Genomic DNA, 55210 nt, shown 5'->3' with positions numbered 1-55210 from the left:
CACCGGCATTCTCTATCATGGCGTCTTCTTCTCGCCGATAAACAAGGCCGCGTTCGCGTTCGGCGCTTTGTTCGTGGCAGAGGGCGCGGCACTGCTCTACGCTGGCATCGTCCGCGATGGTCTTCGCTTCGCGATCAGTTTCGGCTTCCGAGCGGCGACCGGCGCGGGCTTCATTCTCTATGCAGCTCTCGCTTATCCGCTGATCGGGATCGCGACGGGGCATTCCTGGCCGACGTTACCGATGTTCGGCGTTTCTCCCTGCCCTGTCACGATCTTCACCTTCGGTCTGTTGCTTATGACGACCGCCCGCTTCTCGTACTGGCTTCTGGTAATCCCCTTCATATGGTCAGTGATCGGCGGGAGCGCTGCCATCCTCTTGGACGTTCGGCAGGATTGGGTGCTCTTGGTGAGTGGCTTCATTGCCGTTCCGATCATCATCGTCGGCAACCGACGTGTACGCGCCGCAGCTGACGAAGCCGGGTTGACGCCCTCAATCGAATTGCGACCATGATCGCGACGAGCAGCAGCGACCGCTGAGAACGGGCAACCCGGCATGCCTTCAGACAACAGAATTTGGAAGGCAGTCGTTGCCGGCGCGTGCGGAAGCATCGCCCATTCGCTGCTGATGTCCTTCAAGTCCTGGACCGGACTACTTCCGTCATTCGAGCCCTACGAAAGTCTCCAGACGACGCTGAGCCATGCGGCTGGCACTGCAGTCCATCCCGTGGTGCCTTGGCTGCTGTCGTTCCTGAATGGCTCAACCTTCGTCAGTCTCGCCTTTGGACATCTTTATCGGTGGCTGCCGGGCGATACCGGAGCGATCAAAGGAATGGCGTACGGCGTGCTCGGATGGACGATGATGGGGCTGGTGTTCTTTCCCATGATCGGACTTGGATTTTTTGCCTTCCAGGTGGGACTTGGCGTTTCGCCGGCCTTCTTTTCGCTGGCGATGCTCCTGGCTTACAGCGTCGTCCTGGGCATCGTTTACGACGCACTCAATTCCTGACTTGCTGGAAGAGGAGATCAGGCCACTCAAGCATGGCCCTTACTTTGCCGACGGTTTCGTCCGCCCGTTGATTCAGCTCAACAAGCTCCCGGTCGACGTCGTTACCAAGCTTCAATCGAGATCCCGTCGCAAAGCGTTGAACCATCTTTCAACACAATGCTCCGCGGCGCCCGGACCGCTCGACACGTCGCCGTATGACCACTACGGCCGCAGGATACCCTATGATGCACCAATTTCTCGCGCTGACCGCCCCGACGCCCTATCTGTTCTTCACCGGAAAGGGCGGAGTCGGTAAGACCTCTCTTGCCTGCGCCACGGCCGTTGCCCTCGCCGACCGTGGACTGCGCGTTCTGATCGTCAGCACCGACCCGGCGTCCAACCTCGACGAGATGCTCGAAACCACGTTGAGCGATCGCCCTACGCCGGTGCCAAACGTAACCGGGCTTTCGGCGATGAACATCGATCCCGAGGCAGCTGCCGAGGCCTATCGCAGCCGCGTCCTCGAACAGCTCGGGCCCGAGATTACCACGGACGAACGGTCGACCGTGCGCGAGCAGCTCTCCGGCGCTTGCACCACCGAAATAGCTGCCTTTGACGAGTTCGTGGGCCTGCTGGACGGCGATATGACGGGGTTCGATCACATCATATTCGATACCGCTCCGACCGGTCACACGTTGCGACTCCTTAGCCTGCCAAAGGCATGGAGCGGCTTTCTCGAGGACAACGATCGGGGCGCGTCCTGCCTCGGGCCGCATTCCGGCCTGAAGATGCAGGAGGACCGCTTTCGCAAGGCGCTGCAGGCCCTGGGCGATTCCAAGCAGACCACCATCATTTTGGTCACCCGCGCCGATCGCGGCGCCGTCCGCGAGGCGGCGAGGACATCGGGCGAACTTGATGGGCTTAATCTCTCGAACCAGCTTCTCGTGGTGAACGGGCGCTTTCACGCCGCGGACCCGACCGATGTCGTTGCAGTTGCCCTTGAGCGGGATCAGGACGAGGCGCTGGCCGCGATGCCGGCGTCGCTCACGAAACTGCCGCGAGATGAAATTCCTTTGCTTGGCTTCGACATCGTCGGCGTAACGGCTCTGAGGGCGCTGCTGTTGCCCTCCAATCAACCATCGATCGTCTCCACCGAGTCAAGCACCGAGCCGGTCGACCTGCCGGGCCTCGACCGGTTGGTTGACGACATCGCGCAGGGCAAGCGCGGCCTGATCATGGTCATGGGCAAGGGCGGCGTCGGAAAGACGACGCTTGCTGCCGCCATCGCGGTGGGCTTAGCGAAGCGAGGTCATGCCGTCCATCTCAGCACGACCGATCCCGCAGCTCACGTCAGTTTCGTTGTCGATGGCGTCATGCCAGGTCTCACGGTCGACCGGATCGATCCCCGGGTGGAGACGGAGCGCTATGTCGCGAAAATAATGTCGAGCCGTGGCCGCGACCTCGACGCGCAGGGCAAGGCCCTTCTGCTGGAAGATCTGGCTTCGCCGTGTACCGAGGAGGTCGCCGTTTTCCATGCCTTCTCGCACGTCGTCGCGGAAGCCCGGAGCGCCTTCGTGGTGCTCGATACGGCACCGACGGGCCACACGCTGCTCCTGCTGGACGCCACCGGCGCCTATCATCGTCAGATGACGAGCCAACTCGTACCAAGCGGTCCGGGACGGATCGTTACCCCTCTGATGCGGCTGCAGGATCCGACCCACACGAAGGTGATCCTGGTGACGCTGCCGGAGACGACGCCGGTGTCCGAGGCCGCCTCTCTCCAGGATGACCTGCGGCGTGCCGGCGTCGAACCATATGGCTGGGTCATCAATAAAAGCCTCACCGTCGCAGGGACCCGCGATCCCCTGTTGCGGCTTCGGCTCGCTGCGGAGCGGACGCAGATAGCCCGGGTTCAGAACGGGCTCGCAAGACGCGCCTTCATCGTCGGCTGGCGAAGCAAACCGCCGGTCGGCGTGGAAGAGCTTCGGGCGCTGTCATGAGCTTGCTCGCGGGGTGAGGATGCTCCCGGCCAGAATCGCCCCATCAAGGTCGAGCCCTGGGAGTTGGAGTTGTCGTAACCGCGATGGTTGGTGCTCGGCCGCCTGGCCCCGTTGCGTCAGGCGCCCGCCGCGACCGGTGCAATTTGAATCGCGGCAGGGCATGTGTGACCCACCTCGCAGAGTACCATGACCGGATTCAATATCCCCAGCGGGATCGTTGCATGAAACTGGTCCATTGCCGTGAAGAGCCATTTGCCGTTGCTGGATCCGCTGCGCTTCGCCGCCGCGCTCGGCGTTGCCATTTTTCACCAGATGTTCTGGTCATGGGCCTGGACCTCGATCGGCGTCCCGGGCTTCGAGCGCACCGTCGCCGCTGATGTTCTCTACCCCTCCGCCGCGCCGTTCACGTGGTTCGGCTGGGTCGGCGTCGAGATTTTCTTCGTCATTTCCGGCTTCGTCATCGCGAATTCGGCGAGCACATCTTCGCCGGGCGCGTTCCTGCTCGGCCGCGCCCTCAGGCTCTATCCGGCGGTCTGGGTGTGCGCCACCGCGACCTTGCTCGTGCTGCTGCTCTTCGGCAGCGGTCCGGCCTCCGAATTGATCGTGCCCTACATCCACGCCATGCTGATGGTCCCCAAGGGCGTCACGGGTCAATGGCTCGACGAGGTCTACTGGACGCTGGCCGCCGAGACGGCGTTTTATGGGCTGGTGTTTTGTGCGATGCTGACGCGGAAGATCACGCTGCGGCACCTGGCCTTTGGTCTCACCATCTACAGCGCGATGTTCAATGCCGCCGCGCTGCTGGTCGCGTCATGCACGACGCCATCCGACCTGCCCTATCTCGTCATCCTGATGTTCCGGGTGCCGTGCGCGGCTTTCCTGTTGAGCCATGGCTGTTTCTTCGCACTTGGCATCTGGCTGTTCATCTCCGCCAACAGGCAATTGACGGCGCTCGAACAGCTCGCAATTGCCGTCACCTGTCTTTCGGGCGCCGCAGAAATCTATTTCTTCGCCTCCTTCTTCCTGGAATCCATTCCTGCCATCGCGGATCAATCGGCCCTCGTGCCGATCATGGTCTGGGCGGCCGCGGTGTTTCTCATTGCCCGTGCCGCGAACCGAAGCAGGCGCTCTGCGGACATCGCTCCTGCCGAAGCCCCAGCTTATTTGCGAACGCTCGGGCTGATCACCTATCCGCTCTATCTCACCCACAACGTCATCGGCTCCGCGATCATTCGTGCGCTGGTCGACGCCGGGCTCGACGCCACCTCGGCGTTGTGGATCGCGCTGGGCTTGCTTGTCCTGGTCTGCTGGTTCATCTGCGCGAAGATCGAGCCGGCCGTCAGGTGTGCGCTGATGCAAACGCTCTCACATTTCGGACAGCTGCCGAAGAGGCAGCCGGCACGCCGCCCGGCATTGGCCCGGGGACTGCGTCTTCCGCTCCCCGTCGCAGCAAGGGTCACAGCGCCCTCACCCTCATGAGGGCCTGCTATCCAGTTACGCCGTTGCGCCTAAGAAGCCGCAAGGCCAAAGCGATCGCTGCACGGCGTGCGTAACGGGCTCCAAGCGAAATTTAGCAGGCGCCCGTCTACGCCGTCCTCAACACCGGCGTCGGCGGCTGCGACGGCCTGACGAGCGCAAACGCCACCTGCACGATGCCTCCTGCCAAGCCCAGCGCCACACCGATGCGCCACGCCATAGTGTAGGAGCCGAGCGCATCGTAGAGCACCCCTCCTCCGTACGCGCCGAGGAAGCTGCCGATCTGGTGGCTCATGAAGGCGAGGCCCTGGATCATCGCCTGCCAGCGCAGGCCGAACATCTCGGCGACCGCGCCCGCGACCAGCGGACCGACGCCCATCCACAGGAAGCCCATGATGGCGCCGAACAGCAGCGTCGAGAACGGCGTGGCCGGCAGCATGAAATACCAGGCGAGCGCGAGCGAGCGCAGGATGTAGATGGCGCCTAACAGCGCCAGCTTGTTCCAGCGCTGGCCGGCCCAACCGAAGAACAGCGATCCCAGCACGTTGAAGCCGCCGATCATGCCGAGCGTCTGCGCGCTGAGCATCGGATCGAGGCCGCAGATCGCCAGGTATGACGGCAGATGCGTGGTGAGGAACACCAGTTGCATGCCGCAGACGAGATAGGCGCAGGTCATCACCACGAAGGAGGCATTGCCGAACGCGGTCTTCGCCGCAATTATGGCCGTGGCATCGACGATCTCGTCAGTCGCGGGCTTCGGCAGCGGGACCGCGTCGACACGCCCGGCATACCACGCCGCCGGGATCATCAGCACCGACATCACCACGAAGCCGGCAAGTCCGACGCGCCAGCCGAAGCCTTCGTTGAGCATCTGTCCGATCGGCGCCGACAGCAGCGCGCCCAGCGAGCCCGCGCCGGAGACAATGCCGAGCACGGTCGAGCGCACCGTCGCAGGCACCGCGCGCGCCGCCACCGACATCGCGATCGCCGCCGCGGTGCAGGCGAGCGAGGTGCCGATCAGCACGCCGGCGCCGATCATGATGGCGACGAGTCCGTTCGCGGTCGCCATAAGCACCAAACCCGCGATGTACATGAACGAGCCCGCGATCATGATCGGACGGAAGCCGTAGCGCGTGGTCATCGCGCCGGCGAGCGGCTGGAGGAAGCCCCAGGCGAGGTTCTGCACCGCCAGCGCCAGCGTGAAATCCGAGATCGACAAATGGATGTCGTGAGTCAGCGGCTGCATGAAGATGCCGAGGCTCTGCCGCAGCCCCATGCTCAGCGTCAGCATGATCGAGGCGCCGATCAGGATGGGCAATGTCGGACGCAGGACCTGCAGCAGGGGCATTTTCGTCTCCCTCGTGGGCACGGCGCAAATGCCGTCATCTGCAATATCGGTTGATTTTGGTTACACAGACCTGTGTACTTAGGCTATGTTGGGCCCCAGCTGTCAAGCCAAGAGGATGCGCGTCGCCGCATGGCTCCCCCGCCCGCCCCACAGACGATGAAAGAGCGGATCCTTCAAACCGCCGACAAGCTGTTCTATCTGCAGGGCATTCGCGCCATCGGCGTCGACACCATCGCGGCCGAGATCGGCATCTCCAAGCGCACGCTCTACAACCACTTCCCGTCCAAGGACGCGCTGATCGCGGCCTATCTCGAGCGCCGCTTCGTCCACGCCTCCCCCTCCGACGAGCCGCCAGCCGAGCAAATCCTCGCCACCTTCGATTCGCTGGAGCGGCGGTTTGCGGCCAAGGACTTTCGGGGCTGCCCGTTCGTGAACGCCGTCGCCGAGCTCGGCCCGGCCGACCGTGCCGTGAAGAAAATCGCGGTGGCGTTCAAGGAAAGCCGCCGCCTGTGGTTTCGCGACCGGCTGACCGAGCTCGGCGTCGCCGATGCGGAGGCACTCGCGACGCAGCTGGTGCTGTTGGTCGACGGCTCCATCGCGCAGGACCTCGTGCGCGACGATCCCGCGATGGCGCGCGCGGCAAAGGAAGCGGCGAAGGTGCTGTTGCGCAATGCGGGGGTGGACGTGGCGTGATCGAGCAGCCGCGATGAAGCGAGGCAAGCGCGCCCCCCCGCTAGCCGCCCTGCAACGCGCCGTAGATTGCGTGTTGATAGACCGGCAAGGCCCTGCGGCCGGCGGCGCCGCGGCCGGTCGCGATCGTGGCGCCCGAGTTTGCCGAAACGGGCACTTGATGCTGAATCAGGTAGATCATGATGAGATCGTGGACCGGATCGGCCTGCCACCAGGTCCCGAAGATGCCCGGCCAGGTGATCGAGCCAGGGGCGCCGCAGGCATAGGGATTGTCGACGGGATCTTCGGCAATCGAAAGCCCCAGTCCAAAACCGGATTTCTGCCAGAGCGGCATACCCGCAAACGGAACCTGACGTTGGGCATTGGTGAGCCGGTTCGTTCGCATCAGTCGGACAGTTTCGGGCTTCAACAAGCGAACGCCGTCGTTCTCGCCCTCCCCGAGCAGCATGCGCGCGAACCGGTGATAATCCGGCGCGGACGAGATCAAGCCGCCCCCGCCCGGCGTATAGGCTGGCGGTTCGTCGTACATATCAGGCACGACTTTCGCGAGCCGGCCGGCCGCCTCGTCATAACTGTAGAGGATGGCGAGACGGCTCCGCTTGTCCCGCGGAAGCCAGAAGTCCGTGCTTTCCATGCCCAGCGGCGTGAAGATCATCTCGCGGAGAACGCGATCCAGCGGCCTGCCGAGGAGCCGCCCGATCAGGAAGCCGAGAACGTCCGTCGAATGGCCGTAGTGGAACAATTCGCCCGGCTGATAGGCCAGCGGCAGCGTGCCGAGCGCGGCCAGCCATTCGTCCGGCGTCAACCTGTTCATCGCGGGATCGCCAAGCGCCTCCTCATAGGCCTGCTTGAGGGGGCCCTCCGAGAAGAACGCGTAGGCAATTCCCGAACGATGCGTCAGCAGATCCTCGAGGGTGATCTCGCGCTGCGCGGGCACCGTGCCTTCCAGCGGTCCCGCAGCGTTTCGCAGGACTCTTCGCTCGGCAAGTTCTGGAATCCAGCGCGATATCGGATCTGACAGCGCGATCCTGCCCTGCTCCACCAGCATCAACGCGGCCGCCGACGTGATCGGTTTGGTCATCGAGGCGATACGGAACAGGGTGTCCGGCCGCATCGCCCTCCTCGTTTCGATATCGGACCAGCCAAGCGCCTCGGATTGAACGACCCTGCCCCGGTGCGAGGTCAGCGTCACGATCCCTGCAAGTTCGCCCCGATCGATGAATGGCTGGAGCGCCGGGCCGACCGCGGCAAGCTTTGCGGGATCGAAGCCGCGAACGCGGCCGAGGGCATCATTGCTCATGCAGGGACGCTTCAGTCCGCCTTGAATTCGTCGGTCAGGATCGGCCCGAACAGCACCCAGCGCTGCCCGTCGAACTTCATCATCTGGAATTGCTTGTTGATGCGATAGTCGTCGGGACTGGTGTTGATCGACATTCCTGGCAGCCCAAGGTCGGGGACGAAGCCTTTGATGCTGGTCGCCTGCTTCATGATGTTGGCGCGGGTGAGTTCGTCGCCGCATTGCTTCAGGATGTGGACCAACAGTGCCGCGGTCGAATACCCATAGGTGGCGAAGCCGCTGTTGGCATCCTCGCCCGGCGCATATTTCGCCATGAAGGCCTTGTAGCGCTTCATGCCTTCGTCATTGGCCCATTGCGGATCGAGCGGATCCTTGCCGTAGTTGACCGAGATGATGTCCTTGGCATTCTCGGCACCCGCCGGGACCAGAACCTGGCCGACTGCCGTTGCGTTGACCTCCAGGATGTGGACGGGCTTCCAGCCGAGCTCCGCCGCCTTCCTGATCGATTGGGCGGCAAATTTCGGCGTCGACATGTTGTAGAAGAGATCGGCACCCGACGCCTTGAGCGTCACCATCTGGGAATCGACGGTCGGGTCGGCCGTTTCGTAGGACAACTCCTTGACGATCATGCTCGTCTTGGCGCCAAGCCCTTCCTTCAGCCCCTTGACGTAGTCTTTCCCGAGATCGTCGTTCTGATAGAGGATGCCGATCCTGGCGTTCGGATAGTTCTCCAGGATGTACTTGGCGTAAATGTGCGCTTCCGACTGATAGTTGGGATTGGCGGAGATCGTCCACGGGAAGTTCTTGGGGTCGGTGAACCGTGACGCGCCGCTGCCAGCCAGGAGCTGCGGGACACCCTTGGCGTTCAAATATTTCTGCACGGCCGCGTTCGGCGGCGTGCCGATGATCTGGAACGTCGTGAGCACTTCATCGCTTTCGACCAGCTTGCGTACCTGCTCGACCGTCTTCGGCGGGCTATAACCGTCATCGTACTGGATGAGATTGATCTGGCGGCCGTTGACCCCACCCTTCTCGTTGATCATGCGGATGTAGGCGGCCTCAGCCTTGCCGATGGCCCCGAACGCCGACGCCGGGCCGCTCAACGGGTTGGTCTGCCCGACCTTGATCTCGGTGTCGGTTGCGCCGGTATCGTATTTCTTTTGCGCAAAGGCAGGCGCCGCAAGTGCGGTGCCGAGCATCAGCATGGCTGAGGCCATCGACTTCAAGCCGGTCATGGAGTCCTCCCGTTAGGCAGCTGGTCGTTGCCAGCCGATGTTCTGCATTGCGTCCAGCGGCCGCCGGACGATCGCGGATGATTGGCAGCTGCCGGAGGCCGTGTTTTCGGCGCCCTCGCCAGTACCTCCGGGCTGCCGATAGGTCAAGTTCATTCATTTAGCACTAAATGAATATTTGCAGCACGTTGGCCCGCCTCCGCTTGACCCGGCCGAGCCCGCATCTCATCGTGAAGTCGAATTGGTCGGATCAAATGCCGTCTTCCCGGACGCCTCCGACCAGGAAGACGGAGACCATGCCAGCAGCGCTAAAACTCGAAGGCCGCCGTACACGCGCCGAGCAGCGGGCCGCGAGCGTGAAACTGATCCTCGACACGAGCGAAGAGTTGTTCGCGCAGTTCGGCTATTTCGGAGTGACGATCAAAGACGTCGCCGACAGGATGGGCATCCATCCCGCGCTCATTCACTACTATTTCGATGGCAAGAAGGCGCTGTTCGACGCCGTGTTCGAACGCCGCGTGGGGTATGCGGTGACCTTGCGGACCGCCGAACTCGACGCTTACGAAGCGAGGATCAAGGGCCGGCCAACCGTCGAAGGCGCGCTTCGCGCCTATTACGATGGCGCCTTCGACGTCTATATCAATGACGAGGAAGCCTGGCGCAATTTCGGCCGCATCTTCGCCCAGGTCAACAACGCGCCCGGCTACGGCGCGGAGAAGATGGAAGCCTACCTCGATCCGCTCGTGCTGAGGCTGATCGGCCTGCTCCAGAAGGCGCTGCCCGACGCCAAGCCCGAGGACTTGTTCTGGGGCTTTCAGTTCACGTCAGGGGCTTATTCGCTGCTGATGTCGCGCACGGGCCGCATCGACCGTCTCTCGAACAATCGATGCAGGTCCGATGACTTCGAAGCCGTTCGCGACCGCTTCGTGACGTTCATGGCCGGCGGCTTCAACGCGCTCTACAAGCGGGGCAAAGGCAAGTCGAGATAGTCGGCGCATACATTGCGACCAAGGCGCGGACGCAACAGTGCTCGTGCACGCGCGGCGCGATGTTGAAACAGTGCCCCTGCTTTGCCCGACGTGTCAAAGAACTTCCGCTGGTCATGCAAAATTCCATCATTCGACGGAATGGCTCGGTCCCTGACGCCGGACTTTGCTCGACCCGATCATACATGCCGCAAGGGTCCAGCCTCAACTCGTTGCGATGAATCAAGACGCGGAGCTTCGGAGACGCTAGTGTCTCCAGACTCTCGCTTTGTGGGATGCCGCGCAGTACGCGGGGAGTTGGTCTCCGGGGCGACGACAGGAAAGACGATCACATTTCTCCGAAGCTCATTCGCTCCCTCACCCTCCTTCATGCCGTGCTCTATGGGCTCGGCGTGACGATTGGCGCCGGCATCTACGTATTGGTGGGCGCGGCAGCGGGACGGAGCGGAATGCACGCGCCTTTGGCGTTTGTTTTCGCTGCGATCGTGATGGGAATGACGGCGGCGTCTTTCGCCGAACTGGGCACCCGAATGCCGGTTGCGGCGAGCGAGGCAGCCTATGTCGAGGCGGCGTTTCACCGCAAATGGCTCGCCGGCGCCGCAGGATTGCTTGTTGTCGCCGCAGCGACCATTTCCGGGGCCACGATCAGCGCGGGCAGCGCCGGGTACATCGGCGTGTTCGTGCCGCTTCACCCCTCCTGGATCATCGCCGGGGTCGTGCTCGCGATGGGCGCTATCGCCTGCCTCTCTGCGGTCCAGTCCATCGGTTTTGCGGGGGCGATGACGATCATCGAAATCGGCGGGCTGCTGCTCATTGTCGGGGCCAGCCTCTGGGGAGGCAGCCCCCTGATCTCGCGGCTACCAGACCTGTGGCCCGCCGCCGGTCATCTGACAGCCTGGACCGGTATCGCGCAAACCACTCTGCTCGCCGTCTTCGCCTTCATCGGCTTCGAGCACCTCGTGAACATTTCCGAGGAGATGAAGAACCCTCGACGCACCTTGCCTTGGGCTCTGTTCATCACCCTCGGCGCAACGGCCCTTCTCTATGCCCTGGTAGTCTGGATCGCCGTTATCACGGTGCCCCCGGCAGAGCTCGCGACGTCGGCGGCACCGCTGGCACTGGTCTTTCAGCGACTGACCGGGCTTCCTCTCCACGTCTTGAGCGCGATCGCGGTGGTTGCGACTGTGAATGGCATCATCGTCCACATGATCATGATTGGACGCGTGCTCTATGGTCTCGCTGACCAGGGCAACCTTCCCTCCGTCCTCGCGGTGGTGGATCCGAAAAGCGGCACTCCCGTCGTCGCGACCCTGATTGGCATCGCTGCCATCCTTGTCCTGGCGCTTGGCGTTCCCCTGACGGGGCTGGCCGAATGGACATCCCGCTTCACGCTCGGCATCTTCGCGCTCGTGAATCTCGCCCTGATACGGATCAAGACCGCGGAAGCGAAGCCTCCCCCGAATGTGTTCGTCGTACCGATGTGGATTCCGGTGATGGGCCTCGCGACCAGCACGCTGTTCGTCTTGGTCGACCTGTACTTGTGGCTCGTGCGGAGTGCGGGGGGTTAATTCTGCAATCAGCGCCAGGCGGCGCCGCTTTTCCCGTTGTCGGTAATGATGCCCCAGGTCCCTGCTTTGCCGGACGTGTCAAAGTTTGAGCAGCCCTCGCGGGCCGTCTTTGGCACCGGCTTAACCCATTGATCCGGTTAGCGTCTTCTACTGTGCATGGGGTTGTTTTCGCGAATTTTGCGCGAGCAGCCCTCACGCCGCCTGCGACACCACGCGATTGCGGCCATCGTGCTTGGCGCGGTACAGCGCTGTATCCGCCCGCTTGAGGACGTCGGCGACCGCCTCACCCTTCCGCTCCAGCGTGGTGAGGCCGATCGAGATCGTGACCTCGATGCGCTTGGTCCCTTTGTGGACCGAGAACGGCTCGCCCGCGATCGAGCGGCGCAGGCGCTCGGCGACCATGCCGGCGACGTGGAGATCGGTCTCGGGCATCACGATGACGAACTCCTCGCCGCCGTAGCGGCAGGCGAGGTCAATGCCGCGGATCGACTTGCGCACCCGCACCGCGAATTCGCGCAGCACGTCGTCGCCGGCGTCGTGGCCGTAATTGTCGTTGATCGACTTGAAGAAGTCGATGTCCAGGATCATCAGCGCCAGCGGCTTGCCGCGCGTGGACGCCTGCTCGGCAAGCGTCGCCAGATGGCTCTCCATGTAGCGGCGATTGTGCAGGCCGGTGAGCGCGTCGGTGATCGCCATCTCGATCGAGTTCTGCACGTTGTCGCGCAGATGATCGGTGTAGCGGCGGCGGCGGATCTGGGTGCGCGCGCGCGCCAGCAGCTCGGTCTTGTCGATCGGGCGCAGCAGATAGTCGTTGACGCCGATCTCGAGGCCACGCAGCAGCCGCGTCGAGTTCTCGGGGTCGGCGATCGCCAGGATCGGCACGTGGCGCGTGCGCTCCAGCGAGCGCGCCTGGCTGCAGAGCCTCAGGCCGTCGAAATTGTTGAGGTCGAGCGAGACGATCAGCAGATCGTAATTGCCCTCGGCGGCGTGGAACAGCGCTTCCGTCGGGTTCGGCTCGACGTCGATGGTGTGCTCGGCGGCGAGGATCGTCGCCAGCCGCTCGTAGGAAGACTCGCGATCGTCGACCAGCAGGATGCGGCCGCCCTTGCCGGTGTCGGCGACAGCGCTGCGTTCGGGCGCCTGCATGCCGATCTCGAGCGAGGTGATGGCGCGCATGCGCAGCTCATCGGTCATCATCTTCAGCCGCGTCAGCGAGCGCACGCGCGCGATCAGCACGACGTCGGAGACGGGCTTGGTCAGGAAGTCGTCGGCGCCGGCTTCCAGCCCGCGGTTGCGGTCGGAGGGGCTGTCGAGCGCGGTGACCATCACGACGGGAATGTGGTGCGTCGCCGGATCGGTCTTGAGCCGGCGGCAGACTTCGAAACCGTCCATGTCGGGCATCATCACGTCGAGCAGGATGATGTCGCATTCGGCGCGGCTGGCCATCGCCAGCGCTTCGGTGCCGTTCGAGGCGGTCATCACGTCGAAATATTCGGCGGAGAGGCGGGCCTCTAACAGCTTGACGTTGGCAGGGACGTCGTCGACGACCAGGATACGCGCGGACACTCTGAACTCACTTCCTATCCGATAAAACGCCGGACCGTCTCAATGAATTTGCCGACCGAGATCGGCTTGGACAAATAGGCCTCGCAGCCGCCCTCGCGGATGCGTTCTTCGTCGCCCTTCATCGCGAACGCGGTGACCGCGACGACGGGAATGGAACGCAGCTCCGGATCGTCCTTGATCCAGCGCGTCACCTCGAGGCCCGAGACCTGCGGCAATTGAATATCCATCAGCACGAGGTCTGGGCGCAGTTTTCGAACGAGATCCAGCGCCTCGTAGCCATTGCTGGTGCCCGTGGTCTGGTAGCCGTGCGCCTCCAACAGGTCGCGGAAGAGCTTCATGTTGAGCTCGTTGTCTTCCACGATCAGGACGGTCTTAGCCATCCCGTCCTCCTGATTGGTCCGCAGACCGGTACATGTGACGCCTCAGACGCCGCTTTCCGGCGTTTTGAAAACTGGATTCAAACTAACCTCAGATTCGCTTGAGTTTCGTTAAACCCGAGGGTCGACTTTGCGCGATGTGGTTTCCAGTTGCTTGCCTGGGGCTGGAAGACTTGAGGCCGAGACTCGGGCATGATGACTCCAAAGTAGACACCGAAAGTTAACGGAAAGGCAAACCGTCCCCTTGAAAAAGCCTGTTCACAACCCTCGCGAAGTCGCTGAAATCGTTGCGATTCAGGCGCTGTCCTTCGTCGCGAGCGACCCTGAAAGGCTGGGCCTGTTCCTGGCTGAGACGGGGGTGGGTCCGGAGTCGCTCCGGAACGCTGCCTCGGATCCCGGTTTCCTGCTCAGCGTGCTCGATTTCGTGATGCGTGACGACGCCACGGTGAAGGCCTTTGCCAGCTCGGCGGAACTGCATCCAACCAACGTCGCTGCGGCCCGTCAGGTCCTCGGCGACGCGCTGGGGGACCGGACCTGGGAGCGCGACGTGCCGTGACCGCCTCCGATCCGGCCGGGCCCCGCTGCTTCTGCCGGGATTGTTCGGCCGATTTGGATATGGGCGTGCGGCGCTGCTCCGCCTGCGGTTCCCCTCGCCTGGTCCGCCACCGCGCGCTCGCGGGCCTGACCATCGCCCACATCGACTGTGACGCCTTCTATGCGACGGTCGAGAAGCGCGACAATCCTGACATCGCCGACAAGCCCGTCATCATCGGCGGGGGAAAACGCGGCGTGGTCTCGGCCGCCTGCTACATCGCGCGCACCTACGGCGTGCGCTCGGCCATGCCGATGTTCAAAGCCCTGGAGGCCTGCCCGCACGCGACCGTGATCCCGCCGGACATCGCAAAGTACGTCCGCGTCGGTCGCGAGGTGCGGCAGGCCATGCAGGCACTGACGCCGCTGGTCGAGCCGCTGTCGATCGACGAGGCCTTTCTCGATCTCTCCGGCACGGAGCGAGTGCACGGCATGATCCCGGCCAAGGTGCTGGCGCGCTTTTCCCGCGAGGTCGAACGCGACATCGGCATCTCCGTCTCGGTCGGCCTGTCCTGCAACAAGTTCCTGGCCAAGATCGCCTCCGACCTCGACAAGCCCCGCGGCTTTGCCGCGCTCGATCAGGAGGAAGCGCGATCAATGCTTGCCGAGAAGCCCGTCGGCTTCATCTTCGGCGTCGGCCCCGCCACCCAGGAGCGCCTGGCGCAGCGCGGCTTCCGCGTCATCGCCGACCTGCAGAAGGCCGACGAGATCGAGATGATGCGGCAATTTCCGAGCGACGGCCGCCGGCTGTGGCGGCTCGCCCGCGGCATCGACGACCGCCGCGTCGAGCCGGACCGGGGCGCCAAGACCATTTCCAGCGAGACAACCTTCGAGACCGACATCCGCGATTTCGCGACGCTGGAGAAGATCCTGTGGCGGCTGTGCGAGAAGACGTCCTCGCGGCTGAAGAGCAGCGAACTCGGCGGCTCCACCGTCACGCTGAAGCTGAAGACCGCCGATTTCCGCCAGCGCACCCGCTCGCAATCGATTGCGGCGCCGACCCAGCTCGCCGCAAAGATCTTCGCGATCTGCCGCGAGATGCTGGCGAAAGAGATCGACGGCACCGCCTTCCGCCTGATGGGCGCCGGCGTCAGCGCGCTGCGCGAAGGATCGGTCGCCGACGACACCGACATGCTCGACCGCCGCGCCGCCCACGCCGAGCGCGCGGTCGACAGCCTGCGCAAGAAGTTCGGCAGCGCCGCAGTGATCCGCGGCATTGCGTATGAAGGACCGGAGAAGGCGCCGGAGTGATGAACGGTGAACGCGATCTCGACGCGCTGCTGAGGCACATGAGGCCGGAGCTGCGGCCGGGCACTTTCGTGTTCTGCACGATCGCGGTAAACGAAGGCGTTCCCGCAGCACTCAATCCGTTGCTAACGTTCCGCGAGCAGGAAGGAACGACGCTCGTGATGCCTCGCGAAGAGGCTGAAGCCGCTGGACTACGCTACGCATTCCCCTCGCGCCTGATCACCCTGACGGTTCACTCCGCGCTCGATGCGGTCGGCTTCCTGGCGGCCATCACGGCGCGTCTGGCCGAAGCCGGCATCAGCGTGAATGCGGTTTCGGCCTTTCACCATGACCATCTGTTCGTGCCTGCTGACAGAGCCGACGAAGCAATGATGCTGCTGCAAGAGATGTCAGATGCGAAGCCCTTGTAGCCCGGATGGAGCGCAGCGCAATCCGGGCTACGACCTCAATCCGCGACGGCGATCGCCTCGATCTCGATCAGCCATTCCGGCGCGGCGAGCGCGGAGACGCCGACCAGGGTCGAGGCCGGCGGCTCCATGCCCTCGAAGAAGGCCGAGCGGGCCTTGCCGATGATCGGGCGCAGCTCCGGCTTGTAATTCACGACGAAGGTCGTGATCTTCACGATGTTGGAATAGCTCGCGCCGGCCGCTTTCAGTGCGTGCCCGAGGTTCTGCATCACCTGCGTGGTCTGCGCGGCGAGATCGCCCTCGCCGACGATCCGCCCTTCCTCGTCGACCGACACCTGGCCGGAGATGTAGATCGTGCGCGCGCCGGTAGCCGTCACGACGTGAGAATAGGCGGGATTGTGATGCAAGCCGCTGGGGCGGAGATGATCGAGCTTGGGCATGGGGAGTGGTCTCCCGGAGTTTGTGATTGGGAGCGAGCGTAGCCGGAGAGTGTGACGAGAGCTAGCCTGTCATGGCGAGGAGCGACGCGGCAGAGAGAGATCTCGTAGGGTGGACAAAGACGCACTGGCGCCGTGCCCGCGTTCTTGCAGTTCGCCTGAGAAGTGGTGGGCACGCTACGCTTTGCCCACCTTACGGCACCACTCGCGCGGAGAGCTCTGTCGCTCAATTACAGGGCTTGCTGTCCTTGACGTCGAACTTGCCCATCGCGCCGGAGATGACAAAGTCGTTGTAATCGAGCATGAGCTGGCGCGAGACGCCGTTCTCGTAGAGTTCGAACGACATCGCATAGACCGGTGTCTGCTCGCCCTCTTTCTGCTGGGCCTCGCGGTCGAAATAGCTGACCGTGACGGGCCAGCGCTTCAGCGATTTCATGTGCTCGTCGGCGGTCGACGGATCCGGCGAGGCGGCGCGGTCTGCGGGGATCGGCTGGCCGATCACGGTCAGCGTGTTGTAGACCTTCTGGCCGTCATCAGAGCCGTCATAGACGGAGAGCTCGAGCAGCGGCTTGCCATCCTTGGCGGCGGCGATGATGCGCTGGATCTGCTCGGTCGGGAATACGATCTTGCCGTCGAGGGTGAAGCTCTTGGGTGCCGGCAGCTTCAGCTTGACGTTGATGTGGTCGCCGTCGCGCTCGGCCGAACCATCGACGCGGCCGGCGTCCGCCTCGTTCATGCGGGTCTCGATCTTGAAGCGGTAGCTTTTGCCCGCGGCATCTTCCCAGGAGTTGGAGCGGAGGTCGCTGAGCGTGACCTTGCCCTCGCCGCTGTCGAGCTCGGAGACCTGGCGGAATTCCGAGGTGTAGCCCTCACATGAGCTTCCGGTGAAGTTGTACAGGATGCGGCCGCGCGCGCTGTTGACCGAGTTGGAGCGCGATTTCACCAGGCTCAGGTCGTAGAGCGCCTGATGCGCGAGGAACGGACCATTGGCGGCCTGTGCGGCGCCGCCAAGGCCTAGATCGCCAAGGCCCAAACTGGCCGCTGCGAGCGTCATGACACCGAGCGAAGTCCGGAAAAGGTGCACCATGTCTGATCCTTGGGAACGCGTCCCTGGGTAATCCTTGGGGATGCGCAGATTCGACATTTTAATGACCGTTCCATTGCGTCGCAACTGAGGCCGTTTCACGTAAAGTTGCGGCCATGCTGGTGAACCCGCGGCCTCGCCTCGGCAAAAGGCAGCCTCTTGCGGGTTGCTTGCATGTGGCGGCACGATGGGCGAAACAGGGCGCGGCCGGCCTCCGACGGAAGCGCCGGGGCGAATGGAATTTCTGGACAACGAGGGCGAACATGGCGGGCACGGTCGAGCAGAAGCTGGCGGAACAGGGCATCAAGCTGCACGAGGCCCCCACCCCCGTGGCCAATTACGTGCCTTTCGTGCGCACCGGCAATTTGCTGTTCGTCTCCGGCCAGGTCTGCTTCGACCCCTCCGGCAAGCTGATCGCCAAGGGCAAGCTGGGCGCCGGTGTCTCCATCGAGGACGGCGCTGCGGCGGCCCGCGGCTGCGCGGTCAATTTGCTGGCCCAGGTCAAGGCGGCGCTGGGCGACCTTGACAAGGTGGTGCGCGTGGTTCGCCTCGGCGGCTTCATCAACTCGGCACCCGACTTCCTGGACGGCCCGAAGGTGCTCAACGGCGCCTCCGACCTGATGGTCGCGGCCTTCGGTGACAAGGGCCGCCACGCCCGCACCACCGTCGGCGTCGCCTCGCTGCCCGCGGACGCGGCGGTCGAGGTCGAGGGCGTGTTCGAGGTCGCCTGACGAGCATGCGCGCTCCGGATTGGCTGACAGCCCGGCCGGTCGCCCATCGCGGCCTGCATGACATTTCTCGTGGCATCGTCGAGAACATGCCGGGCGCGGTACAGGCCGCGATTGCGGGCAATTTCTCGATCGAGGTCGACATCCAGCTCTCGTCCGACGGCGAGGCCATGGTGCATCACGACCATGCGCTCGGCCGCCTCACCGAGGCCACCGGCGAGGTGGTGTCGAAGACCGCGGCGGAGCTGAAGGCGGTCAAATTCAAAGACACGGACGAGCGAATGATGTCGCTCTCCGACCTCTGCGCCATGGTCGCCGGCCGCGTGCCGCTGGTGATCGAGGTGAAGAGCCATTTTGACGGCGACCGCAAGCTGGTGAAGCGGATGGCCGAGGTGCTGGCGTCCTATCAGGGGCGTGCCGTCGGGATGTCGTTCGATCCCGACCAGGTGCTGGCATTGCGCGAGCTGTTGCCCTCCCGCCCGCGCGGCATCGTCGCGCAGCGGACCTACGAGGACGATTATTGGGCCAAGCTCACGCAGCCGCAGCGCGACAGCATGCTGTACCTGCGCCACGGCCTTCAGACCCAGCCCCACTTCGTCGCCTTCAAGGTCGACCACCTCCCGGCTCCCGCGCCCTGGATCGCTCGCAAGGTCTTCGGCTGCGCCCTGCTCGGCTGGACCGTCCGCACCACGGAGCAGCGGACGCGGGTCGGGCAATATGCCGATCAGATGATCTTCGAGGGTTTCGTTCCGTAGGGCGCGGCCGGCTGCTCTCGTGTCCCGGACGCGCTACAACGCGCCGCGCAGAGCCGGGATCCAGCAGGCGGCACGCTATGTGGTGAGATGGGCTCCGGCTCTGCATCGCACCGCTGCGCGCTGCGCTGCGTCCGGGGCAAGAGGGAGCTCAGTTTCGCCCCCTTGAAGTCGCTGCTGCAATGCACGATCTTGGGCAACGATGGCATCATCTGAAATCACGCTCGAGGCCGTACCTTCCATTGGCGAGGTGTCTGCCGAAGATTGGGACGCTTGCGCCAATCCCAGCGGCAATTGTGGGCTTGGCGCGGGAACTTCATCCACCCTTCCAGGCGATTCCCCCGGCGTCTCAAAACCCGCCTATAACCCGTTCGTCTCACACGCCTTTCTCTCGGCCGTCGAGACATCGGGTTCGGCCACTATCCGCACCGGCTGGGGACCGCGCCACCTCGTGGCCAAGGTCCACGGCCGCGTCGCCGGCGTCGTGCCCTGCTATCTGAAATCGCATTCGCAAGGCGAGTACGTCTTCGACCGCGGCTGGGCCGACGCCTATGAGCGCGCCGGCGGGCGTTACTATCCGAAGCTCCAGGTCTCGGTTCCCTTCACTCCGGCGACGGGCCCCCGCCTGCTGGTCCGCGACGGCGTCGATCGAGAGCGCATCATGGACGCGCTGGCGAGCGGGCTGGTGGCGCTATGCGGCGTCAGCAAGGCCTCCTCCGTCCACGTCACCTTCGCGCGCGAGGAGGAATGGAAGCTGCTCACCGAGCACGGCTTCCTGCAGCGCACCGACCAGCAGTTTCACTGGCGCAATGAGGGCTTTGCGAGCTTCGATGATTTCCTCGGCACGCTGAACTCGCGCCACCGCAAATCGATCAAGCGCGAGCGGCGGGACGCGCTCCCCGCCGGCATCACCATCCACTGGCTGACGGGCAAGGACATCACCGAGGATGCCTGGGACGCCTTCTTCGAATTCTACATGGAGACCGGCTCGCGCAAATGGGGCCGGCCCTATCTCACCCGCGAATTCTTCTCGCTGATCGGCGAGACCATGGCTGAGGACGTGCTGCTGGTGATGGCCCGCCGCAACGATCGCTGGATCGCGGGCGCGATCAACTTCATCGGCTCGGACACGCTGTTCGGCCGCAACTGGGGCGCGGTCGAGCATCATCCGTTTCTGCATTTCGAGGTCTGCTATTACCAGGCGATCGACTTCGCCATCAAGCGCGGCCTCACCCATGTCGAGGCCGGCGCGCAAGGCGAGCACAAGATCGCGCGCGGCTACCTGCCGCGCACGACTCATTCCGCCCACTTCATCGCCGATCCCGGCCTGCGCCGCGCCATCGACGATTACCTCAAGCGGGAGCGGGCCTACGTCGCCGAGGCAGGACGGGAGCTCGCCGAGCTCGGGCCGTTCCGCAAAGGCATCGACGAGGCGCCTTGACGGTTTGCCGTCGCTGGTGACAGTAAGCGCAAAATTTCAAGCGCAAGTTCTCGGGGAGCCGTCATGACCGCTTACGACACCAACAACATCTTCGCAAAAATCCTGCGCGGCGAGCTGCCCTGCTCCAAGGTCTACGAGGACGAGCACGTCTTCGCCTTCCTCGACATCATGCCGCGCGTGCCAGGCCACACACTGGTGATCCCGAAGGCCCCTGCCCGCAACATCCTCGACATCAAGCCGGACGACTACGCCCACGTCGCCCGCGGCGCGCACAAGATCGCAGCCGCCGCAATGAAGGCCTTCGAGGCCGACGGCATCACCGTCCAGCAGTTCAACGAGCCCGCCGGTGGGCAGGTGGTGTTTCACCTGCACATGCACGTGATGCCGCGCCATGACGGCGTGGCGATGCTGCCGCCCGCCAGCCGCAAGGAAGACGCCAAGGTGCTGGAAGAGCATGCGGCGAAGCTGATCGCGGCGTTGAAGGCGGGGTAGTGCCGCCCCCTCCGTCATTGCGAGGAGCCCTTGCGACGAAGCAATCCAGACGGCCCCCTCGGAAGAAAGTCTGGATTGCTTCGCTGCGCTCGCAATGACGGGGCGAGAGCGGTGCGCCCTCACTCCGTCTCGAAATCGCCCTTCTGCGGCGCCGCCAGCGGCGTGAACTCGCAGCGGTCGGGCTTGATGTCGATCAGCGGCGTGTTGTCGAGACAATCGAGCCCGCGCACCAGGATCGCGTTGCCCTCGATACCGACCAGCTTCACGATCGAGGTGCCGATCGGATTGGGACGCACCGGCGAGCGCAGCGAAAAGGTGCCGCGGGTCTTCTCGTTGTTCTTCGGGCTTTGCAGGATGATGTCGCGGCGCGACTGGTCGAGCCAGTAGAGCACTTCGAGATTGCTGTAGAAATCCACGCCCTTGATGGCCGGCACGAACGGCTCGAAGATCTCGAGCCGGCAGATCGGGCCGTCCTGACGCCCCTGCCGCGGCGTCTCCATTCGCGAGGTCCAGGGCGTGCGGACGCGACCGATGAAGACCAGGCCGGCATCCTGCGCGGGCGGCAGCTCGATGGCGACCTCGCCCTCGCGGAGTTCGTTCTTGCGAACCATATTTCCGATTCCTTGCTGGTGGGCAGGATTTTAGCCCAACCACCACTTGCCGGCCAGCATGAAGACTTCGCCGGTCACGACACCCGCGAAAATCGAGCGGCGGGTCAGCAGGAATGCGATGAGGCCGGCGCCCACCGCGCCATACCGCAGGGTATCAGGCACGCTTGCGAGCGCACCCGGCGGCTCCACCACGATCTGGGCGATGACGCCGGCCAGGATCGCGGTTGCAACCGCCCGTACCCAGACCAGCAGCTCGGAGCCCTCGTCGATGCCGCCGCCGAACCACAGGCCGAGCATGCGCCAGATCTGGTTGGGAACGACGCCGGCGACGAACAGCACCACGAGCGCCTGCCAGTCGCCGATGAGCTGCGCGTAGCTCATGCGCGCACCTCCCGCCACCAGTGCACGCCATAGGCGATCGTACCGGCCGCGAGCCCGCTGACGAGAATGTCGACGCCGGAGTTCATCTTCGCGGCCAGCGGATAGAGCAAAACACCGAGCGCCAGCGCGACCACGTCGGCGGCTTCGCGGCTGTTGCGCGCGGTCGAGAACAGGAAGGACAACGGCGTCAGCATCAGGATCGCGGCGCCAAGCGTCTGCGTCAGGTTTGCGGCGAGGAAATAGCCCACCGTGTTGGCGGTGAGACACACCGAGACCAGACCAAAGCCAAGTCCGTTGACGAAGGCGATCCGCCGCTCGCGCGGCACAAGCGGCAGGAAGCGATGGCATTCGACCCACAGAGTCACGGCCGTGAGATGCGCCGCGAAGAACAGCTCACGCCGCTTGGTGGTCGGCGTGCGCATCAAGGGCAGCACCGAAACCACCATCGGAAACAGCCTGATGGCGCTGACGGTGACGGCGATCGCCGACTGTATGATGGTGGCGCCCGAACCGAGCGTGGTGATCAGGATGATCTGCGCCGGACCGGCCCAGACGAACAGCGTCGAGCAGAGCGCCCAGAGCAGGCTGAAATGGGTGTCGTGAGCGAGCGCGCCGATACCGAGATAGGTCGCGAACAGGACGAGCGTGAGGATCGTCTGCGTGACCGAGCGCAGACCCCAGCCGAAGGCAAGCCAGGAACTATTCCATTGCGGTGAATCGAGTGGAGGAAGGGCCACGGAGTTTTTTGGATGGGTTGCGGAATCGTGCCCGCATAACGGGCAATACGGCGGCTCGCGTCAAGGAAGCACGCGGCGGGGCTGGCATGCGCGACACCCCACCGCCGTCCTACCCGCTCACACCCCTGTTCTTCAGCACGAAGCACGCCCCGCCGGCCTTCCTGATCCGATTGCAGAGATCATCCGCCTCGCTGCGCGTGTCTGCGCCGATGCGGACCTGATAGAACGCACGCGTGCCGCGGCTGCGCATCACCGAACTCAGCAGGCTCGGATCGCGCTCGCCGATCGCTGAGCCGAGCCGGGTGACCGCGCGGGAATACATCGCCAGCGCCCCGTTGCGGTCGAAGCCGGCGGCCAGCTGCACGCCCCAGGCCTTTGCGGCGGCTAGCTCGACATGCTGCTCGAGCTCGGCCACAAAGGCATTCGGCGCGCGCTTGAGCAGCGCCATCAGGTCGCGGCAGCTCGTCGGCGGCGCGCTCGGCGGTCCCTTGCCGGTAGCGCCTGCCTTGGCCCAGACATCGACGCTCGTGCCGGTGATGGCGAGGACGTAGTTGCGGGTCTGCTCCGGCATTCCGCCGGTGCCGGCGAGCCATTCCTGCACGCGCCGCGGGCCGGCATTGTACGCCGCCGCGGCAAGACCGAGATTGCCGAACTGGTTGCGCAGCTCGTTGAGGAATTCCGCCGATTTCGGCAATGCCTGCACCGGATTGAACGGATCGAGCAGCCCACGCTCGCTTGCCGTGCCCGGCATGAACTGCGCGATCCCCTGTGCCTGCGCGCCGCTGCGTGTCGTGGGGCCGACCGCATCAGGCTGGAAGCGACTCTCCTGCCAGATCACCCGGGCGAAGAATTCCAGCGGGAGATTTGCATCGCGCGCGGCGGCCTCCACGATCAGGCAGATCGACTCCCGCGTGTCGCTCTCGCGCGCATCGGATTTCTCCGGCGGTTTCGCGGGCTGCTCGGCGCTCGGCACCGCTGTGTCGGGCTTTGCAGGCGGATCATCCGCCGCCAGTGCCGCAATCGTGGGGACGAGCAGCGCGGCGATCACGGGCCATGCAATCCGCCTCAACCATAGGCAGGCGGCGCTGTGGCGCGCCCCGGTGCGGCATGCAACAAGGTGATCTGCCCAGTTGTGGCATCCTGCCATGGTTCGATAAGCTGCCAATATGCTGCCTGACCTGCCTCTCCCAATGCGTTACCCCGCCAAACGGATCCGCGTCATATTCGCCCTCGTCGCACTGGTGCTGAGCCTCGCGCCGGCGGTCGCTGAGGTGACCTCTCCGGTCACCTCTCAGATAACCTGGCAAATGACCACGGAATACCCCGAGAATAACATCTCCGGGATCGGCCTTGTAACTTTTGCAAGCCGCGTGTCCGAGCGCACGAACGGTGTCGTGACCGTGACCAACGCCTTCGACAACCGGCTCAAGATCAATTCCGGCGAGATGCCGCGCGCCGCGCTCGATGGCCGGATCGCCGGCGGCGATGCTTTTGCGGGCGCGCTTTCCGGGGTCGATCCGGTACTTGGATTGTCCACCCTCCCGTTCCTCGTACAATCGGCCGAACTCGCCCGCGCCACCAATCTGCGGGCGCGCCCGCTCTACGAGAAGGCGCTGGCGGCGCGCGGCCTCAAGCTGCTTTACCTGACGATCTGGCCGGCCACCGGCCTGTGGTCGGAACGTGCGCTCCAAGGCGCCGGCGACCTGCCGGCGCTGAACTTGCGAGCCTATGATTCCAATTCCAGCGAGGTCATGCGCGCGGCCGGCGCCAATGCGCAGTTCCTGCCGATGGATGCCGCGCTTGCGGGTTTGAAGGAGCATCGGCTGAACGCGTTCCTCACCTCCGGCGACGGCGGCGCGGGGCGCAAGCTCTGGGACTTCCTGCCGCACTTCACCGCCATCAATTACGCGATGCCGGTCTCGATCGCGTTCGTCCGCGACGACGTCTTCACCGCGCTGCCCGAGCCGATGCAGCGCGAGGTGCTGGCCGCGGCCGCAGAAACCGAGCAAAGCCAGTTCGCGCTATTGGCCCACCGCACCTCCGAGAATTATGCGCGCATGCGCGACAACGGCGTCGCAATCGCCGAGCCGGCGCAATCCCTCCTCGCCGCGCTCCGGAAGGCCGCATCGGCCACGGTCACCGCCTGGGAAGTGCAGGCCGGTGCGGACGCCGCCGCGATCGTCGAATGGGCCCGGCAGCAATGACGCGCGCACGCCCCGCCGTGGGCGTGCCCCCGGCTCACTGAGTTGAAGCGACAGCCGGTCTCCCCTTTCGTTGTTAATTTTTGACCGGGACCAGGCTTTCGCCGCTGATGGCCCGGTCAAGGGCGTCAATCAGCGCCTGATATTCGACGAACTTGTTGCGCGCCCGCTCGGCCGTGTCGCGCTCGAAAGGCGCCGCCAGCACTTTCGCGTGCGCGTCCCGGTCCTCGATCATGCGATCACGGGCCTTCTTCAGTGTCTCAAGTCGCTCGCTCATGAAGTCTCCTCTGCGCAGATTTGTTCGATGCCGACCAGGTTCTCAGTCGAAGCCCGGCGGCAGTTCGCCCTTCCTGAAGAACACCACGGGTTCATCATCATAATCACCCATTTCCGGATCGCCGCTGGACGAAAATCCAACCACGCCGAGCCTGCTTAAGGCCAGCCTCTCCGCGGTTCGCAGAGCGCCACTTTCCGATTTGCAAACGATCGGTGCATCGGCCTTCAGATTTCCACCCTTGCCGGCATTGAATGCCTGCACCACGTAGGTTGTTGCTCGCATCACGAAGCCTCCTTTGTCGGTTGACGGATCCAGGTAACGTCGACGACTGCGACGCGCTCAGCGCCGCATCGCATCCATGAGCGCCGCAATTTTGATCGTCGCGAAACTGGAGAATGTGTCGGACACGGCATATGGCAGGATGATCTGGTCAGTGTGCCTCATCGCACCGCAGGTGTAGACGACGTTGGGAACATACCCTTCGCGCTCGGACGGCTCAGGCCGCAACAGCGGCTCGCTCGAACGCGCCAGCACTTTCGATGGGTCACGCTTGTCGAGCAGTGCCGCCCCGATCGAGTATTTGCGGATCGGCCCGACCCCGTGCGTCAGCAGCAACCAGCCCTCGTCGAGTTCGATGGGCGACCCACAATTGCCGATCTGCACGAACTCCCATGGAAATTGCGGTTTCAGAAGGAGCTGGCCGCCCTCCCATGTATGGAGGTCATCCGAGTAGATCAGATACAGGTTCTCATTGTCCTGCCGGCCTATCATGGCGTAGCGACCGTCGATCTTGCCTGGGAACAGCGCCATGCCCTTGTTCTGCGCGGCGGCCCCTCGCAAAGGTGTCATTCGAAATGACATGAAATCACTGGTCTCGATCAACTCGGACCGGATCGCCCGTCCGCTATAAGCCGTATAGGTCGCATAGTAGGTCTCTCGACCGCCGTCGCTGAATTTGACAAAGCGAGCATCCTCGATGCCGTTCGATTGGGAATCGGTCACGGGAAAGATGACGCGCTCGCTGAGGTCTTGCTCGGACCCGAACATCAATTCCACTCGATCGCCATCCGGCCCGGATGCGCGATGGCTGATGCGAGGAACCGAGGCAAGGCGCGCCGTCGGATCGACGGCCAGGCTTCCGTCAACCGCAATCGTTCCGGTTCGAAACGTCAGTGACGACACATGGCCCTCGCCGACGGCCCGGAGACTCATGATGAAGCGCAAGCCTCCCTTCGATGCAGCCGATTGATCGGGGTGCGGGACGATGCTGGGGTTGAACAAGGCGGAAGCTTCGAACGAATACTCACTTAGAAAATAGGCGCCGATCAGCTGACGCTGGGACTTCGAGAAAAGGCCGTGCGCCGCGAAAGCATCCTCCATTTCGTCGGCGCGGGCCTCGAACGTCGCCAGGAGGTTGCGATGTCGTCCCTCGAAATTGTCCAGGACGTCCGCTAGCTGCGCGGCGACGGCTTCCGAATTAAGCGCCAGAACCCGGTCGACGATATGGTTTGCGCGTCGTTTGTCGGTCGGGTTCAAGTCGCGGGGCTCGGTGGCCGGCTTGAACGGCCGCACGATGACTCGCGCTGGATCGGGGCGCAGATGCAGCCCCTGCCGATTCAGGAAAGAAGCGTGTGGCAATGTGTCCTCGGCTAGTTGAATCGGAGGGGAAAATTCACGCGCCCACGGCACGCAAGGGTGCGGGTTTTGTCATCAGGCTCTGGGCACGCGCGAGCTGACGCATCTCGGCAAGCCCGAGGAGATAGCAAACGACCGACTCGCCCCCGCGGTTTTCGTTTGCCCGGTCAGGGTGCAATCCATCACGGCAACTGCCGGTGATCGGATCAACCAGCGCCACCGAGAGGTCGTTCCTGCCAAGAAACCAGGCGAAGGCCCGCATGGCCATGGCTTTCCATTCGGCATCGCCGTCGCCACGCCACGCGGCCAGACACGCGGCAATCGTCGCCGTTGCCTCCACCGGCTGCTGATCGAAGGCACGGGGCGGCTGACGCTGCTCTCCGAAGCCAGCGGTACCGACCGGCCGGAAACAGCCCGCCGTGGACGTTTGCTGCGTCATCAGCCAGCGCAGAGACCTCAATCCGGCATCGAGATATCGAGGCACCTGTGTCGCCATACCCGTGAGGATCAGGGCCTGCGGCAATCGCGCGTTTTCGTAGGCCAGCCCTTCCTCGAACCATATCCAATCCGGCGTCTCGACCGACGCCAGGCAGGACATCAACCTGTCGGCCAGGGAATGCCGGACTTCCCTGGCGTGAACATCGTCCGGCGCTACGGCGCAGTAAGCGTCCAGACCCAGCAGTATGAACGCCCACGCACGGGGCGAGCGGAAGCTCTCCGCGATCGACAATGCCTGGGCGAACAAGGCAGCAGCCCAAAGGCGCCGGGCCGGGCTCGCGTCGCTGCGCGCGGCCTCGCCCAACGCCCAGAGCGTCCGCCCGTGACTATCTTCGGATCCCCTGTCCTCGAGCCAGGTTCGATCGAAGCCCATGAAGTTGCGAAACTGCCTGGTGTCGGGATTCCAGGCATGCTGTACGAAGGCTGCAAATCGGATCGTCAGGACATCCGGCAACGGCCGTTCGCCCGGACCATTGAGAGCGCAGGCCAGAAGCAACGCTCGCGCGTTGTCATCGACGCAATAGCCGTGCGCGCGATCGGGCACCGAATGTACCGCATGTTGGAACAGGCCGACATCGTCGCACATCGATAGAAAGTAGCCGATCTGCATGTCGGGCGGCGCGGGACTACGTAGGTCCGGCGCGTTCACGTCGGAGCGCACGAAGACCTTCAACCTATGTCCCTGCCGCGCATTCTCGAAGACGGCCGCGTAGCGCTCAGCCACCCGCTCCCATGTCATCATCCGGCTCGCCGCATAGGCACGCCGGGACATCGCCTGCCGGCGGGCGGCGTCGGTCAGCAGGTTGGCGATCTCGCTGCCGATCGCTGCAGCGTCGCCGAACGGCACCAGAACTCCGCACTCGTCAGCAAGCAGCTCACGTGCGTGCCAATATGGCGTCGAGACAACCGGCTTCCCCATTCCAAAACTGTAGGCCAGGGTGCCCGACGTCATCTGAGCCTCGTCGAGATAAGGCGTGACATAGACGTCGCACATCGAGATGAATTCGAGCAGCGTCGCCAAATCGGCGAACCGGTCGAGGAACACCACGTGATCGTCTATTCCGAGTTCGCGGACCCGCGCCATCAGGCCTTCGCGATAGGCTTCGCCCTGGTTCCGAACCAAATTGGGGTGCGTCGCGCCGAGCACGACGTAGACCGCGTTCTCGCAGCGCTTCAAAATCGAAGGCATCGCATCGATCATTACGTCAATGCCTTTGTTGGGCGACAGCAGCCCGAATGTCAGGATCACCGATTTCTGCTCAAATCCGAGCCTGGCCTTCGCGGCATCGGGCTCGACGAAGGCGACATCGGGGATGCCGTGGGGGATCACCTCGATCTTGTCGTCGGGCACCAGATAGACGTCGCGCAGCAACTCGCGGCCCTTGTGGGCCATCACCACGACCTTCGACGACGCATCGACGATGCGCTCCACGACCGTCCGTTGCGCGGGTGACGGTTTTGCCAGCACCGTATGGAACGTCGTCACCACCGGCATGGCGAGGCGGGACAGCAGCACCAGGATATGGGCACCGGCTTCACCACCGAAAATGCCAAACTCGTGCTGGAGGCACACGGTGTCGAACTGACCGGCATTGAGGAAGTCCGCCGCACGCATGTAGTCTTCGATGTTGCCTTCCTTGATCTGGAAGGCAACCGCTGGAGGATAATCATAGGTCTGGCCGCGATCGGTCATCGCCACGATGCAAGCCTCCAGGTCCGGGCGCGCAATCGATATCGCGTTCTTCAGGTCGGTCGTATAGGTCGCAATTCCGCACCGGCGAGGCAACGAGTTGCCGATGACGGCGATACGGCGGAGCGGCGTCATGTCAGCACCTCGATGATTTCACTGCCGAAGGAAGCGTCGGTGGGCTTTGTCATGCGTTCGCTGCGATCCAGCAGCAAGGATGCAATTGGATCCGGCCCCGGATAGGCGATCAGGATGCTCATCCCGCTCGAGCCAACGTCGATGCCGGCGCTGTCGGATTGAATGAAGATTGCGTTCCCGGCGGTTGCATTTGTCCGTCCGATGCATCCCTCCCCCTCGATCACGAGAATCCAGGCTTCCCGATCAGTCTGAAGTCCCCAAAGCGAATTCGCCCGAAGGTCGATCCGCTCGAACACGAAATGCGAACTCTCGACCAGAACCACTCGCGCATCGGTGAGGCGTCGCGGAGGCGGTTGTGTCGGTGGTGGCCCGGCTTCGGAGGCAGCCACGACGCTGTCCTCGTGCAATTCGCGATGCCGGCCGAAATCGAACAGGCGGAATGTCGTATCGCTGCGCTGCTGGATTTCGGCGAGCACGATATCGGCGCCGATGGCGTGGATCGTACCGCCGGGAACGAAGATGACGTCGCCTTGCGCCACAGGACGCCATTGCACGAGGTCCTCAATCGAGCCGTCCCTGACTGCTGTGCGCAACTCCTGCTGCGTGAGATGCCGATTCAATCCCAACGCAATGCGCGCGCCCGACAGCGCCGAGAGAATGTACCACGCCTCGGTCTTTCCGTTCGGCAAGCCGATGGAGCGCGCGAAGGCATCATTCGGATGAACTTGGATCGACAAGGGCTGGCTGGTGAACAGCAACTTGAGCAGGAGTGCCGGGTTGGGCGCGCTCTTGTCCGCCCGCTCGAGCCACAACTCTCCGACCGGATCAGTCGAAGCGTCGATGCTGCTCCAGGGTCGCAAATCGAGGCGCCCCCAGGGTTTGCGAGCGATCTTTACCGAGGCATGCTCGATGGTCATCTGTTGTCCGGCTCAAGCATGGCAGATCCTCGTGTTCACGGCGCCTGTCCGCGCCATCGGCCATCTGCCAAGCCCGCGCTGCTTGGTTAACAGACATCAACAACCGCGGCAGATGTTCTTCAGCTTCGCCGCGGTTCGCGCCTCTTCTGCAACGAACGGGTCCTTGTAAGGAGGCCGGGATGCGTCGTTCTCCACGGCGCTGGGCTTCTTCAGTGTCGGAGGAAACGCGGCGTCGTAACAGGCGAGCCGTCCGCTGCTGCTTTCGATTGCGCGACAATCGGATTCAGCGGCGAACGCGCCTTGCGCGAACGTGCCGAGCGCCAATGCGACCAGGAGGGCTCTCATGTCTCGAACCCATCGAACTCGTCAGACAGCAGCAGCCGGCCTTGTGGTGTGCATATACGCACATCGAGATAGCCTTCCTGCAAAAGTTCCCGCGCCTTCTTCAGGGCAGCGCTGGTTGTGTCACGGCTCAAGCTGACATAGCCACTTTGATCGCGACCGCTGACCAGATATTGCAGTTGCGGCGTCCTATCCATGCAGGAGAGCCGCCGCCGCTACCATGAGCAGGAGAAATAGCGGCACCATCACCGGCGGCACGATCCAATCGGCCAAGCGAAATCGAGGCATGCACCCTCCTCCTCAGTCGGCGGGAGCGCTCGTGACCCTCAGTCACCGATGGAAGCCGTGGAAAGGGCGGTGATGCAGTTACAATACGCTTTGGTTCTGCGAATAGCGAGCTTTTAAAGTGCCGTACGACGTGAGCGAGCCCGCGATGTTTCAGAGTTGCGCCGCTTGCCCGCCTCGTTTACGTCATGCCAAATTTCGTCGGTCTGGGCGGTACTTCTTCAGACCTGTCGCGATGTTCAAACTTGGTGGCAGGAACTCGGAGCCGCCAATTCACATATGCGTCACGCCCGCGCAACGGGGCGGCGCTCTCAACCTGGGCCTGTCCTGATGGTGACAATCTTCTTCGATCTCGACGGCACGCTCACCAACCCGAAGCCGGGGATCACCCGCTCGATCCAGTACGCGCTGAAGCGACTGGATGTCGCGGTGCCGAGCGAGGACGAACTGACCTGGTGTATCGGGCCGCCGCTGCACGTCAGCCTCAAGAAGCTCACCGGAACCGACGAACTCGCCGATCGCGCACTCCTGCTCTATCGCGAGCGCTTTTCCGATATCGGCCTGTTCGAGAACGAGGCCTATGCCGGCATCGTGGACACGCTGACGACGCTCGCCGCGACCGGCCAGCGCATGTTCGTTGCGACCAGCAAGCCCGCGGTCTACGCCACCCGCATCGTCGATCATTTCGGCCTGAAGCCCTATTTCGAGCGCGTGTTCGGCTCCGAACTCGACGGCACACGCGTCGACAAGCGCGACCTGTTGCGCTACGCGCTCGACGAAGCCAAGGTCGATGCCGGCAGCGCCATCATGATTGGCGATCGCAGCCACGACGTTGTCGGAGCCAGGACCAACGGCATGACCGCGATCGGCGTGCTCTATGGCTATGGCAGCGAGGCCGAGCTCAGGGACGCCGGCGCGCATCACATCTGCGCCGCGCATCCCGAGTTGCTCGGCCATTGCTTGGCCTAAGCGGCGACCGTCTCGACTGCGGCCAGCATGCCCGTCTTCGGGTGACAATCCCGGTATTCGAAGAACTGCTCGTCCGCGGCTGCCACCGTGACCTCGTGATAGAGCCGCAGCCTGGCTGACGGCCCGAGCGTCGAGAGATATTTCATAGCCGCACCAAAAATCCTGACATGGGTCGGATGCGACTCCGCCCAGCGCTCGAGCGCGGCGAGGCTCTTCCACCAGCTCTGACCGTAGGACTTTTCGCTCGCGTTGCCGTCGGCCTGGAGCACCTGCATGTAGCGGTTGGCATAGCAGCCGATCGCAAGCCCCTGGTCGCGCAGGAAATCCATGCCTTCGCGCAGCAACGGCTCGACGTCGTCGAGATAGAGCTTTCGCTCGGACGCCTCGGTATCGCTCCAGTCCTGCCCGGATCGGATCAGGCAGAGATTGTCGTGCGCCGCCACCCGCAGCCGCGCGCCGTCGCGGATCAGCTCGGGTGCGCCGCCGGGTGCCATCGCATCGGTTTGCGACAGCGGGATACGGTCGCGCATACCGCCCCAATAAGCGTGCTCCTGCACCTCGCCGCTCATGCCGCCGGCGATGGCCGCTACGCCCTCGGTCCGGTCGGGCGAGGAGAACAGCGTCTCGTGCCGTGCCACAACTGGACGCAGCATCTCGATGAAGGTGCCGACGCCCTCGCGCTGCCGTCCGGTCCATGTCGCACGTTCCGGTTCGAACCAGGCGTCGAAGCGTGCGGTGTCGTCCCAATAGCCAACCGAAACGATGGTCTCATGGCCGGCCTGGTCGACATAGCGCGCGCGATCCCAGTGCGAAGGCCCGCTCTCCACCGAGAAGCGCTTCGCGATCTCAAGCAGCGCCTCCGTTGCGGCCGCCGGCGCCGTGCCGCGATACTGCACGCCGAAATAAGCCATCACGACGCGGCTCACGGCCGGTTTGTAGCGCGCCACGAAAGACGGATATGGCGGCTGGTAATCATCAGGCACGCGCTTGTGGCGCGTGCGCTCGGTCTCGAGATGCTGAGGAATTGCAGATTCCATGATCGTAGCCTCCCCTCGATCCCGGTGGTCAGCTCGCCGCCGCGGCAATGTCCGTGGGCTCGACGGAATCCACCGGCAATGCGAACTGCTCGACGCGCTGGTACCGCTTCTTGTTGAGCAGCAACCGCGTCACGTCGGGGCGCGAATAGTGCCCTGCCGGATCCGCCGCGTTCTTGGCGACGCCGATGGCGCCGAGATCGATCTCGGCGATCAACAGCCCTTCCTGATCCGGCGCGAGCTTGTCGCCGATCTGGCTGCCGTCGGGCCCGTAGATCGCGGCAAAGCCGCCGCCGGCATGCAGCAGCGCGTGCTTGTCCGGCCGATCGCAGAGTTCGTCGATCATGGCTTGCGACACCGTCGCGCACGGCGCGAGCACGAAGCAGGAGCCCTCCACCGCATAGACGCGCGAGGCGGCGTTGTTGACCTCCGCGCCAAGCGCCGGCGCGAAGGGATCGTAGAGCGAGAAGCTCGGCCAGGCCGCGACATGCACCTGCTCGTTCTGGGCGTACATCGCGTATTTCGACAGCGGCTGAAGATGCTCCCAGCAGCACAGCGCGCCAATGCGGCCGATGTCCGGCCTCGCGTGCACGGCGAGATCGCTGCCGTCGCCCTCACCATAGACGGTGCGCTCGGCATGGGTCGGCCGCAGTTTGCGGCGCTTGGCGATGGTCTCGCCATCGGGCCCGATCAACCATTGCGCCAGATAGAGGCTGCCGCCGTCACGTTCGGACAGCCCGATCACCGCGGTGAGCTTTGCTGTCCGCACGGCATCGCGGAGCCGCTCGGCCTGCGGGCTGCCATAGGACAGCGAATTGTCGAAATAGCGCTGCACGAAGCCGCGCCCGATCGCCCAGGCCGGCGAGTCCATCCAGATGTGCCAAGGGTAGCCGGGGATGAAGGCCTCGGGAAAGGCGATCAACTTGGCCCCCTTCTCGGCCGCCTCTTTGATCAGTGCGATCGATTTGTCGATGGACGCGTCGAGATCGAGCCAAGCCGGCGCCGCCTGCACCACCGCCACCTTGTATTTCGGATGTTCGATGCCCATTGCCGCCTCCATTGCCGGTTGATCGGAAACCGTCTCCGATGCAGTCTATTGGGCCAAAGCGCGCGACCGGATGCTCGACCGCGGCGGAACAAAAACTCGACCGGCCAGGATTTCGGCCCGGTACGGGATTTGCCTCCGGTCATGCCGGATCCGCCCACGGACGATTTGCTGAACGGGAAAAGGGAGGCTTGCCAGATGCCAATCCAGTTCACGACGGACGGCAGCCCCGGCTATCGGCGGCTCGCGCTCTGGCAGGACATCGTCTGCGACGTCTTCGTCGGGCTCGACTGCAAGTCCGATCTCGGCAGCGCCTTTCGCGGCTCGGTCACGCAAGTCCCGCTCGGCAAAGCCGTCTGCTCCGAGGTCTGCTCCGACCGCCAGCACGTGTTCCGCACGCCCTCCCGCATCGCGCGCTCCGATCAGGATTTCGTCCTGGTCGCGCTCGGCCATCGCGGCGACGGCGGCGTGGTGCAGGATGGCCGCGAGACCGTAATCCATCCCGGCGAGTTCGCGCTCTACGACACCACGCGCCCCTATGAGCTGAAGTTCAACGACGCCTTCACGCAGACCATCTTCAAGGTACCGCACGAGATGTTGCGGCGCCGGCTCGGCGGCAGTGAAACGCTGACGGCGATGTCGTTCGGCGCCGAGGCACCGCTCGAGCGGCTCGCCTATGATTTCATCTTCCGGCTTTGCCAGAGCGCCGACCGCCTCGCCCCTGGCAACGCCGCCGTTCTGTCCGAACAGGCCGTCGACCTGCTCGCGATGGCGCTGAGCGAGCGGCTCGGCAAGACGTCGCTGCCGTCCTCGACCCACCGCTCCGCGCTGATCTACCGGCTCAAGGCGCACATCCGCGCCCATCTGGCCGATCCCGACCTGACATTGTCGGACACCGCGGCTGCGCTCGGCATCTCGCCGCGCTACGTGAACGACCTTCTCGCCGACGAGCAGACCTCGTTTCAGCGTTACGTGCTGGCCGAGCGGCTTGCGCAATGCCGTCGCGACCTCGCCTCGCCGGCACTCGTCCATCGCCACATCAGCGAGATCGCCTTTGCCTGGGGTTTCAACGACCTCTCGCATTTCGGCCGCGTATTCCGCGACCATTTCGGCATGTCGCCGCGCGATTTCAGGCAGAGCCAGCTGCGGCACTGAGCAGCCATCTTCACAAGTTTCGTCCCATCGGCCGCGCATTGTTGCTGCAGCGTTCAAGAAATATGCTTCGGCTCGATTACGGCATCCAAGCAAGGCCGGTATGTGAGCGCGGAGTAGGACAAGGCGCACGCTTGCATTACATTCGCTCCCAAGGCCGCAATGATCAATCAGCGGCCGACCGAGGAGCATTTCGATGGAATACCGACGCTTGGGCCGGTCAGGCCTCATGGTGCCCGCTCTGAGCCTTGGCACCGGCACTTTCGGCGGGGTCGGTCGCCTCGCGGCGTGGGGCACGACGGATGCGACCGAAGCGAGACGCCTGCTGGACATCTGCCTCGAGGCCGGCGTGTCGATGTTCGACACCGCTGACGTCTATTCGCTCGGCGAGTCCGAGCGGGTGCTCGGCGAAGCCATCAAGGGCCGCCGCGACAAGGTGCTGGTCTCGACCAAGGCCACCTTCCGCTTCGGCGACGGCCCCAACGATATCGGCTCGTCGCGGCAGCATCTGCTCGCAGCCATCGACGGTTCGCTGAGCCGGCTCGGCACCGACTACATCGACCTGTTCCAGCTTCACGGCTTCGATGCCTTCACTCCGCCCGAAGAGGTCCTCTCAACGCTTGACGTGCTCGTGCGCGCCGGCAAGATCCGCTATGTCGGCGTTTCCAATTTTTCCGGCTGGCACCTGATGAAGTCGCTCTCGGTTGCGGACAAGCACGGTTTTCCGCGCTACGTCGCCAACCAGACCTATTATTCGCTGATCGGGCGCGATTACGAATGGGAGCTAATGCCGCTCGGCCTCGACCAGGGATTAGGTGCCGTGGTCTGGTCGCCGCTCGGATGGGGACGCCTCACCGGCAATATCCGCCGGGGTCAGCCGAAGCCCGAGGTGAGCCGCCTGCCCAAGACCGCCGAGTTCGGTCCGCCCGTGCCGGACGAGCACGTCTATCGCGTCGTCGACGCCATCGACGAGGTCGCGAAGGAGACCGGCAAGAGCGTCACGCAGATCGCGCTGAACTGGCTGTTGCAGCGCCCCACCGTGTCGACGCTGATCATCGGCGCGCGCAACGAAGCGCAGCTGCGCGAAAATCTCGGCGCGGTCGGCTGGTCCCTGACCAAGGACCAGATCGCAAAGCTCGACGTAGCCAGCAAGGTGACGCTGCCCTATCCCTACTGGCACCAGCGCACGACCTTCACCGACCGCAACCCGCCGGCGGTGTAGGACCCGGACCCTTGAGCTGAATCAAACCGGCGCATTGCAGCCGTGGCATCGTGCCTTCTCTCGAGGCCCCAGATGCGCCGATTTGCCATGAAGGCCCTGTTCACGGCCCTCAATCTGAGCCGCGCCGAAGGAAAGCGGGTCGATTGGGATCGCCGCATCCTGATCTTCTCGACGGGACTCACGATCGCCTTGATCACACTCTACGTCTGGGCCAAAGCAACCCCGCGCTGGGAATGACGGAGTGCGCGCGATGAAAAGGTGCGCGTCGGCGCTGCTGGCCATTGGTGTTCTGTGGAGCACCGGAAGTGAGGCCCTGGACCTCGAACAGCGCCGCGTTGAAGCAATGTTGCAGCGGATGTGCGCGCGTTGCCACGCGGTCGGCCGGACGGGCACGAGCCCCAACGCGTTGGCAACGCCGTTCCGGTATCTCGGCGAGAACAAACTCTACGACCCCGACTTCACGCAGCGTCTCCAGGACGGCTACAGCAGCATTCATCGCGCCATGCCGACGGCCCGATTCGGCCGCGAAGACACGGAGGCCGTGGTAAACTACCTTAGGGCGATTCAGGAACCGCATACGCCGAAATAGGGCTGAACGGCTGCAGCTTTGACTGGAACCATCCTGGGTCGGACCAAGTTGCGGACCAGCAAACCCGCCTCAACCGAATACGCTCCACGATGTCGTCAACCACAATCGAGCACGCTGACGGCCTTCCGCAGCCACAGCGCAACCAGGCGGTGCTGACCATTGCGCTCGGCATCATCATGGCGGTGGTCGACAGCGCCATCGCCAATGTCGCGCTGCCGACGATCGCGGCTGACTTGAACGCGAGCCCAGCCTTCTCGATCTGGATCGTCAACGGCTACCAGCTCGCCATCACGATCTCGCTGCTGCCGCTGGCTTCGCTCGGCGAGATCATCGGCTATCGCCGGGTCTATCTGGTCGGGCTGGTGCTGTTCACGCTGGCATCCGCCTTCTGCGCGCTGGCGCATACGCTGCCGCTTCTGACGATCGCGCGCATCATCCAGGGCTTTGGCGCCGCCGGCATCATGAGCGTCAATTCGGCGCTGGTGCGCTTCACCTACCCGCGCAGCCAACTCGGCCGCGGCATCGGACTCAACGCGCTCGTCGTGGCCTTCTCGGCCGCCATCGGCCCGACGATCGCCGCAGGCATCCTCGCGGTCGGAAGCTGGCCGTGGCTGTTCGCCATCAACGTACCGCTCGGGGCGGTGACGCTGCTCCTGGGCCTGCGCAGCCTGCCGCACACCAAGCCGGCCAGCCATTCGTTCGACTGGCAGAGCGCGGGGCTTTCCGCGATCACCTTCGGCGTCGGGATCGCGGCCGTCGACAGTGTCGGTCACGGCGAGGCTGCCATTACCTGCCTGATCCAGTTCGCCGTCGCGCTCGTTGCAGGCACGCTGCTGATCTGGCGCGAAACGCACATGAGCTCACCGCTGCTGCCGGTCGACCTGCTGCGCATCCCGGTGTTCGCGCTGTCGATCGCGACCTCGATTGCCTCGTTCTGCGGGCAGATGCTGGCCTTCGTCGCGATGCCCTTCTACCTTCAGAGCCGCTTCGGCTATTCGGCGGTGCATATGGGCCTTTTGATCACGCCATGGCCGATCGCCGTCGCCTTCGCGGCGCCGCTCGCCGGCCGCCTGGTCGAGCGCTACCCGGCCGGCCTGCTCGGCGGCATCGGCCTCACGCTGTTCGCCTGCGGCCTTGCCGCGCTCGCCTTCGTCCCGGCGGATCCATCGGCGCTCGACGTAATCTGGCGGATGGCATTGGCGGGCGCCGGCTTCGGCCTCTTCCAGACGCCCAACAACCGCACCATGATCGCAGCCGCCCCGCGCGAGCGTGCCGGCGGCGCCAGCGGCATGCTGGGCACCGCGCGCCTGCTCGGTCAGACCACCGGCGCTGCACTGGTGGCGTTGTTGCTCGGACGGTATCCCGTTGAGGGGACCAGACTCGCACTTCTCGTCGGCGTCGGCTTTGCGCTCTGCGGCGCGGTGCTGAGCATGCTGCGACTGTCGCCGGCCGGTGCGCGCGGCGCCGAGCACGTCCGCGTGCAGGACGATCAGCGCCTGCGTGGCGACTGAGGGGAGCCCACCCTTCGGTGCCTGCCATTCCCGTGCACAACTCCTGCGCGGCTTAACTATCCGGACCAGTGACCTCTTGCGCTCGCGCTCCGGTTGCGCTTGAGTGGTACGGGGAATAAGGGGCACTTCATGCGCTTAGTGGGAATTGCGGCGCTCAGCGTCATGCTGGGCGGCTGCGCGTCTGTCACGCGCGGCACGACCGAGAACATCAGCATCTCATCGACACCTTCAGGCGTGGAAGCCGTCGTCAGCGGAATGGACGTTCCGACCACCTGCACGACGCCCTGCTCCGTGGTCGTCAAGCGGAACGCAGATATTTCGATCACCTTCCAGAAGGACGGTTATGAACCGCAGATCGTGCCGCTCACCAAGGACATCCCGACGGCGGGGGCCGCCGGATTCGCGGGCAATCTCCTGCTCGGCGGCGTGGTCGGCATGGGCGTCGATGCCGCAACGGGAGCGGCCACCGATCACAAGCCCAATCCGGTCATCGTGACGATGCAGCCAACGGTCCGCGCCCGGCCGGCCGCACCGAGAAAGCCACCAGCACCGGCGCCAGCGCGTGCGCACGAAGCAGGGACGTAACGGGTCGCACACAGCCTCAGAAACAAAAGGCCGGCTTCGCAGCCGGCCTTTGCAATTCGTCGCACGCTGATCAAACCTTGACCAGCGGCCCCTTGGTTGGCCCCTTCGGGCCGCCCGGCTTGGACTTGCCCGACGGACGCTTGCGGGCACCGGGCAGCTTCTCCTGCTTCGGCGTGACCGGGCCCTCGACGAACTCGAAGCCGATCTTGTCCTTGGTCTCGTCGGCCTCGTCCTTGACCAGGACGACGCGGACGTGGCCACCGCCCTTGAGCTTGCCGAACAGAACCTCGTCGGCCAGCGGCTTCTTGATGTGCTCCTGGATCACGCGGGCCATGGGACGTGCGCCCATCTGCTCGTCATAGCCATGCTTCACCAGCCAGGCCTTGGCGGGCTCTGACAGTTCGATGGTGACGTCGCGGTCGCCAAGCTGCGCCTCGAGCTGAAGCACGAACTTCTCCACGACCGTGCCGATCACCTCGACGCTGAGATGGCCGAACGAGACCACGGCATCGAGGCGGTTGCGGAATTCCGGCGCGAACTGCCGGTTGATCGCCTCGTGGTCGTCGCCTTCCCGCTTGGAGCGCGTGAAGCCGAACGCCTGCTTGGCGAGATCCGAAGCACCCGCGTTCGTGGTCATGATCAGGATCACGTTGCGGAAATTGACCTGCTTGCCGTTGTGGTCGGTGAGCCGGCCGTGATCCATGATCTGCAGCAGCACGTTGTAGAGATCGGGATGCGCCTTCTCGATTTCGTCGAGCAGCACCACGCAATGCGGGTGCTGGTCGACGCCGTCGGTCAACAGGCCGCCCTGGTCGAAGCCGACATAACCGGGAGGCGCGCCGATCAGGCGCGATACCGTATGCCGCTCCATGTATTCCGACATGTCGAAGCGCAACAGTTCGACGCCGAGACTAGCCGCGAGCTGCTTTGCAACCTCGGTCTTGCCGACGCCGGTCGGACCAGAGAACAAATAGCAGCCGATCGGCTTCTCCGGCTCGCGCAAGCCGGCGCGCGCCAGCTTGATCGATGCCGCAAGCGACTCGATCGCCCTGTCCTGGCCGAACACGGTGCGCTTCAGGGTCGTCTCGAGATGCTTGAGCACCTCGGCATCGTCCTTGGACACGCTCTTCGGCGGGATCCGCGCCATCGAGGCGATCGTGGTCTCGATCTCCTTGATGCCGATGGTCTTCTTGCGCTTGTTCTCGGCCACCAGCATCTGCGCCGCACCCGACTCGTCGATCACGTCGATCGCCTTGTCCGGCAGCTTGCGGTCGTGGATGTAGCGCGAGGACAGCTGCACCGCAGCCTCGATCGCCTCGTTGGTGTACTTCAGCCGATGGTAGTCCTCGAAATACGGCTTGAGGCCCTTGAGGATCGCGATTGCGTCCTCGACCGTCGGCTCGTTGACGTCGATCTTCTGGAAGCGCCGCACCAGCGCACGGTCCTTCTCGAAGTGCTGACGGTACTCCTTGTAGGTGGTCGAGCCCATGCAGCGGATCGTGCCCGAGGCTAGCGCCGGCTTGAGCAGGTTCGAGGCATCCATCGCCCCGCCCGACGTCGCGCCCGCACCGATCACGGTGTGGATCTCGTCGATGAACAGGATGGCGTTGGGATGCGCCTCGAGTTCCTTCAGCACCTGCTTCAGGCGCTCTTCGAAGTCGCCGCGATAGCGCGTGCCCGCGAGCAGAGTGCCCATGTCGAGCGAGAACACGGTGGCGGCCGCCAGGACTTCCGGCACCTCGCTGTCGACGATGCGCTTGGCGAGGCCCTCCGCGATCGCGGTCTTGCCGACGCCGGCTTCGCCGACGAACAATGGGTTGTTCTTCTGCCGGCGGCACAGAACCTGGATCGCGCGGTTGATCTCGGAATTGCGTCCGATCACCGGATCGATCTTGCCGTCGCGCGCCTTCTTGTTGAGATTGACGCAATAGGTCTCGAGCGCCTCACCCTTCTTCTTGGTGTCCTCGGCGCCGCCCTTGGCCTCGGTCTCCTCATCGACGCCGCGCACTGGCCGCGCCTCGGAGACGCCCGGACGCTTGGCAATGCCGTGGCTGATGTAGTTGACCGCGTCATAGCGCGTCATGTCCTGCTCCTGCAGGAAGTACGCGGCATGGCTCTCGCGTTCGGCGAAGATCGCGATCAGCACGTTGGCGCCGGTCACCTCTTCGCGACCGGAGGATTGCACGTGGATCACCGCGCGCTGGATCACGCGCTGGAAGCCGGCAGTCGGCTTTGCGTCGTCGGCGCCATCGGTGACCAGATTCTCGAACTCGGTCTCAAGATAATTGACCAGGCTCGTACGGAGCTTGTCGAGATCGACGCTGCAGGCGCGCATGACGGCGGCTGCATCGGAGTCGTCGATCAGGGAGAGCAACAGATGCTCGAGCGTCGCGTATTGGTGATGACGCTCGTTTGCGATCGCCAGTGCACGATGCAGGGATTGTTCAAGGCTTTGAGAAAAAGTCGGCATTCGCGTCCTCTATGGCCCCCACCATCATGATCGCCATCGCCCGGTCAGGCAACAACAACCTTTGTCACATATAGTTATACAAAACCGCGGCGAAAGACCGGTTCCGCGGCTCAGGCAGGTGACAGCCCTGCGGCATTTTCGATGCAAAACCCGTTCCGATCTTGGGCGGCATCGGCGCCGGTGGAGAATCCGTAGTTTTGCCGACTCAGACGGACGTCGCGGGGCGGCATCACGCGGCAATCACACTGGGGCCGATACGCGCGCCGGCTTCACGCTTCAAGGACACGAGCCTAAAACACGCGCCAAGGACAAGCGCCAAGAATACGCCTAGGCGCCCTACTTCTTTTCCATCACGCATTGTAACGGATGCTGGTGCTTGCGGGCGAAATCCATCACCTGCGTCACCTTGGTCTCGGCGATCTCGTAGGTGAACACGCCGCACTCCCCGATGCCATGATGATGGACGTGCAGCATGATCTTGGTCGCCGCCTCAATGTCCTTGTTGAAGAACTTCTCCAGCACGTGGACGACGAACTCCATCGGCGTGTAGTCGTCGTTCAGGATCAGCACGCGGTAGAGGTTCGGCCGTTTGGTCTTGGGCTTGACCTTGGTGATGACCGAAGTGTTCGGACCCGAGGGGGTGCCCGAACGGTTCTCGTCATTGCTCATGCGAGGAGCGTAGGCAGCGGCTGGCGCCGACGGGTCGAGTCTGGAAGTCAATTGCGGCATGGCTCAGGCGTTCAAATTCCCCATGGAAGCGAATGGCGGTCGCCGCGCGACTCCGCCTTCGGAGCCTGGCGCAGGCGCGCCGCCTTGTTGGATCGCCGCTCCCGACAATCCGGTCCAAACCGGATCGTTCGTCAGCAATATGGGCCTGCCCCTGGCTCGCCGCAAGCGTGCAGAGGTCCGGCCGATGCGGCCATAGCAGTCCCGATTCCCGGTTCGGGCGATCTGAGCAAGGTTAAACAATCCGGACCGATTTGACAAAAATTTCGCCCCCGTCCGTTTAGAACATGTTGACCAGGAACCCCGGTTGTTAACCCGGATGCGACGGTTTCCGCGGGTACCTCCGGCTTTTTACGGTCCAATTTACCTGCCGTTCAATGGCATGGCGCGAAATCGGGCAAAACACCGATTTCGGGGATTGTCATGTCTCGCCTACCCCTCATCAGCCGCCTTGGTCGACAATTCGCCCGCTTCGCAGCGGCCGAGCAAGGCAATATCGCCGTGATCTTCGCCATCGCGCTGGTCCCGGTCCTGAGCTTCGTCGGCGCCGCGATCGATTATAGCCGCGCCGCCCAGGCCCGCGCCTCCATGCAGTCGGCCCTGGACTCAACCGCGCTGATGCTATCAAGAGACCTGTCGGCCGGCACGATCACGACGTCGCAGATCAGCAGCAAGGCGCAGACCTATTTCAATGCGCTGTTCACCAACACCGCGACCCTGCCGTCGGTCAGCGTCGGAGCGACCTATAACGCGAGCACCAGCATCGGCTCGACAATCCAGCTGACCGGAACCGGCACCTACACGACCAGCTTTATGAAGATCGCCGGCTTTCCGACACTCGGCATCGACACCAGTTCCACCAGCGCGTGGGGCCTGACGCGGATGCGCGTGGCCCTGGTGCTCGACAATACCGGGTCGATGGCCCAGGACGGCAAGATGGCGGCGATGCAGACGGCCGCGAAAAACCTCGTCGATCAGCTCAGCACGCTCGCCAAGAATAACGGCGACGTCTACATCTCGATCGTCCCCTTCGCAAAGGACGTCAATGTCGGCGCCAGCAACTACAACAAATCGTGGATCGATTTCAGCGATTGGGATGCGGCCAACGGCACCAGTACCTGCACCGCGCGCAACTACTGGGGGCAATGCACCAGTTCCACCTGGACGCCAGCCAATCACAACACCTGGACCGGCTGCGTGACCGACCGCGACCAGGATTACGACACCAAGAACACCACGCCGACGAGCGGCAATGTCAGCACGCTCTTCCCGGCGGAGCAGTACTCCTACTGCAACACGGCCAGTTCGTCCTATCTGCAGCCGGTGATGGCGCTGAGCTACGACTGGTCCGCACTCAAGACCCGGATCGACGCCATGAAGCCCACCGGCAACACCAACCAGGGCATCGGCCTGGCCTGGGGCTGGATGACGCTATCGACCGGCGATCCCATGAACGCGCCGGCCAAGGACACCAACTACACCTACAAGGACGCGATCGTTCTTCTTTCCGACGGCCTCAACACGCAGAACCGCTGGTACAGCAACGCCTCGCAGATCGACGCGCGACAGAAGAAGCTCTGCGACAACGCCAAGGCCCAGCCCAGCAACATCACGATCTACACCGTGCAGGTGAACACCGGCAGCGATCCGACCTCGAGCGTGCTGCAATATTGCGCCAGCAGCGCCGACAAGTTCTATCTCGTGACGTCGGCCAGCCAGACCGTTTCGGTGTTCAAGGACATCGGCACCTCGCTGTCGAAGCTGCGCGTGGCGCGCTGACGGATCGACCGCGTGCAAATAAAAAGCCCGGCTGGTTCAGCCGGGCTTTTCGATTCCAGGACGTCCTGAAAAATTTACTGAGCGGCCGGGGTGAACTTCGACACGATGGTCTCGACCGGCTTGAACGCCTGCTTGGCGAGGTCGCTGTAGAGGCCGGCGATCTTCTGCGATTCCGCAACGAAGGTCTCGTAGGCGGAACGGGCGAAATCGGTCTGCGCTTCCATGGCCTTGTCCAGCGACTTCACGCCGGAAAGCTTCTCGACGTAGGACTTGGTGTCTTCAAACGACTTCTTCGTATAGTCGCCATAGGCGCTGGCGATCGCCTGGAGGCCGTGCTGCACCGAGGTCGCGGAGGCGACGTACTGCTCGAAGTGCTCTTTCCCGTAGCTCTGAAAGTCTTCAACCTTGAACATTTCGGAATCCTTTTCCCTGGCTCGCGTCGGGAAGCCCCGGCTCCCTGACTCTGCCCACAATTAGTGCAACGCACAAAAAAGTCAATAATTTTGTGCGTCGCACAAAATTCGACGTAAATCGACGAGATTCCCGGGGTTTCCCGCAAGGGTTCTTTAAGCTTTTGGAAACTCCGGGCCCCTACCCTGATTCCTGGACGTGTTCAGCTTCCGCAGACGGTCAAAAGCCGTTGGAGAACATCACCTTAGCCAGAATAGCGGTTCAGGCCCAACGTCCCCCGCGGCGAACACCAGCGGAGAGACAGCCTGAGCAGGTAATGATCCCGGGTCCATTGGGCACAATTTCGCCTCACGAGCCGGTGATCAGTTGAGAAACGGGGACGGGGTTCCATGCTTCGTAAAAACTTGTCTTCCTCGCGCTTGGCGCGGGTTGGCGTTTTCGGGCTTCTTACGATCACCACCGCGGTCATCTTCACCACCGATGCCGCCGAGGCGCGGCGTCATCGCCGCCATTACGCGCACCACCGGGTGCAGCGCGATGTGTCCGAGAGTTCCAGCCCGAAATTCGCGTCCATCATCGTTGACGGCAATTCCGGCGCGGTGCTGCAGGCGACCAGCCCCGACGGGATCCGCCACCCCGCCTCGCTCACCAAGATCATGACGCTCTATCTGCTGTTCGAGCGTCTCGAGTCCGGGAAGATGAAGCTCGACACCGAGATGCCGGTGTCCCAGCACGCCGCCGATCAGGATCCGACCAAGCTGAATTTGCGCGCCGGCCAGACCATTCGCGTCGAGGATGCGATCAAGGGTCTCGTCACCCGCTCCGCCAACGACGCAGCCGTCGTGATCGCGGAAGCGATCGGCGGCGACGAGGACGACTTCGCCCAGATGATGACGCGCAAGGCGCGCTCGCTCGGCATGTCCAAGACGGTGTACCGCAACGCCAACGGCCTTCCCAACGACGAGCAGGTCACGACCGCGCGCGACCAGGCCACGCTCGGCCGCGCCATCCAGGAGCGCTTCCCGCGTTACTATCGCTATTTCGCGACCTCGACCTTCAACTGGCGCGGACAGTCGATCCGCAACCACAATCACCTGCTCGGCAGTGTCGAGGGCGTGGACGGCATCAAGACCGGCTACACCCGCGCCTCCGGCTTCAATCTTGTGACCTCGATGCGCCGCGGCAATCGTCATCTGATCGGCGTCGTGCTCGGCGGCCGCAGCGGCGGCTCGCGCGATGCGATCATGCGCAACCTGCTCGCGGAGAACCTCGAGAAGGGCGCGACCACCCACACCGTCGCCGCGGTCACAGAGCGCAACGGCGCTGACGCCGGCACCGAAATCGCCGACGCTTCGCCTGTCCCGGCCCGTCCCGTCCCGCAGGTTCAGGCTGCCTCTACCTCAGCTCCTGAACCCGCTCCGTCGCGTTTCGCCGCACGGCTGTCGACGCTCGCGGCTGCGACGGCCGCGGTACCGCCGGCCCCGATCAAACCCGAAGTCCGGGCGACGGAATCCAAGATCGAGCCGGCGCCGCTCACCAATGGCGTGATCTCGAGCCAGCCGCTCTCCATCATCCCCGGCTCGTCCGAGCCGATGAAGCCGGTTCGGGTCAAGACGGTTCAGGTCAAGGCCGGCGCCGTGAAGATCGCCTCCGCCGCCTCCCCTCAGGTCGCAACGCCGGTCACCAACGCCATTTCGCCCCGTTCCGACGTCGCGGAAACCTCCGGCGCCGTCGTCGCCCGGGCCGATCTCATCAACAAGCCCGAAATCGTCAGCCAGTCGGAAGCGCCGAAGGCCGAGATGGCCCGCACCGAGCTGCCGCGTCAGCCGACCGGCTTCGGCACCGGCAACGGCATCCTGGGTGTGCTGCCGGCCGCGACGGCCGCCGCGCCCGCCCCGGCTGCTCCGAAGCTCGCCTCCGCCGATCCGATGCCGATCCAGATGAGCGCCACCACCAAGCCGGTGGTCACCCACAGCGGCTGGATCGTCCAGGTCGGTGCACTCGAGAGCGAGAACGAAGCCCAGCAGCGCATCGACGCCGCGCGCAGCTCGGCCCGCGGCCTGCTCAGCAAGGCCGATCCGTTCACCGAGCCTGTCGTCGCCAAGGACAACCGCAAGCTCTACCGAGCCCGCTTCGCCGGGCTCGATCGCGACCAGGCCGAAGCGGTCTGCCGCACCCTGAAGCGCGCCGAGATCTCCTGCATGACCGTTCGCAACTGATCTCGTTGCCCGTCCCGATCAAAATGCCCGCGCCTGCGCGGGCATTTTTGTTTTTGGCGGGGTCTCGATGCCAGTTCCGCGACAACCTCTCGTCAAGGATTTACGGTTAAAACTTTACTCGATCAATCAACCACGCCGACAACGGCGGGTGTCAGGGCGACGGCAGACAGAGCAAGCGGAGCTCACGCGGTACGGGCGTTTGTAGCGTAGTGCCGGAGTTAGCCGTTATGCGTGCGAAGCAGAGTATCCTTGGCCTCGTTTACACGGGCAGCGAGATAGTTCGACCCCCCCTGGTCGGGATGGAGTTTCTTCATCAGGGTCTTGTGGGCCCGGCTAATGTCGTCACGCCCCGCCCCCGGCTGCAGGCCAAGGATCTGATAGGCCTCCTCCGTCGTCATTTTGCCGCTCGCCGCCGGGCGGCGCTGCCCCCCTGCCGCGTCGCCCTGCGCGTTCTGACGCCAAGCGGGAAACCGGCGGTCCAGATAGCTTTCAAGTAAGGCCACGCTCTCGGCGTCGAACGTCGGGACCATGGCCAGCAGGCTGGCGAGATCGAACTCGCCGAGATCGCGCCCGGCGTAAGGCCCGGCGACGATCTGCCCGCCGAGCTGGCCGGAGCCGTGGTCGAGCCGCATATCCAGGAATTGCGAGCGCACGCGCGAGGATTGCCCTGACGCGGGCGCAGCGCCGCCGCCGAACAGCCCGCCGACATTGCCGAAGCCGGCATTTGCCAGCGGCGTCCAGCCCAGCAGCCCGGCGCCGAAAATCCCGAGCGGAATAGCCACCACCAGTTCGCCCTTCAGCCCCGTAAAGGCTGCGACCGCCAGGGCCACCACGCCGCCGCCGAATTTGACAGCGCGCGCCAGCGCCGCCGGATTGGCCGAGCGGAACATCTGGAGCAGCAGGTAGAGTGTGATAATCGCGACAGCGCCGGCAATCAGGGTCATGACCGGAATATAGGCGCCCTCGCGGCAAAATGCATGGCATACGCCGTGCCGCGACGCCTGCGCGCTACTTCATTTGGCCGATCAGCCTGGCCGCTCCGCTCGCGGTCTTCGCCAGCTGCAACAGCGCCTCGCGACCGCCGGCGGCATAGGCCGCAGCGGCCCGCAGCAGCTCGCGCAACTGCGCTGCCGCGCCCGGATCGAACCGGCACCAGGCACCGCCGGTCAGACGCGCGATCTCGCGAAAGGCCTGCTCGGCGACGGCGTCCTGACCTTCCTGAAACACGAACACGGGCACCTTGAGCATGCCGAGCTCGCCGGCCTTGGCGCAGAGCTCGTCGACCTTCTCCTCCATGGCATCGCCGACGAAGACGACGGCGCGCACGCCCGATGCGACCGCCTCGCGCCGCGCCTCGCTCAGCACCTTGCCGATCTGGGTGTCGCCGCCGCGGCAATCGATCTTGCTCATCAACGCCGCAAGCCTGCTGCTGTCGGAGATCCACCCGGTGGAGCGACACTCGCTGAAGCCGCGATAATAGACCAGCCGGATGTCGAGACTACCAAGCGCGGCGGTCTCGCGAAACATGTCGGCCTGCAGCGCACAGGCCATGTCCCAGGTCGGCTGCCGGCTCATCGTCGCATCCAGCGCGAAGATCAGCCGCCCCTTCGCGCCCGGCGCATGCGGCGACAGCGCATGCGCCTTGGCCACGAAGGCGGCGATGTCTTCCGCAGTCGACGTTCCGGCCTGCGGCACCGCGCGGCCTGCCTGCGCCGAGACGGCATCGCCGCTGCGCGGTTTGATGGGTTCGCCCGACATCCCTTGACCCTGCGTGGGCGGCTAATGTGGTTAGCGCAAGCAGCCCGGTCAATGTGCAAAGCCCCCGCCGGCAGAGGCTGGCGGGGGCTTTGCAGATCGTGACTGACGATGATGCGCCGTCGGGAGAAGACGTCAGCTCTTGGCAGGCGCCATCAAGGCGACCGGACCGGGCTCGAGGATTTTCGGCGGCGATGATTGCGTATCGACGGGTCCAACCTCGCTGTCGGTCGCGCTCAGGAATTTATCGAGCATGCCCTGGATCGAGTTCTTGGCGACATCCGGACCGGTGTCGCGCATGTCGTTGTGCTGGAATTCGGTCTTCACGACCTGGATGCCCGCCTTCTCGCATTCCTCGTCGGTCGGGATCACGCCTGCATCGGTCTTGAACTGCGGATCCTGCGAGCGGAACGACAGGATCTTGAACTTGCCGGCGGTGACGAAGGGCACACGCAGGTTGTCTAGCGTGACGACCTTCTTGACCTCATCCGGATACTGCTTGGCGAAGTACATGGTGATGTCGCCGCCCATGGAATGGCCGACCATCGTCACCTTGTCGTAGTCGGCGTTGGGCTGAACCTTCTTCATCTCCTGCACGGCGAGATGGATGTTGGCGACGCCGCGCAGGATCTGCGGCAGGCGGCCGACATAGAGCTCGCCGGGCTTGGTCACCATCGGGGGATCGGTCGGCAGATCGTGCTGCGGGCTCAGGACCATGTAGCCGCGCGCAGCGAAGATGTTGGCGAGGAAGCCGTACTCGGTGTTCTTGACGGTGTTGCCGTGATTGATCACTGCGACCGGCAGCGTGATCATGCCGGCATTGGCCTGCATCTCCTTGTCGCGGCGCACCGCGATTTGCACGGGCACCGGGCGATTGTCGCGCGAGGCATCGTAGAAGGTAATGGTCTCGTGCTTGATGGCCCACTTGCTCGCCGTGAAATAGGCGATGCCGCAGAGAGCACTGACCGAAACCAGAACGGCAATTCCACGCTTCATTTTCGTCCTCAGCCTCAGGCTCTTAGGCCTGAATCCCTGTTGAAAATCGTGTTCTTCCGGGGCTCTTCGGCCCCTTGTCGCCTATCGCTAATATATGTCACAGGCGCGTGACAGGAAGGCTAAATATTGTGAACCTGCAGCCCTTTCGTTGTGCGGCGCACACGTTTTCTGGGCACCCCGTCCTCAGCAAGTCATTTCAGGGTGCACGTCACCATCCGACGCAACCGGTCTCGATCGGGTTCAATTTTACGGTCAACGTGAAGTAAAAACGACGCAACGCAGCCTCAGTTCCCGTGAGAACCGGCCGTCAGATCGATCGGAAGTAGTTATATACCGCCGTCTCAGGCGCCCAGGATGTCGTGGACCTCGAGCGGCTTGTCGACCTGGTTGAACCACTCGGCCCGGTTGGCGGCGCGACGACGGCCGCGCTCGTCCAGCGGCAGCTTGAGCTGGCGGAGCAGGCTCGTCACCTCCTCCCGTGCGGTGAGATGGCCGAGATTCGGCCGCATGCCGAGCGTGGCCTCGTCAATCTCGTCGAGGGCGGTCAGGCCGCGGGGGAAAAATTCGCGATAGACGACGCGTTCGGCGAAGCCGTCGACGTAGCGGAAGCCGAGCCGCAGCGACAGATCCTTCAGCCCCTCGGCGACCAGCTGCTTGTTGCGTGAGCCGAGCATCGACAGGCGATTGCGCACGACGATCCAATCGGTGGTCGAGCCGTCGAGCTGGCGGCGCTTGCGCCTGACGTCGCGCACCATCTCGGCGTAATGGCTCTCGCCCGTCACGGCGTAGTTGGCGGGATCGACGGTGCCGAGCACGTCGAAATCCAGGAAGCTGTCGTTGATCGGCGTGACCAGCGTATCGGCCATCGAGTGCGCGAGCCGCATGAGGTAGCTGTCGGTGCCCGGCGTATCGATGACGATGAAGTCGAAACTGCTCTCGACCGCCGAGACCGCCTCCATGAATTGCTGGAACTCGGAATTCTCGTTGTCGGCGACCTGCATGGTCTCGCCGAGCTTGATGCAGCGATGCGTCGGCAACTCGAGGCCGAGCCCGGTGCGGCGCGCCCAGGCGGAACGGTTGTTGATGTAGTGGGTGAAGCTCTGCTGACGGCAGTCGAGGTCGATGGTGGCGACGCGCTGGCCGGCCTTGAGGAGCGCAACGGCGATGTGCAGAGCGGTGGTCGACTTGCCGGAGCCGCCCTTCTCGTTGCCGAGCACGACCACATGCGCCGAGCCGGATTGGCCTTGGCTAGCCTGCACAAGCATGGCGATCCTCAACACCCCAAGTGAATATCTTCGAGTTGGCCGCGTCTGCGGTCAAGTTAAATGCGTAACTGGTCATGCAAATCGTACTGCGCCGTTCTTCGTCATGAACAGCAGTGCCAATCTTCGTCTGTGATCCAACCCGCAATGCCGCGTGGCGTGCGCGGCCATGCGGGATGCTGTGCCGCATCCGGATGCATGGCGTCCACGATCGCCGCTTGTTAAGGTTAGTCGCCCAGGCGCCAGGTCATGCCGCGCCGATTCCAAAACGCTGTCGAGTCCTGATGCCAGCAAGTCCCTTGATCGCACGAACGGTCCCGACCCTGCGCCGCGCCGTCGACAATCTCCGCAAGCGAAAGGCTACCATCGCGCTGGTGCCGACCATGGGGGCCCTCCATGACGGGCATGTGTCTCTCGTCCGCCTCGCCAAGCGGCGCGCCAGCCGCGTCGTGGTCTCGATCTTCGTCAACCCGACTCAGTTCGCCCCGACCGAGGATTTCGGCGCCTATCCGCGCACCTGGAAGGCCGACATCGCCAAGCTCGCGGCCGAGGATGTCGATATCGTCTGGCACCCCGGCGTCGCGGCGATGTATCCGGAGGGCTTCGCCACCCGAATCGTTCCGGAGGGACCGGCGCTCGCCGGCCTCGAGGACCGTTTCCGCCCACATTTCTTCGGCGGCGTCGCCACCGTCGTCGGCAAGCTGTTCACGCAATGCCGGCCGGATTTCGCGATCTTCGGCGAAAAGGATTTTCAGCAGCTGCGGGTGGTGACGCAGATGGCGCGCGACCTCGACCTCGGCGTGAAGGTCGTCGGCTCCCGCACGGTGCGCGAGCGCGACGGACTCGCGATGTCCTCGCGCAACGTCTATCTGTCGCCCGAGGAGCGGCAGACCGCCGCCGTCCTCTACCGTGCCATGAAGGACAGCGCCGGCCGCATCCGTGCCGGCGAAGCCGTCACGTCGGCCATGAGTCGCGGCGCCGCGACGATCGAGGCGGCCGGCTTTGCGCTCGACTATTACGAGGCGCGCCATGCCGAGTCGCTCGCGCCGGTCACCTCGCGCAAGGACGGCCCATTGCGGATCCTGGTCGCGGCCAAGCTGGGCACGACCCGGCTGATCGACAACATCGCGGTCTAGAGCAGCCCGAGATCGCGCAATTCGCGCCGCATCGGTTCCGGCATCGCCGCGATCGAGCCGGCGGCGGATTTGCCGAGATCGGTCGGCACGGAATCATCAGCGAGATAGCGCCAGCCCTGGAACGGACGCATCGGCCGCGGCGACACCGAGACGACCTTCGGCTGCATCACGATGCGGCAGCGCCCGATGCCGTCCTTGTCACGGAACGGCTCGATGCCGATGATCTTCTCCCGCGCGGCGATCTCGCCCTTGATCACCCAATAGAGCGACCCGCCCGCGAGGATCTCGGCGTCGCGCTTGGGGACCATGCGGGTGATGTGGATGTGATGTTGCGGCAGACCCTTCTTCTTGGCGGTCTGCATCCGTTCGGCGATCCATTCCTTCAATTCCTTGACGGAATCGCAGCCGACGGCGAGCTTGATCAGATGTAGCGGCATGCCCAAGCATTAGCCGGGCAGCACCGCATTTGGAATGCCGATCTACTCGTTATCCGCAGCCGCGGGAGCCGCAACCGACGCCGGCGGCGGTGCGAGCGGAACCGGTGCTGCAGGGGCACGCGCAGCCTTCGGAGCCGGCGGCTTCTTGGCCGCGGCCGGCGCGGCGGCTTGTGCCGAGGCCGCTGCCGGCGCGCGCAGTGCCGTCGCCGCGTTCGCAGGCGCCGCCTGACGCGTCGTCGCGGTGGGCTCCGGATTCATGATGCTCACCGGCGGTGTCGACGCGGCGCTCGGGAACTCAGCGCTGGTCGGCTTGCCCGTCGGCATCGAGGGCGGCAGCCCCGCGAGCGCGGCGTTGGCCGGCATCGGCGGCAGCGTTGCAGGCGCGTTCCAGGTCGGCGCATAGCGCGCGACCAGCGTGTCGTAGAGATGGGAATCCATGTTGGCGGCGACCTGCTGCTGGTTGGTCAGCGAGCGGAACGCGGCGCAGTCGAACTGCGTGCACCCGTCGCGCACGACCAGCACCTGCGCCACGAGGCCATAGCGATCGTGCTCCAGCGCCTTGCGCAGCACTTTCATGTCCGTCGTCAGGCTCTTCTCGGCGGTCGCGGCGTCACCGAGCGCGGTCAGCCGGTCTAGTCGGGCTGCGGTGTAGGAGACGGCGGCAGCCGCGGCATCCGGCGAGCCGAACAGCGCCTTCTCGCAGCCTATGGCGACCGCATCGCCGGCGAGATCGTCGAGACAGGACAGCGCCGGCAGGCTCGCGATGACCGCGTTGTTTTGCGCGCGCGCTTCGGTCGGCGCGTCCTGCCCCGCCGGGCCGTAGACGCGGATGGTGGCCGCTCCGGCGATCGCGATGGACAGCAGCGTGATCACCGTGAGCGCGCCGTTGGCGATCGACCTGTCGGCGCGCAGCAGCGTGATAAGCAGGATCAATCCGAAGAATCCGGCAGCCGCCAGCGTCATCCACATCGGAAAGGCCGGCGAGCGCCAGATTTGGTCGAGCGAAGTGGCCCAAGCCCAGTTCATGCGCGACGTCCCCTCACGCGAGCAGAGAACAAATGGTCAAGCGAGCACCGCGGGTCGGCAACTGCCCCGCGCCCACCTTGCGAAGGTGAAGCTGGCCTTTTGACGGCGGCAGAACACAATTCCGCAGGAGGCGCGAATGCGGGGGCGTCAGTCTTCAGGAGAGCGCGAGCTGGCTTTCCTTGGCGACGCGTTCGAAGGCTTCGGTCGAGCTCTTGATCCGGTACTGGCAGTCGTCGCCGTCGGTCGGCAGCAGGCGGATGACCTCGTACGAGCCGCTGGCAGCTGGGCGCGCGACGTTGCTTGCCGTGAACAAAACGCGCGTTCCAATCGGAAATTTGTGCTTCAACACCCTCTCCATCACTCAAACAGCGCCTGCCTCGCCCATGGTCCCACTGCGACGGCCGGCCGGAAACCCACGTGCTGTATAGCACGCAGCTGGTCGTTTTGGCCAGCGCGATGCCCGCATGGCAAACGTGTAAATGTTGCAGTCTTTTCAGACTGATAAGGATGGAACCCAGGGCCCGATGTTACCGTCGGGGCGGCATGTTCAGGCGGCATGTCGCAGGCCGGTCGCAGCCCGGGTGGCCCATGGCCCGGCAATGTCCGGAACCTGAGCGCCGCCGGCCGGCACGGAGCCGGCGGCCTCGTTCGGACCCGGCGGTCAGGCGTCCTCGAACTTCGCGATGACGAGGGTTTCAGCCAGCCCGTCGCGGGTCCATTCCTGGAACGCCGGCAGCGCCATCATCGTCTCCATGTAGGCCTTGGTGTCCGGCGCGACGTCGATCGCATAGGTGCGCAGGCGGTGCACCACCGGCGCGTACATCGCGTCCGCCGCGCCGAAGCGGCCGAACAGGAATGGACCCTTGGCGCCGTAGCGCGTGCGGCATTCGCGCCAGATCTCCTCGATGCGTGCGACGTTGGCCCTGACGTCCGCCGACAGCGCCACGGGCCGGATCGGCCGGTGCAGGTTCATGCCGCATTCGTTGCGCAGGGGCACGAATCCGGAATGCATCTCGGCGCACACCGACCGGGCATGGGCGCGCGCGGCGACGTCGTCGGGCCACAGCTTCACTTCGGGATAGCGCTCGGCGATGTATTCGATGATGGCAAGCGAGTCCCACACCGTGACGTCGCCGTCGACCAGCACCGGCACCTTGCCGGCACGGCTGAAGGACAGGATCTGCTCCTTGTCTGCGGGGTCGTCGGTGTAGAGCGGGATCAGCGTCTCCACGAACGGGATGTCGTTGGCGCGAAGCGCGAGCCAGGGCCGCATCGACCATGACGAGTAGTTCTTGTTGCCGATCGCGAGTTTCAGCGCAGCCATGTCATCAGTCCTTCCCGAAAGGTCTTTGAGCGAGCCGCTTTTAACGCCATCGCCTGCCGCCAATCAATCGTTGCTGCGCCCCGCCATGCGTGGCAATCGTTGCCGTTCTCACCAAGAGACGGACATGAGACAGACATGAGCAGACATTGGGTCGACGTCACAGCCGTCGGCTTCTTCATCATCGAATGGCTGGTCTATGCCTTGACGCTGGAGCATTCGGCCTACGGCCGCGACAGCCTGTCGGCGCGCATGAACCGCTATCGCGAGGTCTGGGTGCGCCGGCTGCTCGATCGTGAGACGCGCATGATGGACATGCAGATCATGGCCTCGCTGCAGAGCGGCACCGCCTTCTTCGCCTCGACCAGCCTGATCGCGCTCGGCGGCGCGCTGGCGCTGCTGCACGCCACCAACGACGCCATCACGATCTTGAGCAAGCTGCCGATCGACCTCAGCACCTCGCCGGCGATGTGGGAGCTGAAATGCGTCGGCCTCGTGCTGATCTGCGTCTATGCGTTCTTCAAATTTGCCTGGGCCTATCGCCTGTTCAACTATGTCGCGATCCTGTTCGGCGGCATGCCGCCGGCCGAGCGGCGCGACACGCCGGAGGCGGAGGCTCACGTCATCCGCACCTCGCGCCTGTTCGAATCCGCCGGCCGCCATTTCAACCGCGGCCAGCGCGCCTTCTTCTTCGCACTCGGCTATCTCGGCTGGTTCGTCAGCCCCTGGCTGCTGTTCGTGACCACGGCCGCCGTGGTGGTCGTGACCTGGCGAAGGCAGTTCGCGTCCAGCTCATGGGCGGCGATGGCGCCGGAGGTGCTGGATGGTGATGTGAGTATCAATCGCGGTCATTGAGGCCCGTGTCCCGGACAAGCCGCAATGCCCTACGAGCTTGTGGCGGTCGACTTGGCTTGCAGACGTGCCTTCGCGTTCTCGCGGCGCGTTTCGCCCGAGCTTTGCCTGGTCTCGCTGCCCTCCAATCCAAGAGGGAGCAGGGAAGGCCGGGTGCCGGCTGGCACCCGCGGTCCGCTGCGCGAAAATGCACACGCAGGAAGAACCGCACAGCAGCATACAGGTGTCGCCGATCACTCGGCCTTCCCTGCGCGATGGCTGGACGGCTTATGCCGTGATCTCCCGGGAGCCGACCATTC

The 55210-nt window shown here is 64.2% G+C and carries 57 protein-coding genes (1 of these 57 cut by a window edge); 26 read left to right on the top strand and 31 right to left on the bottom strand.

Going from position 1 to position 55210, the window contains the following annotated elements; all coding sequences use genetic code 11:
* The 4 genes from C7G42_RS29930 to C7G42_RS29915 form a co-directional block, all read left to right on the top strand.
* Positions 1-511: the 3' portion of a DUF6064 family protein gene (locus C7G42_RS29930; RefSeq protein ID WP_245428069.1), read on the top strand. It extends 287 nt beyond the left edge of the window; only the last 511 of its 798 coding nucleotides appear in the window; its start codon lies beyond the left edge, outside the window; the stop codon is at positions 509-511.
* Between the two features lie 42 nt (positions 512-553).
* Complete coding sequence (locus C7G42_RS29925) at positions 554-1006, top strand: DUF6789 family protein (RefSeq protein WP_106952499.1); 453 nt, start codon at positions 554-556, stop codon at positions 1004-1006.
* Between the two features lie 224 nt (positions 1007-1230).
* Entirely contained in the window at positions 1231-2985 is a 1755-nt protein-coding gene (gene arsA / locus C7G42_RS29920; RefSeq protein ID WP_106952610.1) for an arsenical pump-driving ATPase, read from the top strand.
* Positions 2986-3225: 240 nt separating this feature from the next.
* A complete protein-coding gene (locus C7G42_RS29915) occupies positions 3226-4464 on the top strand; it encodes an acyltransferase family protein (RefSeq protein WP_106952498.1) in 1239 nt (412 codons plus the stop codon).
* A gap of 106 nt (positions 4465-4570) precedes the next feature.
* On the opposite strand, the gene C7G42_RS29910 is transcribed toward C7G42_RS29915, so the two are convergent.
* Entirely contained in the window at positions 4571-5809 is a 1239-nt protein-coding gene (locus tag C7G42_RS29910) for an MFS transporter (RefSeq protein WP_106952497.1), read from the bottom strand.
* Between the two features lie 129 nt (positions 5810-5938).
* Here C7G42_RS29910 and C7G42_RS29905 point away from each other — a divergent pair, with 129 nt between their 5' ends.
* Positions 5939-6502 carry a TetR/AcrR family transcriptional regulator gene (locus C7G42_RS29905; protein WP_106952496.1) on the top strand — a complete coding sequence of 188 codons (564 nt, stop codon included), beginning with the start codon at positions 5939-5941 and terminating at the stop codon, positions 6500-6502.
* A gap of 40 nt (positions 6503-6542) precedes the next feature.
* Here C7G42_RS29905 and C7G42_RS29900 read toward each other — a convergent pair whose 3' ends face one another.
* Entirely contained in the window at positions 6543-7799 is a 1257-nt protein-coding gene (locus C7G42_RS29900) for a serine hydrolase domain-containing protein (RefSeq protein ID WP_106952495.1), read from the bottom strand.
* A gap of 11 nt (positions 7800-7810) precedes the next feature.
* A complete protein-coding gene (locus C7G42_RS29895) occupies positions 7811-9031 on the bottom strand; it encodes an ABC transporter substrate-binding protein (RefSeq protein WP_106952494.1) in 1221 nt (406 codons plus the stop codon).
* A 293-nt stretch (positions 9032-9324) separates the two neighbouring features.
* On the opposite strand from C7G42_RS29895, the gene C7G42_RS29890 reads away from it, so the two are divergent.
* Positions 9325-10017 carry a TetR/AcrR family transcriptional regulator gene (locus C7G42_RS29890; RefSeq protein WP_106952493.1) on the top strand — a complete coding sequence of 231 codons (693 nt, stop codon included), beginning with the start codon at positions 9325-9327 and terminating at the stop codon, positions 10015-10017.
* A gap of 272 nt (positions 10018-10289) precedes the next feature.
* Positions 10290-11582, top strand: a complete 1293-nt coding sequence (locus tag C7G42_RS29885; RefSeq protein ID WP_106952492.1) for an APC family permease — start codon at positions 10290-10292, stop codon at positions 11580-11582.
* 192 nt (positions 11583-11774) lie between these two features.
* Here the strand turns inward: C7G42_RS29885 and C7G42_RS29880 are convergent, their stop codons facing one another.
* The gene (locus tag C7G42_RS29880; RefSeq protein WP_106952491.1) at positions 11775-13148 is read right to left on the bottom strand and encodes a PleD family two-component system response regulator; all 1374 of its coding nucleotides are present in this window, start codon (positions 13146-13148) and stop codon (positions 11775-11777) included.
* A 14-nt stretch (positions 13149-13162) separates the two neighbouring features.
* Positions 13163-13528, bottom strand: coding sequence for a response regulator (locus C7G42_RS29875; RefSeq protein WP_094977510.1), 366 nt, complete (start codon positions 13526-13528; stop codon positions 13163-13165).
* A gap of 241 nt (positions 13529-13769) precedes the next feature.
* Here C7G42_RS29875 and C7G42_RS29870 point away from each other — a divergent pair, with 241 nt between their 5' ends.
* The 3 genes from C7G42_RS29870 to C7G42_RS29860 are packed head-to-tail and all read left to right on the top strand — an operon-like array spanning position 13770 to position 15774.
* The gene (locus C7G42_RS29870) at positions 13770-14081 is read left to right on the top strand and encodes a DUF3572 domain-containing protein (RefSeq protein WP_106952490.1); all 312 of its coding nucleotides are present in this window, start codon (positions 13770-13772) and stop codon (positions 14079-14081) included.
* On the top strand, positions 14078-15367 hold the full coding sequence (locus C7G42_RS29865; protein ID WP_106952489.1) for a DNA polymerase IV: 1290 nt from the start codon (positions 14078-14080) through the stop codon (positions 15365-15367). The genes C7G42_RS29870 and C7G42_RS29865 overlap by 4 nt, the downstream gene beginning before the upstream one ends.
* Positions 15367-15774, top strand: coding sequence for an ACT domain-containing protein (locus C7G42_RS29860; protein WP_106952488.1), 408 nt, complete (start codon positions 15367-15369; stop codon positions 15772-15774). Before C7G42_RS29865 ends, C7G42_RS29860 begins: the two co-directional genes overlap by 1 nt.
* A 35-nt stretch (positions 15775-15809) precedes the next feature.
* On the opposite strand, the gene C7G42_RS29855 is transcribed toward C7G42_RS29860, so the two are convergent.
* Both C7G42_RS29855 and C7G42_RS29850 read right to left on the bottom strand, forming a co-directional pair.
* A complete protein-coding gene (locus C7G42_RS29855; RefSeq protein ID WP_106952487.1) occupies positions 15810-16211 on the bottom strand; it encodes a RidA family protein in 402 nt (133 codons plus the stop codon).
* A gap of 223 nt (positions 16212-16434) precedes the next feature.
* Positions 16435-17295, bottom strand: coding sequence for a cell envelope integrity EipB family protein (locus C7G42_RS29850; protein WP_158537646.1), 861 nt, complete (start codon positions 17293-17295; stop codon positions 16435-16437).
* 260 nt (positions 17296-17555) lie between these two features.
* Between C7G42_RS29850 and C7G42_RS29845 the strand changes: the two genes are divergently transcribed.
* From C7G42_RS29845 to C7G42_RS29830, 4 genes are all read left to right on the top strand, one after another.
* Positions 17556-18023, top strand: coding sequence for a RidA family protein (locus tag C7G42_RS29845; RefSeq protein WP_071913057.1), 468 nt, complete (start codon positions 17556-17558; stop codon positions 18021-18023).
* Positions 18024-18028: 5 nt separating this feature from the next.
* Positions 18029-18775: a glycerophosphodiester phosphodiesterase gene (locus C7G42_RS29840; RefSeq protein ID WP_106952485.1), complete on the top strand. Its 747-nt coding sequence runs from the start codon at positions 18029-18031 to the stop codon at positions 18773-18775.
* A gap of 199 nt (positions 18776-18974) precedes the next feature.
* Positions 18975-20213, top strand: coding sequence for a GNAT family N-acetyltransferase (locus tag C7G42_RS29835; protein WP_106952484.1), 1239 nt, complete (start codon positions 18975-18977; stop codon positions 20211-20213).
* Positions 20214-20276: 63 nt separating this feature from the next.
* A complete protein-coding gene (locus C7G42_RS29830; protein ID WP_106952483.1) occupies positions 20277-20705 on the top strand; it encodes an HIT family protein in 429 nt (142 codons plus the stop codon).
* Positions 20706-20824: 119 nt separating this feature from the next.
* On the opposite strand, the gene tsaA is transcribed toward C7G42_RS29830, so the two are convergent.
* The 4 genes from tsaA to C7G42_RS29810 form a co-directional block, all read right to left on the bottom strand.
* Positions 20825-21316, bottom strand: coding sequence for a tRNA (N6-threonylcarbamoyladenosine(37)-N6)-methyltransferase TrmO (gene tsaA, locus C7G42_RS29825; protein ID WP_094891917.1), 492 nt, complete (start codon positions 21314-21316; stop codon positions 20825-20827).
* A 30-nt stretch (positions 21317-21346) separates the two neighbouring features.
* A complete protein-coding gene (locus tag C7G42_RS29820) occupies positions 21347-21697 on the bottom strand; it encodes an AzlD domain-containing protein (protein ID WP_106952482.1) in 351 nt (116 codons plus the stop codon).
* Complete coding sequence (locus C7G42_RS29815) at positions 21694-22434, bottom strand: AzlC family ABC transporter permease (RefSeq protein ID WP_106952481.1); 741 nt, start codon at positions 22432-22434, stop codon at positions 21694-21696. Before C7G42_RS29815 ends, C7G42_RS29820 begins: the two co-directional genes overlap by 4 nt.
* A 109-nt stretch (positions 22435-22543) precedes the next feature.
* Positions 22544-23581, bottom strand: coding sequence for a lytic transglycosylase domain-containing protein (locus C7G42_RS29810; protein WP_106952480.1), 1038 nt, complete (start codon positions 23579-23581; stop codon positions 22544-22546).
* A 19-nt stretch (positions 23582-23600) separates the two neighbouring features.
* Between C7G42_RS29810 and C7G42_RS29805 the strand changes: the two genes are divergently transcribed.
* Entirely contained in the window at positions 23601-24638 is a 1038-nt protein-coding gene (locus C7G42_RS29805; protein WP_106952479.1) for a TRAP transporter substrate-binding protein, read from the top strand.
* 73 nt (positions 24639-24711) lie between these two features.
* Here C7G42_RS29805 and C7G42_RS29800 read toward each other — a convergent pair whose 3' ends face one another.
* From C7G42_RS29800 to C7G42_RS29770, 7 genes are all read right to left on the bottom strand, one after another.
* The gene (locus C7G42_RS29800) at positions 24712-24912 is read right to left on the bottom strand and encodes a hypothetical protein (RefSeq protein ID WP_106952478.1); all 201 of its coding nucleotides are present in this window, start codon (positions 24910-24912) and stop codon (positions 24712-24714) included.
* A gap of 42 nt (positions 24913-24954) precedes the next feature.
* Positions 24955-25194: a hypothetical protein gene (locus C7G42_RS29795; protein WP_244607411.1), complete on the bottom strand. Its 240-nt coding sequence runs from the start codon at positions 25192-25194 to the stop codon at positions 24955-24957.
* A gap of 57 nt (positions 25195-25251) precedes the next feature.
* On the bottom strand, positions 25252-26550 hold the full coding sequence (locus tag C7G42_RS29790; RefSeq protein ID WP_106952477.1) for a glycoside hydrolase family 130 protein: 1299 nt from the start codon (positions 26548-26550) through the stop codon (positions 25252-25254).
* A 34-nt stretch (positions 26551-26584) separates the two neighbouring features.
* The gene (locus C7G42_RS29785) at positions 26585-28870 is read right to left on the bottom strand and encodes a glycosyltransferase family 4 protein (protein ID WP_106952476.1); all 2286 of its coding nucleotides are present in this window, start codon (positions 28868-28870) and stop codon (positions 26585-26587) included.
* Positions 28867-29787: a class I mannose-6-phosphate isomerase gene (locus tag C7G42_RS29780; protein WP_106952475.1), complete on the bottom strand. Its 921-nt coding sequence runs from the start codon at positions 29785-29787 to the stop codon at positions 28867-28869. Before C7G42_RS29780 ends, C7G42_RS29785 begins: the two co-directional genes overlap by 4 nt.
* A 96-nt stretch (positions 29788-29883) precedes the next feature.
* Positions 29884-30111, bottom strand: a complete 228-nt coding sequence (locus tag C7G42_RS29775) for a type VI secretion system-associated protein TagO (protein ID WP_245428065.1) — start codon at positions 30109-30111, stop codon at positions 29884-29886.
* Positions 30112-30128: 17 nt separating this feature from the next.
* Positions 30129-30326: a hypothetical protein gene (locus C7G42_RS29770; RefSeq protein ID WP_244607412.1), complete on the bottom strand. Its 198-nt coding sequence runs from the start codon at positions 30324-30326 to the stop codon at positions 30129-30131.
* 418 nt (positions 30327-30744) lie between these two features.
* Here C7G42_RS29770 and C7G42_RS29765 point away from each other — a divergent pair, with 418 nt between their 5' ends.
* Entirely contained in the window at positions 30745-31383 is a 639-nt protein-coding gene (locus tag C7G42_RS29765) for an HAD family hydrolase (RefSeq protein WP_106952473.1), read from the top strand.
* Here C7G42_RS29765 and C7G42_RS29760 read toward each other — a convergent pair.
* Both C7G42_RS29760 and C7G42_RS29755 read right to left on the bottom strand, forming a co-directional pair.
* A complete protein-coding gene (locus C7G42_RS29760) occupies positions 31380-32420 on the bottom strand; it encodes a phenylacetaldoxime dehydratase family protein (protein WP_106952472.1) in 1041 nt (346 codons plus the stop codon). The two genes, C7G42_RS29765 and C7G42_RS29760, sit on opposite strands and share 4 nt — an antisense overlap.
* A 28-nt stretch (positions 32421-32448) precedes the next feature.
* Positions 32449-33465: a carbon-nitrogen hydrolase family protein gene (locus C7G42_RS29755; protein ID WP_106952609.1), complete on the bottom strand. Its 1017-nt coding sequence runs from the start codon at positions 33463-33465 to the stop codon at positions 32449-32451.
* A gap of 195 nt (positions 33466-33660) precedes the next feature.
* On the opposite strand from C7G42_RS29755, the gene C7G42_RS29750 reads away from it, so the two are divergent.
* The 6 genes from C7G42_RS29750 (at position 33661) to C7G42_RS29730 (ending at position 38521) form a co-directional block, all read left to right on the top strand.
* Positions 33661-34617, top strand: coding sequence for an AraC-like ligand-binding domain-containing protein (locus tag C7G42_RS29750; RefSeq protein WP_106952608.1), 957 nt, complete (start codon positions 33661-33663; stop codon positions 34615-34617).
* Positions 34618-34810: 193 nt separating this feature from the next.
* Entirely contained in the window at positions 34811-35836 is a 1026-nt protein-coding gene (locus C7G42_RS29745; RefSeq protein ID WP_106952471.1) for an aldo/keto reductase, read from the top strand.
* A 72-nt stretch (positions 35837-35908) separates the two neighbouring features.
* Complete coding sequence (locus C7G42_RS35535) at positions 35909-36073, top strand: hypothetical protein (RefSeq protein ID WP_199581209.1); 165 nt, start codon at positions 35909-35911, stop codon at positions 36071-36073.
* A gap of 13 nt (positions 36074-36086) precedes the next feature.
* A complete protein-coding gene (locus C7G42_RS29740) occupies positions 36087-36425 on the top strand; it encodes a c-type cytochrome (RefSeq protein ID WP_106952470.1) in 339 nt (112 codons plus the stop codon).
* Between the two features lie 89 nt (positions 36426-36514).
* Entirely contained in the window at positions 36515-37936 is a 1422-nt protein-coding gene (locus C7G42_RS29735; protein ID WP_106952469.1) for an MFS transporter, read from the top strand.
* A gap of 129 nt (positions 37937-38065) precedes the next feature.
* On the top strand, positions 38066-38521 hold the full coding sequence (locus C7G42_RS29730) for a PEGA domain-containing protein (protein WP_106952468.1): 456 nt from the start codon (positions 38066-38068) through the stop codon (positions 38519-38521).
* 70 nt (positions 38522-38591) lie between these two features.
* Here the strand turns inward: C7G42_RS29730 and clpA are convergent, their stop codons facing one another.
* Complete coding sequence (clpA, locus tag C7G42_RS29725; protein WP_106952467.1) at positions 38592-40991, bottom strand: ATP-dependent Clp protease ATP-binding subunit ClpA; 2400 nt, start codon at positions 40989-40991, stop codon at positions 38592-38594.
* A 336-nt stretch (positions 40992-41327) separates the two neighbouring features.
* Positions 41328-41660: an ATP-dependent Clp protease adapter ClpS gene (gene clpS / locus C7G42_RS29720; protein ID WP_063194953.1), complete on the bottom strand. Its 333-nt coding sequence runs from the start codon at positions 41658-41660 to the stop codon at positions 41328-41330.
* 480 nt (positions 41661-42140) lie between these two features.
* On the opposite strand from clpS, the gene C7G42_RS29715 reads away from it, so the two are divergent.
* Complete coding sequence (locus C7G42_RS29715) at positions 42141-43496, top strand: TadE/TadG family type IV pilus assembly protein (protein ID WP_106952465.1); 1356 nt, start codon at positions 42141-42143, stop codon at positions 43494-43496.
* Between the two features lie 74 nt (positions 43497-43570).
* Here C7G42_RS29715 and C7G42_RS29710 read toward each other — a convergent pair whose 3' ends face one another.
* Positions 43571-43909, bottom strand: a complete 339-nt coding sequence (locus tag C7G42_RS29710; RefSeq protein ID WP_106952464.1) for a phasin family protein — start codon at positions 43907-43909, stop codon at positions 43571-43573.
* Positions 43910-44296: 387 nt separating this feature from the next.
* Here C7G42_RS29710 and C7G42_RS29705 point away from each other — a divergent pair, with 387 nt between their 5' ends.
* A complete protein-coding gene (locus C7G42_RS29705) occupies positions 44297-46126 on the top strand; it encodes a D-alanyl-D-alanine carboxypeptidase (protein WP_106952463.1) in 1830 nt (609 codons plus the stop codon).
* 218 nt (positions 46127-46344) lie between these two features.
* Here the strand turns inward: C7G42_RS29705 and C7G42_RS29700 are convergent, their stop codons facing one another.
* The 4 genes from C7G42_RS29700 to C7G42_RS29685 form a co-directional block, all read right to left on the bottom strand.
* Positions 46345-47070 carry a DnaJ domain-containing protein gene (locus tag C7G42_RS29700; protein ID WP_106952462.1) on the bottom strand — a complete coding sequence of 242 codons (726 nt, stop codon included), beginning with the start codon at positions 47068-47070 and terminating at the stop codon, positions 46345-46347.
* A 64-nt stretch (positions 47071-47134) separates the two neighbouring features.
* A complete protein-coding gene (locus tag C7G42_RS29695) occupies positions 47135-47884 on the bottom strand; it encodes a vWA domain-containing protein (RefSeq protein ID WP_106952461.1) in 750 nt (249 codons plus the stop codon).
* A 132-nt stretch (positions 47885-48016) separates the two neighbouring features.
* A complete protein-coding gene (locus C7G42_RS29690) occupies positions 48017-48877 on the bottom strand; it encodes an alpha/beta fold hydrolase (RefSeq protein WP_106952460.1) in 861 nt (286 codons plus the stop codon).
* A 341-nt stretch (positions 48878-49218) separates the two neighbouring features.
* Complete coding sequence (locus C7G42_RS29685) at positions 49219-50142, bottom strand: division plane positioning ATPase MipZ (protein ID WP_106952459.1); 924 nt, start codon at positions 50140-50142, stop codon at positions 49219-49221.
* A gap of 281 nt (positions 50143-50423) precedes the next feature.
* On the opposite strand from C7G42_RS29685, the gene panC reads away from it, so the two are divergent.
* Complete coding sequence (panC, locus tag C7G42_RS29680) at positions 50424-51275, top strand: pantoate--beta-alanine ligase (protein WP_106952458.1); 852 nt, start codon at positions 50424-50426, stop codon at positions 51273-51275.
* On the opposite strand, the gene C7G42_RS29675 is transcribed toward panC, so the two are convergent.
* The 4 genes from C7G42_RS29675 to C7G42_RS29660 all read right to left on the bottom strand — a co-directional run bounded on the left by C7G42_RS29675 (position 51272) and on the right by C7G42_RS29660 (position 54062).
* On the bottom strand, positions 51272-51712 hold the full coding sequence (locus C7G42_RS29675) for a DUF1489 family protein (protein WP_106952457.1): 441 nt from the start codon (positions 51710-51712) through the stop codon (positions 51272-51274). The genes panC and C7G42_RS29675 overlap by 4 nt on opposite strands.
* A 42-nt stretch (positions 51713-51754) precedes the next feature.
* Entirely contained in the window at positions 51755-52738 is a 984-nt protein-coding gene (locus C7G42_RS29670; protein ID WP_106952456.1) for a hypothetical protein, read from the bottom strand.
* Between the two features lie 154 nt (positions 52739-52892).
* Positions 52893-53096: a hypothetical protein gene (locus tag C7G42_RS29665; RefSeq protein WP_018321158.1), complete on the bottom strand. Its 204-nt coding sequence runs from the start codon at positions 53094-53096 to the stop codon at positions 52893-52895.
* Between the two features lie 303 nt (positions 53097-53399).
* Positions 53400-54062, bottom strand: coding sequence for a glutathione S-transferase family protein (locus tag C7G42_RS29660; RefSeq protein WP_106952455.1), 663 nt, complete (start codon positions 54060-54062; stop codon positions 53400-53402).
* 135 nt (positions 54063-54197) lie between these two features.
* Between C7G42_RS29660 and C7G42_RS29655 the strand changes: the two genes are divergently transcribed.
* On the top strand, positions 54198-54914 hold the full coding sequence (locus tag C7G42_RS29655) for a DUF599 domain-containing protein (RefSeq protein ID WP_106952454.1): 717 nt from the start codon (positions 54198-54200) through the stop codon (positions 54912-54914).
* Positions 54915-55210 lie beyond the last annotated feature (296 nt).

The sequence above is a fragment of the Bradyrhizobium sp. MOS003 genome, from assembly GCF_003020125.1.
Lineage (GTDB): Bacteria > Pseudomonadota > Alphaproteobacteria > Rhizobiales > Xanthobacteraceae > Bradyrhizobium.
This window is presented reverse-complemented; position numbering and strand designations above follow the sequence as displayed.

What these genes read in the sequence shown, in the direction of transcription:
- C7G42_RS29925 (WP_106952499.1), top strand. Translation starts at nt 554, where the DNA reads ATGCCTTCAGACAACAGAATTTGGAAGGCAGTCGTTGCCGGCGCGTGC.
- arsA (WP_106952610.1), top strand. Translation starts at nt 1,231, where the DNA reads ATGCACCAATTTCTCGCGCTGACCGCCCCGACGCCCTATCTGTTCTTC.
- C7G42_RS29910 (WP_106952497.1), bottom strand. Translation starts at nt 5,809, where the DNA reads ATGCCCCTGCTGCAGGTCCTGCGTCCGACATTGCCCATCCTGATCGGC.
- C7G42_RS29905 (WP_106952496.1), top strand. Translation starts at nt 5,939, where the DNA reads ATGGCTCCCCCGCCCGCCCCACAGACGATGAAAGAGCGGATCCTTCAA.
- C7G42_RS29900 (WP_106952495.1), bottom strand. Translation starts at nt 7,799, where the DNA reads ATGAGCAATGATGCCCTCGGCCGCGTTCGCGGCTTCGATCCCGCAAAG.
- C7G42_RS29895 (WP_106952494.1), bottom strand. Translation starts at nt 9,031, where the DNA reads ATGACCGGCTTGAAGTCGATGGCCTCAGCCATGCTGATGCTCGGCACC.
- C7G42_RS29890 (WP_106952493.1), top strand. Translation starts at nt 9,325, where the DNA reads ATGCCAGCAGCGCTAAAACTCGAAGGCCGCCGTACACGCGCCGAGCAG.
- C7G42_RS29885 (WP_106952492.1), top strand. Translation starts at nt 10,290, where the DNA reads ATGCCGCGCAGTACGCGGGGAGTTGGTCTCCGGGGCGACGACAGGAAA.
- C7G42_RS29875 (WP_094977510.1), bottom strand. Translation starts at nt 13,528, where the DNA reads ATGGCTAAGACCGTCCTGATCGTGGAAGACAACGAGCTCAACATGAAG.
- C7G42_RS29860 (WP_106952488.1), top strand. Translation starts at nt 15,367, where the DNA reads ATGAACGGTGAACGCGATCTCGACGCGCTGCTGAGGCACATGAGGCCG.
- C7G42_RS29855 (WP_106952487.1), bottom strand. Translation starts at nt 16,211, where the DNA reads ATGCCCAAGCTCGATCATCTCCGCCCCAGCGGCTTGCATCACAATCCC.
- C7G42_RS29850 (WP_158537646.1), bottom strand. Translation starts at nt 17,295, where the DNA reads ATGGTGCACCTTTTCCGGACTTCGCTCGGTGTCATGACGCTCGCAGCG.
- C7G42_RS29845 (WP_071913057.1), top strand. Translation starts at nt 17,556, where the DNA reads ATGGCGGGCACGGTCGAGCAGAAGCTGGCGGAACAGGGCATCAAGCTG.
- C7G42_RS29840 (WP_106952485.1), top strand. Translation starts at nt 18,029, where the DNA reads ATGCGCGCTCCGGATTGGCTGACAGCCCGGCCGGTCGCCCATCGCGGC.
- C7G42_RS29835 (WP_106952484.1), top strand. Translation starts at nt 18,975, where the DNA reads ATGGCATCATCTGAAATCACGCTCGAGGCCGTACCTTCCATTGGCGAG.
- C7G42_RS29830 (WP_106952483.1), top strand. Translation starts at nt 20,277, where the DNA reads ATGACCGCTTACGACACCAACAACATCTTCGCAAAAATCCTGCGCGGC.
- tsaA (WP_094891917.1), bottom strand. Translation starts at nt 21,316, where the DNA reads ATGGTTCGCAAGAACGAACTCCGCGAGGGCGAGGTCGCCATCGAGCTG.
- C7G42_RS29820 (WP_106952482.1), bottom strand. Translation starts at nt 21,697, where the DNA reads ATGAGCTACGCGCAGCTCATCGGCGACTGGCAGGCGCTCGTGGTGCTG.
- C7G42_RS29810 (WP_106952480.1), bottom strand. Translation starts at nt 23,581, where the DNA reads ATGGCAGGATGCCACAACTGGGCAGATCACCTTGTTGCATGCCGCACC.
- C7G42_RS29805 (WP_106952479.1), top strand. Translation starts at nt 23,601, where the DNA reads ATGCTGCCTGACCTGCCTCTCCCAATGCGTTACCCCGCCAAACGGATC.
- C7G42_RS29800 (WP_106952478.1), bottom strand. Translation starts at nt 24,912, where the DNA reads ATGAGCGAGCGACTTGAGACACTGAAGAAGGCCCGTGATCGCATGATC.
- C7G42_RS29795 (WP_244607411.1), bottom strand. Translation starts at nt 25,194, where the DNA reads ATGCGAGCAACAACCTACGTGGTGCAGGCATTCAATGCCGGCAAGGGT.
- C7G42_RS29785 (WP_106952476.1), bottom strand. Translation starts at nt 28,870, where the DNA reads ATGACGCCGCTCCGCCGTATCGCCGTCATCGGCAACTCGTTGCCTCGC.
- C7G42_RS29780 (WP_106952475.1), bottom strand. Translation starts at nt 29,787, where the DNA reads ATGACCATCGAGCATGCCTCGGTAAAGATCGCTCGCAAACCCTGGGGG.
- C7G42_RS29770 (WP_244607412.1), bottom strand. Translation starts at nt 30,326, where the DNA reads ATGGATAGGACGCCGCAACTGCAATATCTGGTCAGCGGTCGCGATCAA.
- C7G42_RS29765 (WP_106952473.1), top strand. Translation starts at nt 30,745, where the DNA reads ATGGTGACAATCTTCTTCGATCTCGACGGCACGCTCACCAACCCGAAG.
- C7G42_RS29760 (WP_106952472.1), bottom strand. Translation starts at nt 32,420, where the DNA reads ATGGAATCTGCAATTCCTCAGCATCTCGAGACCGAGCGCACGCGCCAC.
- C7G42_RS29755 (WP_106952609.1), bottom strand. Translation starts at nt 33,465, where the DNA reads ATGGGCATCGAACATCCGAAATACAAGGTGGCGGTGGTGCAGGCGGCG.
- C7G42_RS29750 (WP_106952608.1), top strand. Translation starts at nt 33,661, where the DNA reads ATGCCAATCCAGTTCACGACGGACGGCAGCCCCGGCTATCGGCGGCTC.
- C7G42_RS29745 (WP_106952471.1), top strand. Translation starts at nt 34,811, where the DNA reads ATGGAATACCGACGCTTGGGCCGGTCAGGCCTCATGGTGCCCGCTCTG.
- C7G42_RS35535 (WP_199581209.1), top strand. Translation starts at nt 35,909, where the DNA reads ATGCGCCGATTTGCCATGAAGGCCCTGTTCACGGCCCTCAATCTGAGC.
- C7G42_RS29740 (WP_106952470.1), top strand. Translation starts at nt 36,087, where the DNA reads ATGAAAAGGTGCGCGTCGGCGCTGCTGGCCATTGGTGTTCTGTGGAGC.
- C7G42_RS29735 (WP_106952469.1), top strand. Translation starts at nt 36,515, where the DNA reads ATGTCGTCAACCACAATCGAGCACGCTGACGGCCTTCCGCAGCCACAG.
- C7G42_RS29730 (WP_106952468.1), top strand. Translation starts at nt 38,066, where the DNA reads ATGCGCTTAGTGGGAATTGCGGCGCTCAGCGTCATGCTGGGCGGCTGC.
- clpA (WP_106952467.1), bottom strand. Translation starts at nt 40,991, where the DNA reads ATGCCGACTTTTTCTCAAAGCCTTGAACAATCCCTGCATCGTGCACTG.
- clpS (WP_063194953.1), bottom strand. Translation starts at nt 41,660, where the DNA reads ATGAGCAATGACGAGAACCGTTCGGGCACCCCCTCGGGTCCGAACACT.
- C7G42_RS29715 (WP_106952465.1), top strand. Translation starts at nt 42,141, where the DNA reads ATGTCTCGCCTACCCCTCATCAGCCGCCTTGGTCGACAATTCGCCCGC.
- C7G42_RS29710 (WP_106952464.1), bottom strand. Translation starts at nt 43,909, where the DNA reads ATGTTCAAGGTTGAAGACTTTCAGAGCTACGGGAAAGAGCACTTCGAG.
- C7G42_RS29705 (WP_106952463.1), top strand. Translation starts at nt 44,297, where the DNA reads ATGCTTCGTAAAAACTTGTCTTCCTCGCGCTTGGCGCGGGTTGGCGTT.
- C7G42_RS29700 (WP_106952462.1), bottom strand. Translation starts at nt 47,070, where the DNA reads ATGACCCTGATTGCCGGCGCTGTCGCGATTATCACACTCTACCTGCTG.
- C7G42_RS29695 (WP_106952461.1), bottom strand. Translation starts at nt 47,884, where the DNA reads ATGTCGGGCGAACCCATCAAACCGCGCAGCGGCGATGCCGTCTCGGCG.
- C7G42_RS29690 (WP_106952460.1), bottom strand. Translation starts at nt 48,877, where the DNA reads ATGAAGCGTGGAATTGCCGTTCTGGTTTCGGTCAGTGCTCTCTGCGGC.
- C7G42_RS29685 (WP_106952459.1), bottom strand. Translation starts at nt 50,142, where the DNA reads ATGCTTGTGCAGGCTAGCCAAGGCCAATCCGGCTCGGCGCATGTGGTC.
- panC (WP_106952458.1), top strand. Translation starts at nt 50,424, where the DNA reads ATGCCAGCAAGTCCCTTGATCGCACGAACGGTCCCGACCCTGCGCCGC.
- C7G42_RS29675 (WP_106952457.1), bottom strand. Translation starts at nt 51,712, where the DNA reads ATGCCGCTACATCTGATCAAGCTCGCCGTCGGCTGCGATTCCGTCAAG.
- C7G42_RS29670 (WP_106952456.1), bottom strand. Translation starts at nt 52,738, where the DNA reads ATGAACTGGGCTTGGGCCACTTCGCTCGACCAAATCTGGCGCTCGCCG.
- C7G42_RS29665 (WP_018321158.1), bottom strand. Translation starts at nt 53,096, where the DNA reads ATGGAGAGGGTGTTGAAGCACAAATTTCCGATTGGAACGCGCGTTTTG.
- C7G42_RS29660 (WP_106952455.1), bottom strand. Translation starts at nt 54,062, where the DNA reads ATGGCTGCGCTGAAACTCGCGATCGGCAACAAGAACTACTCGTCATGG.
- C7G42_RS29655 (WP_106952454.1), top strand. Translation starts at nt 54,198, where the DNA reads ATGAGCAGACATTGGGTCGACGTCACAGCCGTCGGCTTCTTCATCATC.